55 protein-coding genes, 1 tRNA gene and 1 riboswitch (1 of these 57 only partly in view) are annotated in these 54,288 nt (G+C 67.7%); of the genes, 30 read left to right on the top strand and 26 right to left on the bottom strand.

The genetic code is table 11. The features are described from left to right. The 4 genes from RHOFW104R8_RS01175 to RHOFW104R8_RS01160 all read left to right on the top strand — a co-directional run. Positions 1–253 carry the final stretch of a rhomboid family intramembrane serine protease gene (locus tag RHOFW104R8_RS01175; RefSeq protein WP_068097055.1) on the top strand. Its footprint begins 359 nt before the window's first position, so 253 of the gene's 612 nt are visible here — the last part of the coding sequence; its start codon lies beyond the left edge, outside the window; its stop codon occupies positions 251–253. A gap of 86 nt (positions 254–339) precedes the next feature. After that, complete coding sequence (locus tag RHOFW104R8_RS16815; protein ID WP_082823475.1) at positions 340–969, top strand: histone H1-like repetitive region-containing protein; 630 nt, start codon at positions 340–342, stop codon at positions 967–969. A 139-nt stretch (positions 970–1,108) separates the two neighbouring features. After that, entirely contained in the window at positions 1,109–1,534 is a 426-nt protein-coding gene (locus tag RHOFW104R8_RS01165) for a hypothetical protein (RefSeq protein ID WP_068096904.1), read from the top strand. Between the two features lie 81 nt (positions 1,535–1,615). After that, positions 1,616–2,644, top strand: coding sequence for an aminopeptidase (locus RHOFW104R8_RS01160; protein ID WP_068096901.1), 1,029 nt, complete (start codon positions 1,616–1,618; stop codon positions 2,642–2,644). A gap of 30 nt (positions 2,645–2,674) precedes the next feature. Here the strand turns inward: RHOFW104R8_RS01160 and RHOFW104R8_RS01155 are convergent, their stop codons facing one another. Then, a complete protein-coding gene (locus tag RHOFW104R8_RS01155) occupies positions 2,675–3,481 on the bottom strand; it encodes a cytochrome c (RefSeq protein ID WP_068096898.1) in 807 nt (268 codons plus the stop codon). Between the two features lie 342 nt (positions 3,482–3,823). On the opposite strand from RHOFW104R8_RS01155, the gene pncB reads away from it, so the two are divergent. Next, positions 3,824–5,008 (top strand): nicotinate phosphoribosyltransferase, encoded by a 1,185-nt coding sequence (pncB, locus tag RHOFW104R8_RS01150; RefSeq protein ID WP_068096896.1) that lies wholly within the window; start codon positions 3,824–3,826, stop codon positions 5,006–5,008. Positions 5,009–5,056: 48 nt separating this feature from the next. Here pncB and RHOFW104R8_RS01145 read toward each other — a convergent pair whose 3' ends face one another. The 3 genes from RHOFW104R8_RS01145 to RHOFW104R8_RS01135 form a co-directional block, all read right to left on the bottom strand. Then, the gene (locus RHOFW104R8_RS01145; protein ID WP_068096891.1) at positions 5,057–5,851 is read right to left on the bottom strand and encodes a MetQ/NlpA family ABC transporter substrate-binding protein; all 795 of its coding nucleotides are present in this window, start codon (positions 5,849–5,851) and stop codon (positions 5,057–5,059) included. Positions 5,852–6,078: 227 nt separating this feature from the next. Next, entirely contained in the window at positions 6,079–6,756 is a 678-nt protein-coding gene (locus RHOFW104R8_RS01140; protein ID WP_068096887.1) for a methionine ABC transporter permease, read from the bottom strand. Further along, positions 6,753–7,763 (bottom strand): methionine ABC transporter ATP-binding protein, encoded by a 1,011-nt coding sequence (locus tag RHOFW104R8_RS01135; protein ID WP_068096883.1) that lies wholly within the window; start codon positions 7,761–7,763, stop codon positions 6,753–6,755. The genes RHOFW104R8_RS01140 and RHOFW104R8_RS01135 overlap by 4 nt, the downstream gene beginning before the upstream one ends. Before the next feature lie 99 nt (positions 7,764–7,862). Between RHOFW104R8_RS01135 and RHOFW104R8_RS01130 the strand changes: the two genes are divergently transcribed. Together RHOFW104R8_RS01130 and RHOFW104R8_RS01125 are read left to right on the top strand one after the other, a co-directional pair. Beyond that, complete coding sequence (locus tag RHOFW104R8_RS01130; RefSeq protein WP_068096880.1) at positions 7,863–8,348, top strand: glutathione peroxidase; 486 nt, start codon at positions 7,863–7,865, stop codon at positions 8,346–8,348. 121 nt (positions 8,349–8,469) lie between these two features. Next, positions 8,470–8,952, top strand: coding sequence for a peptidylprolyl isomerase (locus RHOFW104R8_RS01125; RefSeq protein ID WP_068096877.1), 483 nt, complete (start codon positions 8,470–8,472; stop codon positions 8,950–8,952). A gap of 75 nt (positions 8,953–9,027) precedes the next feature. On the opposite strand, the gene RHOFW104R8_RS01120 is transcribed toward RHOFW104R8_RS01125, so the two are convergent. Together RHOFW104R8_RS01120 and RHOFW104R8_RS01115 are read right to left on the bottom strand one after the other, a co-directional pair. Continuing rightward, a complete protein-coding gene (locus RHOFW104R8_RS01120) occupies positions 9,028–10,125 on the bottom strand; it encodes a phospholipase A (RefSeq protein WP_082823474.1) in 1,098 nt (365 codons plus the stop codon). Positions 10,126–10,240: 115 nt separating this feature from the next. Beyond that, on the bottom strand, positions 10,241–10,630 hold the full coding sequence (locus tag RHOFW104R8_RS01115) for a hypothetical protein (protein WP_235604264.1): 390 nt from the start codon (positions 10,628–10,630) through the stop codon (positions 10,241–10,243). Positions 10,631–10,805: 175 nt separating this feature from the next. Between RHOFW104R8_RS01115 and RHOFW104R8_RS01110 the strand changes: the two genes are divergently transcribed. Next, positions 10,806–12,038 (top strand): winged helix-turn-helix domain-containing protein, encoded by a 1,233-nt coding sequence (locus RHOFW104R8_RS01110; protein ID WP_068096871.1) that lies wholly within the window; start codon positions 10,806–10,808, stop codon positions 12,036–12,038. Positions 12,039–12,051: 13 nt separating this feature from the next. Here the strand turns inward: RHOFW104R8_RS01110 and RHOFW104R8_RS01105 are convergent, their stop codons facing one another. Further along, a complete protein-coding gene (locus tag RHOFW104R8_RS01105; RefSeq protein WP_068096868.1) occupies positions 12,052–12,525 on the bottom strand; it encodes a hypothetical protein in 474 nt (157 codons plus the stop codon). A 345-nt stretch (positions 12,526–12,870) separates the two neighbouring features. Between RHOFW104R8_RS01105 and RHOFW104R8_RS01100 the strand changes: the two genes are divergently transcribed. From RHOFW104R8_RS01100 to RHOFW104R8_RS01075, 6 genes are all read left to right on the top strand, one after another. Then, positions 12,871–13,080: a cold-shock protein gene (locus tag RHOFW104R8_RS01100; protein ID WP_068096865.1), complete on the top strand. Its 210-nt coding sequence runs from the start codon at positions 12,871–12,873 to the stop codon at positions 13,078–13,080. Between the two features lie 257 nt (positions 13,081–13,337). Then, positions 13,338–13,547, top strand: coding sequence for a cold-shock protein (locus RHOFW104R8_RS01095; protein ID WP_068096862.1), 210 nt, complete (start codon positions 13,338–13,340; stop codon positions 13,545–13,547). 86 nt (positions 13,548–13,633) lie between these two features. After that, positions 13,634–14,560 (top strand): alpha/beta fold hydrolase, encoded by a 927-nt coding sequence (locus RHOFW104R8_RS01090; protein WP_068096859.1) that lies wholly within the window; start codon positions 13,634–13,636, stop codon positions 14,558–14,560. Between the two features lie 56 nt (positions 14,561–14,616). Beyond that, positions 14,617–15,675 carry an NADH:flavin oxidoreductase/NADH oxidase gene (locus RHOFW104R8_RS01085; RefSeq protein ID WP_068096856.1) on the top strand — a complete coding sequence of 353 codons (1,059 nt, stop codon included), beginning with the start codon at positions 14,617–14,619 and terminating at the stop codon, positions 15,673–15,675. 18 nt (positions 15,676–15,693) lie between these two features. Then, positions 15,694–16,569, top strand: coding sequence for a pirin family protein (locus tag RHOFW104R8_RS01080; RefSeq protein WP_068096855.1), 876 nt, complete (start codon positions 15,694–15,696; stop codon positions 16,567–16,569). A gap of 151 nt (positions 16,570–16,720) precedes the next feature. Beyond that, a complete protein-coding gene (locus RHOFW104R8_RS01075; RefSeq protein ID WP_068096851.1) occupies positions 16,721–17,023 on the top strand; it encodes a DUF962 domain-containing protein in 303 nt (100 codons plus the stop codon). Between the two features lie 57 nt (positions 17,024–17,080). On the opposite strand, the gene RHOFW104R8_RS01070 is transcribed toward RHOFW104R8_RS01075, so the two are convergent. Then, complete coding sequence (locus RHOFW104R8_RS01070; protein ID WP_068096848.1) at positions 17,081–17,470, bottom strand: cytochrome c; 390 nt, start codon at positions 17,468–17,470, stop codon at positions 17,081–17,083. A gap of 194 nt (positions 17,471–17,664) precedes the next feature. Between RHOFW104R8_RS01070 and RHOFW104R8_RS01065 the strand changes: the two genes are divergently transcribed. Then, positions 17,665–18,405 (top strand): ThiF family adenylyltransferase, encoded by a 741-nt coding sequence (locus tag RHOFW104R8_RS01065; RefSeq protein ID WP_068097048.1) that lies wholly within the window; start codon positions 17,665–17,667, stop codon positions 18,403–18,405. 96 nt (positions 18,406–18,501) lie between these two features. On the opposite strand, the gene phbB is transcribed toward RHOFW104R8_RS01065, so the two are convergent. Both phbB and gluQRS read right to left on the bottom strand, forming a co-directional pair. Beyond that, positions 18,502–19,242 carry an acetoacetyl-CoA reductase gene (phbB, locus tag RHOFW104R8_RS01060; RefSeq protein WP_068096845.1) on the bottom strand — a complete coding sequence of 247 codons (741 nt, stop codon included), beginning with the start codon at positions 19,240–19,242 and terminating at the stop codon, positions 18,502–18,504. A gap of 111 nt (positions 19,243–19,353) precedes the next feature. Then, the gene (gene gluQRS / locus RHOFW104R8_RS01055) at positions 19,354–20,220 is read right to left on the bottom strand and encodes a tRNA glutamyl-Q(34) synthetase GluQRS (RefSeq protein ID WP_068096842.1); all 867 of its coding nucleotides are present in this window, start codon (positions 20,218–20,220) and stop codon (positions 19,354–19,356) included. A gap of 126 nt (positions 20,221–20,346) precedes the next feature. Here gluQRS and htpX point away from each other — a divergent pair, with 126 nt between their 5' ends. Both htpX and htpG read left to right on the top strand, forming a co-directional pair. Next, positions 20,347–21,240 (top strand): protease HtpX, encoded by an 894-nt coding sequence (gene htpX, locus RHOFW104R8_RS01050; protein ID WP_068096839.1) that lies wholly within the window; start codon positions 20,347–20,349, stop codon positions 21,238–21,240. 188 nt (positions 21,241–21,428) lie between these two features. Further along, entirely contained in the window at positions 21,429–23,297 is a 1,869-nt protein-coding gene (htpG, locus tag RHOFW104R8_RS01045; protein ID WP_068096812.1) for a molecular chaperone HtpG, read from the top strand. A gap of 131 nt (positions 23,298–23,428) precedes the next feature. On the opposite strand, the gene RHOFW104R8_RS01040 is transcribed toward htpG, so the two are convergent. From RHOFW104R8_RS01040 to RHOFW104R8_RS01020, 5 genes are all read right to left on the bottom strand, one after another. Then, positions 23,429–23,998 carry a hypothetical protein gene (locus RHOFW104R8_RS01040; protein ID WP_068096810.1) on the bottom strand — a complete coding sequence of 190 codons (570 nt, stop codon included), beginning with the start codon at positions 23,996–23,998 and terminating at the stop codon, positions 23,429–23,431. Positions 23,999–24,228: 230 nt separating this feature from the next. Continuing rightward, a complete protein-coding gene (locus RHOFW104R8_RS01035; RefSeq protein ID WP_235604266.1) occupies positions 24,229–24,846 on the bottom strand; it encodes a DUF4124 domain-containing protein in 618 nt (205 codons plus the stop codon). Positions 24,847–24,946: 100 nt separating this feature from the next. Further along, positions 24,947–25,516, bottom strand: coding sequence for a nicotinamide riboside transporter PnuC (gene pnuC / locus RHOFW104R8_RS01030; RefSeq protein ID WP_068096807.1), 570 nt, complete (start codon positions 25,514–25,516; stop codon positions 24,947–24,949). A gap of 1 nt (position 25,517) precedes the next feature. Then, entirely contained in the window at positions 25,518–27,710 is a 2,193-nt protein-coding gene (locus tag RHOFW104R8_RS01025) for a TonB-dependent siderophore receptor (protein WP_068096833.1), read from the bottom strand. A 54-nt stretch (positions 27,711–27,764) separates the two neighbouring features. Beyond that, positions 27,765–27,860, bottom strand: a riboswitch (TPP riboswitch). A gap of 55 nt (positions 27,861–27,915) precedes the next feature. Next, positions 27,916–29,052: a phosphotransferase enzyme family protein gene (locus tag RHOFW104R8_RS01020; protein ID WP_068096804.1), complete on the bottom strand. Its 1,137-nt coding sequence runs from the start codon at positions 29,050–29,052 to the stop codon at positions 27,916–27,918. Positions 29,053–29,177: 125 nt separating this feature from the next. Between RHOFW104R8_RS01020 and RHOFW104R8_RS01015 the strand changes: the two genes are divergently transcribed. The 4 genes from RHOFW104R8_RS01015 (at position 29,178) to RHOFW104R8_RS01000 (ending at position 31,929) form a co-directional block, all read left to right on the top strand. Continuing rightward, positions 29,178–30,071 (top strand): AEC family transporter, encoded by an 894-nt coding sequence (locus RHOFW104R8_RS01015; protein WP_068096830.1) that lies wholly within the window; start codon positions 29,178–29,180, stop codon positions 30,069–30,071. 74 nt (positions 30,072–30,145) lie between these two features. Next, on the top strand, positions 30,146–30,733 hold the full coding sequence (locus tag RHOFW104R8_RS01010; RefSeq protein ID WP_068096801.1) for a PleD family two-component system response regulator: 588 nt from the start codon (positions 30,146–30,148) through the stop codon (positions 30,731–30,733). A 36-nt stretch (positions 30,734–30,769) separates the two neighbouring features. Next, entirely contained in the window at positions 30,770–31,168 is a 399-nt protein-coding gene (locus RHOFW104R8_RS01005) for an RNA-binding S4 domain-containing protein (RefSeq protein WP_068096798.1), read from the top strand. 98 nt (positions 31,169–31,266) lie between these two features. Next, positions 31,267–31,929: a PleD family two-component system response regulator gene (locus RHOFW104R8_RS01000; protein WP_068096795.1), complete on the top strand. Its 663-nt coding sequence runs from the start codon at positions 31,267–31,269 to the stop codon at positions 31,927–31,929. Positions 31,930–31,938: 9 nt separating this feature from the next. Here RHOFW104R8_RS01000 and RHOFW104R8_RS00995 read toward each other — a convergent pair whose 3' ends face one another. Then, entirely contained in the window at positions 31,939–33,381 is a 1,443-nt protein-coding gene (locus RHOFW104R8_RS00995; protein ID WP_068096791.1) for a catalase, read from the bottom strand. 187 nt (positions 33,382–33,568) lie between these two features. Then, the gene (gene mutS / locus RHOFW104R8_RS00990; RefSeq protein WP_153021759.1) at positions 33,569–36,232 is read right to left on the bottom strand and encodes a DNA mismatch repair protein MutS; all 2,664 of its coding nucleotides are present in this window, start codon (positions 36,230–36,232) and stop codon (positions 33,569–33,571) included. On the opposite strand from mutS, the gene RHOFW104R8_RS17650 reads away from it, so the two are divergent. Beyond that, positions 36,182–36,577, top strand: coding sequence for a hypothetical protein (locus tag RHOFW104R8_RS17650; protein ID WP_162493023.1), 396 nt, complete (start codon positions 36,182–36,184; stop codon positions 36,575–36,577). The genes mutS and RHOFW104R8_RS17650 overlap by 51 nt on opposite strands. 51 nt (positions 36,578–36,628) lie before the next feature. On the opposite strand, the gene RHOFW104R8_RS00985 is transcribed toward RHOFW104R8_RS17650, so the two are convergent. From RHOFW104R8_RS00985 to RHOFW104R8_RS00975, 4 genes are all read right to left on the bottom strand, one after another. After that, the gene (locus RHOFW104R8_RS00985; RefSeq protein ID WP_068098603.1) at positions 36,629–37,357 is read right to left on the bottom strand and encodes a hypothetical protein; all 729 of its coding nucleotides are present in this window, start codon (positions 37,355–37,357) and stop codon (positions 36,629–36,631) included. 138 nt (positions 37,358–37,495) lie between these two features. Continuing rightward, positions 37,496–37,918, bottom strand: a complete 423-nt coding sequence (locus RHOFW104R8_RS17200; protein WP_153021758.1) for a hypothetical protein — start codon at positions 37,916–37,918, stop codon at positions 37,496–37,498. 17 nt (positions 37,919–37,935) lie between these two features. Next, positions 37,936–40,137, bottom strand: a complete 2,202-nt coding sequence (locus RHOFW104R8_RS00980) for a VIT and VWA domain-containing protein (protein WP_068096780.1) — start codon at positions 40,135–40,137, stop codon at positions 37,936–37,938. Positions 40,138–40,149: 12 nt separating this feature from the next. After that, positions 40,150–40,563 (bottom strand): helix-turn-helix domain-containing protein, encoded by a 414-nt coding sequence (locus RHOFW104R8_RS00975; RefSeq protein ID WP_068096774.1) that lies wholly within the window; start codon positions 40,561–40,563, stop codon positions 40,150–40,152. A 71-nt stretch (positions 40,564–40,634) separates the two neighbouring features. Here RHOFW104R8_RS00975 and RHOFW104R8_RS00970 point away from each other — a divergent pair, with 71 nt between their 5' ends. The 8 genes from RHOFW104R8_RS00970 to RHOFW104R8_RS00935 all read left to right on the top strand — a co-directional run bounded on the left by RHOFW104R8_RS00970 (position 40,635) and on the right by RHOFW104R8_RS00935 (position 47,934). After that, complete coding sequence (locus RHOFW104R8_RS00970) at positions 40,635–40,991, top strand: DUF6804 family protein (protein ID WP_153021757.1); 357 nt, start codon at positions 40,635–40,637, stop codon at positions 40,989–40,991. Between the two features lie 128 nt (positions 40,992–41,119). Then, positions 41,120–41,659, top strand: coding sequence for a hypothetical protein (locus RHOFW104R8_RS00965; protein WP_063089766.1), 540 nt, complete (start codon positions 41,120–41,122; stop codon positions 41,657–41,659). 647 nt (positions 41,660–42,306) lie between these two features. After that, positions 42,307–42,816 (top strand): CinA family protein, encoded by a 510-nt coding sequence (locus tag RHOFW104R8_RS00960; RefSeq protein WP_068096764.1) that lies wholly within the window; start codon positions 42,307–42,309, stop codon positions 42,814–42,816. A gap of 147 nt (positions 42,817–42,963) precedes the next feature. Continuing rightward, a complete protein-coding gene (gene recA / locus RHOFW104R8_RS00955; RefSeq protein ID WP_068096761.1) occupies positions 42,964–44,001 on the top strand; it encodes a recombinase RecA in 1,038 nt (345 codons plus the stop codon). 32 nt (positions 44,002–44,033) lie between these two features. Then, positions 44,034–44,570 (top strand): regulatory protein RecX, encoded by a 537-nt coding sequence (locus tag RHOFW104R8_RS00950; RefSeq protein WP_068096759.1) that lies wholly within the window; start codon positions 44,034–44,036, stop codon positions 44,568–44,570. Positions 44,571–44,654: 84 nt separating this feature from the next. Further along, complete coding sequence (alaS, locus tag RHOFW104R8_RS00945) at positions 44,655–47,282, top strand: alanine--tRNA ligase (RefSeq protein ID WP_068096756.1); 2,628 nt, start codon at positions 44,655–44,657, stop codon at positions 47,280–47,282. 268 nt (positions 47,283–47,550) lie between these two features. Further along, positions 47,551–47,754 carry a carbon storage regulator CsrA gene (gene csrA / locus RHOFW104R8_RS00940; RefSeq protein WP_068096753.1) on the top strand — a complete coding sequence of 68 codons (204 nt, stop codon included), beginning with the start codon at positions 47,551–47,553 and terminating at the stop codon, positions 47,752–47,754. Between the two features lie 87 nt (positions 47,755–47,841). Then, positions 47,842–47,934: transfer RNA gene (locus RHOFW104R8_RS00935), tRNA-Ser, on the top strand. Positions 47,935–48,314: 380 nt separating this feature from the next. Here RHOFW104R8_RS00935 and RHOFW104R8_RS00930 read toward each other — a convergent pair. From RHOFW104R8_RS00930 to RHOFW104R8_RS00910, 5 genes are all read right to left on the bottom strand, one after another. After that, positions 48,315–49,043 (bottom strand): UDP-2,3-diacylglucosamine diphosphatase, encoded by a 729-nt coding sequence (locus tag RHOFW104R8_RS00930; RefSeq protein WP_068096827.1) that lies wholly within the window; start codon positions 49,041–49,043, stop codon positions 48,315–48,317. 8 nt (positions 49,044–49,051) lie between these two features. Next, on the bottom strand, positions 49,052–49,753 hold the full coding sequence (locus tag RHOFW104R8_RS00925) for a peptidylprolyl isomerase (RefSeq protein WP_068096747.1): 702 nt from the start codon (positions 49,751–49,753) through the stop codon (positions 49,052–49,054). A 66-nt stretch (positions 49,754–49,819) separates the two neighbouring features. Next, positions 49,820–51,337, bottom strand: a complete 1,518-nt coding sequence (locus tag RHOFW104R8_RS00920) for a Ppx/GppA phosphatase family protein (protein WP_068096745.1) — start codon at positions 51,335–51,337, stop codon at positions 49,820–49,822. A gap of 81 nt (positions 51,338–51,418) precedes the next feature. Then, entirely contained in the window at positions 51,419–53,512 is a 2,094-nt protein-coding gene (ppk1, locus tag RHOFW104R8_RS00915; protein WP_068096743.1) for a polyphosphate kinase 1, read from the bottom strand. A gap of 54 nt (positions 53,513–53,566) precedes the next feature. After that, a partial coding sequence (locus tag RHOFW104R8_RS00910; protein ID WP_235605128.1) for an ATP-binding protein occupies positions 53,567–54,288 on the bottom strand: 722 nt, incomplete at its 5' end.

The raw sequence follows: 54,288 nt of genomic DNA, 5'->3' as shown, positions 1-54,288 counted from the left end.
GGTGCTGTTCGCCTTCATCCTGCTGGCGCCGTGGTCGCGCATCATCGTGCTGGTGATCCCGATGCCGGCGATCGTCTACGCGGTGCTGTACACCGGCTACTCGATCTACATGGACCGGCGCGGCCAGGGCAACGTCAACCACAGCGCGCACCTGTGGGGTGCGGCGTACGGCGTGGTATTCACCCTGTTGGCGGAGCCGCGGGTGCTGCCGCATTTCCTCGATGCGCTGGCACATCCCGGCTTCCGCGGATGAACGGTTACCGCGCTGCGCCATGCCCGTCGTAGCCGGGGCGCGCATACTGGGGATGGTTGCATCGATCACCGCAGGAGAATGAGCGCATGGCTATGACCCGCAAGTCGGCCGCGAAGCAGTCCGTGGCAAAGAAAGCGTCCACCGCAAAAAAGACGGCGAGGAAGACCGCACCACGCAAGGCGGCAACGAAGAAGGTCGCGGCGAAGAAGCCTGCGGCGAAGAAGCAGGCGGTGAAGAAGGGCGCGCCAAGGAAGACCGCAGCGAAAAAGCTTGCGGCGAAAAAGGCCGCGGGCCGAAAAGCGGCCGCGAAGAAGGTCGTTGCGAGAAAGGCGGCCGTCCGCAAACCGGCGGCTCGGAAAGCCGTCGCCAGTCCACAGGTGCGCAAGCCGGCCGCGGCAAAGGCAGCGAAGAAGTCCATGGCAAAGCCCGCCGCCAAGCCGGCGATCGTGGCGAGGAGGCCGGTTGCGCCCGAGCCCGTGCCGCAGGAGGCACCGCTCCAGTACATCAGCCAGGAGGATGCGGTAGCGAAGATCCAGGCGTTGCTGGAGGCCAAGCAGGAACGTGTCAGGCAGGGGTCGGGCTGGCCGGGCGCGAATCCGCCGCTGCCGGTTTCCGGCGGCGCCGACCTGCACCCGCCGCTGTCGACGGAAGCCGGTGGCACCGATGGACGCGTGCTGGCAGCCCAGCGCGGCGAGCAGGGCAAGCGCAAGGGCTGATGGGCGGCTTTCCCGGATCGCCCGCCCGGCGGGACATGGCTGGCGGGTAAATGCCGCCCGGCCCGGCGCCGCAAACTCAGTACGCGTTCAAGCTGCGCGCCCTAACGTGGCATCGTCACTCCTCAGAGGGAGGCAGATCATGAAACGCCTGCTGGCCAGTCTTGCCCTGATCGCCGCCACCGCGGCGCTCTCGGGCTGCTATTACGACCCGGGTTACAGCTATGTGCGCGGCTCCGGCTATGTCGGCGACGCCTACTATGGCGACGGCGGAAGCGCCTATGTCGTGGCGCCGGGATACTACGATAACGACTATTACGGCGGTTACTACGGCAACGGCTATTACGGCTGCTGCTACGCACCCGGCGTCAGCGTGGGTGTCAGCAGCGTGTGGTACGGCGGCTCGCGCTATCGCCACGATGGCTACCGCGACGGCGACCGCGATTATCGCGGTCACGCCGGCCAGTGGCAGGGCCGCCGCGATGGCGGCTACCAGGACCGCGACGACCACGACGATGACCGCAACAACCACCGCGGGCACGACCGCGACCGCGATGATCAGCGCTGAGGCATGAGGCACCGCGGGGGGATGCCCCGGTTCCGATGGCCGGCGCACCGCCGCTTCCCGAGGCTCATCGTCATCGTGGCGATGGGTCTTTTGCTGTGCGCCTGCGGCAGCCTGCGCTACTACGCACAGGCCGTGCGCGGGCAGGGCGAGCTGATCGTCCATCGGCGCGCGGTCAGGACGTTGCTGCGCGATCCGGCCACCGATCCACAGCTAGCCGCGCGCCTGCAACGTGCGCAGCTGGCGCGCCGGTTCGCCTCGCAACAGCTCGGCTTGCCGGACAACCGCAGCTATACCGGCTACGTGGTGCTGGACCGGCCGTACGTGGTGTGGAACGTGTTCGCGGCACCGCGCTATTCGGTGGAGGCGGTGCCGCAGTGCTTTCCGGTTGCCGGCTGCGTGGCCTATCGCGGCTGGTTCGGGGAAGCCGATGCGAAGGCCGATGCGGCGCGGCTGCAGGCGCGCGGCGATGACGTGTGGATCGGCGGCGTGCCGGCGTATTCCACGCTGGGCTGGTTCGCCGACCCGATCCTGTCGAGCATGCTGCGCTGGGACGACGACGAGCTGGACGGCACGATCTTCCACGAGCTGGCGCACCAGCTGGTCTATGTGAAGGGCGACACCGCGTTCAACGAGTCCTTTGCGACCTTCGTGCAGACCGAGGGCCTGCGCGAATGGCGCCAGTCGCGCGGCCTGCCGCCGGGCGACGGCAAGGCACTGGCGATGGGCGACGGCTTCACCCGGCTGGTGCTGGACCTGCGCGCGCGCCTGAAAACCCTGTACGCCGGCGGCGCGGACGCAGCGTCGATGGAGGCCGGCAAGCAGCGCGAGATAGCGGCATTCCGCGTCCGCTATGCCCAGTGGCGCGATCGGGACTGGCCAGGCGAACACCGCTACGACGCCTGGGTCGCCCGGCCCATCAACAACGCGCGGCTGCTGCCGTTCGGCCTGTACGACCGCTGGACGCCGGCGTTCGCCGCGATGTTCCGCGATGCCGGGCGCCGTTGGCCGGCGTTCTACGCCAGCGTGCGCGAGCTGGCGCGGAAGCCGCAGGCGCAGCGCGAACAGGCGTTGCGGCAATGGTGTGCGGGCAACTGTTCCGACGGGAACTGAAGGGCCGACGGCCGCAGCTGAACCCGTGCATCAGCGCCCCGGCTTCCGCCCCGCCATGTGCCGCAGGTAGGCCAGCACGGCGTCGAGGTCGGCCTCGGACAGCGCCTGCGCGTCGAAGCCCGGCATCTTCGCCTGCGGCCATTGCCGCAGGGACTGCGGATCGCGGATGAACGCGCGCAGCAGGTCGGCGCGCAGGTACTCGGTGGGGTTGTACGGTAGGTTCAGGTCCGGGCCGAGCTTCGCGTCGCCTTGGCCGTTGAGCGTGTGGCATGCAAGGCAGGTGCGCTGGAATACGGCGAAGCCGTGCCGTACCTCGCTGCCCGGCGGCAGCGAGGGATCGGGCAGCATCGCTGGGAAGCGTTCGGCCACGCCGGCCAGCCGGCGGATGCTCGCCAGCTGGTACGGCCATTGTTCCGGACCGACGTGTGCGGCCTGCGGCCGCGTCCACACCACGTAGAACGGCCCGGCGCTGCCGTGTCCGGGCAAGGCGGGCCACGGCCGGGCCGGGTCCTCGATCGCCAGCCACGCCTCGCTGCCCAGCTTGTTCAACAGCAGCGCGGCAGGTATCTCGGCGGCAAAGCCGTCGGCGGCGACGAACTGCAGGTGGTCGCCTGCCGCGATGCCTTCGAGCAGGGCGGCCAGCGGCACGGCGCGGTAGCGCATCGGGTGGTGGAACGCGACATCCGCCGGCACGTCGATCGTGCGTGCGTCGCCTCGCCTGAGCAAGGTCCCGGTCCGATAGGTCGCGACGCCGTGGCCGAGGTCGATCCTCAGCTCGGCCGCCGCCGCGGGCCGGGCCAGGCACAGCGCGATCAGGCACAGGACGATCAGCTTCATGGCAGGTTCCGGCAGGAGGTGGCGAGATGGCACGTGACGATGCCCGCAGCGGGGCGTCCAGGCAAGCCTGTCGGAAAGCTGAACAAGTCCCCGCATGCGCGTTGAACTCACGCCCGGGTGGCCACACTAAGTACGCGTATCGCCGTGACGGCGACAAGAAGTGGTGCAGACCATCGCATCACTGAGGGGTCGGCATTTCCTCCCCTGGATGCCACCTGACAAACCCCATCAGTCCTCCCCTGGCTGATGGGGTTTCTTTTTGCGCGAAGCCGGCGGCGCAGCTCGCGTGGAACGCGCCCGGACGTGGATAATGGCCCACTTCCGTTCGCGCCTGGGCGACTGATGATCATCGATTCGCTGCTCGACACCGACCTGTACAAGTTCTCGATGATGCAGGTGGTGCTGCACCAGTATCCCGCTGCCCAGGTCGAGTACCGCTTCAAGTGCCGCACTCCGGATATCGACCTGGTGCCGTGCCTCGACGAGATCCGTGCCGAGCTGAAGGCGCTGTGCCGGTTGCGTTTCGCGGCGGACGAACTGGACTACCTGCGCGGCTGGCGCTTCATCAAGAGCGATTTCGTCGATTTCCTCGGGCTGTTCCAGCTCAACGAGAAGTACGTGGAGATCGCGCCGGCCGAGGCCGACAACGGCGAGATCGAGATCCGCATCCGCGGGCCGTGGCTGCACACGATCCTGTTCGAGGTGCCGCTGCTGGCGATCGTCAACGAGGTGTACTTCCGCCGTACCAGTGGCGGCCTCGACCTTGCCGAGGGGCGCCGGCGGCTGCAGGCGAAGATCGGGATGCTGCGCGACACGCCCGGCTATGCCGACTGCAAGGTGGCCGACTACGGCACGCGCCGGCGCTACTCCCGGGTGTGGCAGGAGGAGGTGGTGACCACCCTGCGCGATGGCCTGGGCGAGCAACTGGCCGGCACCAGCAACGTGTGGCTGGCGTGCAAGCTGGGGCTGACGCCGCTGGGTACGCTGGCGCACGAGTACCTGCAGGCGCACCAGGCGCTGGGTCCGCGCCTGCGCGATTCGCAGGTGGCGGCGCTGGAGGCGTGGGCGAAGGAATACCGCGGCGACCTCGGCATCGCGCTGTCGGACGTCTACGGGCTCGACGCGTTCCTGCGCGACTTCGACATGTACTTCTGCAAGCTGTTCGACGGCACCCGCCACGACTCCGGCGATCCGTTCGCCTGGGGCGAGAAGGTGCTGGCGCACTACGGCGCGAACCGGGTCGATCCGCGCAGCAAGGTGCTGGTGTTCAGCGACGGGCTGGACATCCCCAGGGTGATGCAGCTGTATGCGTACTTCCGCGGCCGTTGCCAGCTGGCGTTCGGCGTGGGCACCAACCTCACCAACGACATGGGGCCGGCGCCCCTCAACATCGTGATCAAGATGATCCGCTGCAACGGCCAGCCGGTGGCCAAGCTGAGCGACTCGCCGGGCAAGAACATGTGCGAGGACGAGGCTTACGTGGCGTATCTGCGGCAGGTGTTCCAGATTCCCGCGACGCAGGGGTGAGGCGGCTTTTGCCCCCCTGCGCTGCAGGGGAGGGAGCACGACGTGCCGTCAGAACGCTGGCAGCACGGCGCCGTGGTAGTTCTGCTCGATGAACGCCTTGATCGCTGGGCTGGTCAGCGCCTTGGCCAGCTTCTGCACGCGCGGGTCGTCCTGGTTGTCGGGGCGGCCGACCAGGTAGTTCACGTACGGCGAGTCCTTGTCCTCGATCAGCAACGCATCCCTGGTCGGATTCAGGCCGGCGGCCAGGGCGTAGTTGGTGTTGATCAGGGACAGGTCCACCTCGTCCAGCGTGCGCGGCAGCATCGCCGCCTCCAGCTCGCGGAACTTCAGGTGTTTCGGGTTCGCGGTGATGTCCTTCAGCGTGGACATCTGGTCGGTCGGGTCCTTCAGCGTGATCAGGCCGTGCTTCGCCAGCAGCAACAGCGCGCGGCTGTTGTTGCTTGGGTCGTTCGGCAGCGTCACGCTGGCGCCGTCGGGCAGCTGGTCGATGTTCTTGTATTTCTTCGAGTACGCGCCGAACGGCTCGATGTGCACGCCGGTGACGATGACGAGGCGGGTGCCGCGCTCGCGGTTGAACGCGTCCAGGTAGGGCTTGGTCTGGAAGTAGTTCAGGTCGATGGCCTTCTCGGCCACCTGGGTGTTCGGTTGCACGTAGTCGGCGAACACCTTGACCTGAAGCTCCACGCCTTCCTTCGCCAGGATGGGCTTCACCTGTTTGAGGATTTCCGCGTGCGGCACCGCGGTAGCGGCCACGGTGAGCACGTTGTCGCCCTGCTTGCCGGAACCGGAACAGCCGGCAAGCATCAGCAGGGTCAGGGCGAGGGAGGCAAGCAGCAGTCTCATGGCATATCCACTTGTGCGGCGCACAATGATAGGCCGTCTATACGGCCAAACGCAAACCTGGGACAGGTACGGCTTGCAGCGCGTCACGATTTCGGCGCGGCATAGCCGGCCAGCAGGAGCAGGGCCAGGATGGCAGCGATGGCGGCGAGCAGCAATCTCATGGCGTTGATTCTCATGGGCGGCCAACGAAGGTAGGCCGCCCGCGCCGCCGGGCGCAAATGACCAAATCAGCGTCGCTTATAACGCGCCACGATGCGGTCGCCGATCATCTGCAGCGCCTGCACCAGCGCGATCAGCAGCAGCACGGTGACCAGCATGTAGTCGGACTTGTAGCTGAGGTAGCCGTAGCGGTAGGCCAGGTCGCCGAGCCCGCCGGAGCCGATCGCGCCGCCCATCGCGGTGTAGCCGACCAGGGCGATCGCGGTGACCGTGATGCCGGCGAGCAGGCCGCTGCGGGCCTCCGGCAGCAGCACGTGGCGCACGATCTGCCACAGGCTGGCGCCCATCGCCTGGCTGGCCTCGATCACGCCCTGCTGCACCTCGCGCAGCGCGGTCTCCACCAGTCGCGCGAAGAACGGCGCGGCGCCGATCACCAGCGGCGGGATCGCGCCGCGGATGCCCAGCTTGGTGCCGACCAGGGCATAGGTGACCGGCATCAGCACGATCATCAGGATGATGAACGGCACCGAGCGCAGGATGTTCACCAGCAGCGAGGTCACGGCGTAGAGCTTCGGCATCGGGCGCAACTGGCCCTTGCCGGTGAGGTACAGCAGCACGCCCAGCGGCAGGCCGATCAGCACGGTGAGGGCCAGCGAGCCGCCCAGCATCAGCAGGGTGTCGATGCAGGCGCGGCCGATCTCGCCCCAGTCGTCGATGTTCGGGAAGAGTTTCTGCAGCGGGTTCATCGGTGCAGCTCCTCGATCTCGATGCCGGCCTCGCGCAGCGCGGCCAGCGCGGCGTCCACCCGTTCGCCCTGCATCGCCAGGGTGAGCTGGCCGTAGGGCAGGTCCTTGATGCGGTCGATGCGTCCGGCGAGGAGGTTGAATTCCACGCCGGTCTCGCGCGTCACGCGGCCCAGGGCCGGCGTCAGCGTGGCGTCGCCGCGGAAGCTCAGCCGCAGGAGGCGCCCGGGCACCCGGGCGAACGGCGCCAGCTCGCTGGCCGCCTCCTCGGGCAGCGCCTCGTTGACGAAGCGTTTGGTGGTGGGGTGCTGCGGATGCAGGAACACGTCGGCGACCGCGCCACGCTCCACGATCGCGCCCGCGTCGAGCACCGCCACCCGATCGCATACGCGGCGCACCACGTCCATCTCGTGGGTGATCAGCACGATGGTGAGTTTCAGCTCGCGGTTGATCTCGGCCAGCAGTTCCAGCACCGAGGCGGTGGTCTGCGGGTCGAGCGCGCTGGTGGCCTCGTCGCACAACAGGATCGTGGGCCGGTTGGCCAGCGCGCGGGCGATGCCGACGCGCTGCTTCTGGCCGCCGGAAAGCTGCGACGGGTACTTGTCGGCGTGCGCGCTCAACCCCACCCGCGCCAGCAGTTCGTCGACGCGTGCGCGCAATGCGCCGGCGTCGCGTTCGCCGGCCAGCCGCAGCGGAAACGCCACGTTGTCCGCCACCGTCTGCGAGGAGAGCAGGTTGAAATGCTGGAAGATCATGCCGATCCGTCGCCGCTGCGCGCGCAGCGCCGGTTCGGCCAGCGCGGTCATCTCGGTGTCGCCCACGAAGATGCGCCCGCCGCTGGGGCGTTCGAGCAGGTTGATCAACCGTATCAGCGTCGACTTGCCGGCCCCGGAGAGGCCGATGATGCCGAACACCTCGCCGTCGGCGACGTCGAGGCTGAACGGCTGCAGCGCGGGGATGTCCCTGCCGTCGACGCGGTAGGACTTGTGGACATCGACGAAGCGGATCACGGCGGGCCTGGCCTGCGGGTGGGTGGGCCATTCTATGCCACGTGCCGTGGCGGCGATGGCGTATGCTGCCGGATGAACCTGTCGAGACGGAGCCTTCCCATGTCCAGCGTGTATGACTTCACCGTCCGCGATATCGACGGCAACCCGCGCTCGCTCGCCGAATGGCGCGGCAAGACCCTGCTGATCGTCAACGTCGCCTCCAAGTGCGGCTTCACTCCGCAATACCGGGGGCTGGAGGCGCTGTGGCAGGACCAGCGCGACCGGGGCCTGGTGGTGCTGGGCTTCCCGTGCGACCAGTTCGGCCACCAGGAGCCCGGCGACGAGGCCGAGATCAGGACCTTCTGCAGCACCCAGTACGACGTGACCTTCCCGCTGTTCGCCAAGATCGAGGTGAACGGCGAGCACGCCGATCCGCTGTACAAGTGGCTGAAGAGCGAGGGCAAGGGCATCCTCGGCAGCGAGTCGATCAAGTGGAACTTCACCAAGTTCCTGGTCGACGCGGACGGCCAGGTGGTGAAGCGCTACGCCTCCACCGACACGCCGGAGAAGATCGGCCGGGACACGCTGGCCCGGTTGGGCGGCTGAAGGCGGCACGGCGGGCGGGAGGCGGGCCGGCCATGTTCCGGCGCATCGGCGCAGTTCTGCTACCCTTGCCCGCCCTTGTCGGCGCCAGGCCGGCGGACCAGACCCCCTTCGCGAGAACGCCATGCAGATTGCCCAGAACTCCGTTGCCGCCTTCCATTACACGCTGACCGACGACGAAGGCCAGGTCATCGACAGCTCCGAGGGCCGCGAACCGCTGACCTACCTGCACGGCAGCGGCCACATCGTGCCGGGCCTGGAGAAGCAGATGGAAGGCCGTTCCGCCGGCGACAGGTTTACCGCCGACGTGGCGCCGGAGGAAGGCTATGGCGTGCATCACGCCGAGCTGATGCAGGAGGTGCCGCGTGCGGCGTTCCAGGGCGTCGAGGACATCCAGCCCGGCATGCAGTTCCAGGGCAACGGCCCGCAGGGGCAGATCAACGTCACGGTCACCAAGGTCGAGAACGACGTGGTGTTCATCGACGCCAACCACCCGCTGGCCGGCAAGACCCTGCACTTCGCCATCGAGGTGACCGGCGTGCGCGACGCCACCGCGGAAGAGCTGGCGCACGGCCACGTGCACGGCGCCGGCGGCCATCACCACTGATCGCCGGCGCGGCCGCGCCGCGCCAGATGCGCGAAGGCCCGGTGCCTGCACCGGGCCTTCGTCGTTACGGCCTGCTCAGTACCAGTCGAGCAGCGACACGCCCAGGCCGAGGTAGCTGGCGTTGTGGTTGTAGTCGATCAGGCTTTCGCCGTAGCCCTTGAACACCTCCATGTAACCACGCAGGTTGCCGGCCACCGGGAAGCTCCAGCTGAAGCGCGCCGAGCCATGGCTGCGGCTGCCGCCGCGCAGGGAGTGGCGCAGCAGCATGCCGAACTCCTGGCCGCGCCATTCGCGCACGATCTGCATCTCGCCGCGGCCCATGTAATCGCTGATGTCGGGGTTGTCGTTGGTGCGGCGCGATTCGGGGACGTGCCACCACGGGCTGAGCATCACGGTCCAGTCGTCGCGCTCGAAGCCCACGTTGGCGATCACCCGGTTCCAGCTGCGCGACAGCGGATTGCTGCGGCCGTTCGACTGGTGGTTGAAGCCGATGCCGAGCAGGCGCCCGTCCCAGCCGAGCACCTGGTAGTGGGTATCGAAGACCAGCGTGGCCTCGGGTTCGTAGTTGGTCTCGCGGAACGGCCGCGACAGCTTCGCGTTGTAGACCTGCCAGCGCGAAGACTGGGTGTAACCCACCCACAGGTCGCCGGCATCGCCGAACACGCCCTGCCACACCTTGGTCTTCAGGCTGAGCTGGAACTTCATCTCGGCGTTGTCCAGCTGTTCACCCGGCGCCGGCACAGTGTTGTCCGGGTTCGGGCTGTGCGGCCGGCTGTTCTGGTTGCTGGTGGCGAACACCGGCAGTACGTACACCGGCTTGTAGCCGCGGATGTTGAAGGTGCCGAGCTTGCTTTCCGGCGACAGCTCCCAGCGGCTGTCGAGCAGCGACAGCGGACGGGCCACCTCGTTGTTGGTTTCCACGGCGGTGGCCGGGGCCTTCGCGCGGTCGCGGGCGAAGATACCCGGCGTGGCGGTTTCCGGGTTCACCCGCTTCTGCGCCACCGGCAGGTTGACCCGCCCGGTCGCATGGTCGTAGCAGGCCAGTCGCTGCGCGTCGTTTTCGATCGCGGTGCAGGCACGGATGTCGGTGGGGTCCGGATTCTGCGCGTGCAGGAGGGTACTAGTCGAACCGATGCACAGCACCGTGGCCACGACTGCAATCGATCGCATCATGCAAGAACGTTCCGGGCAGGGCGGTACGCCAGTCTAGCGGAGCGGCTTGGGGTGACGGTGATTGCCGTGTGAAACGCCGGCCGCATCCGCAGCCGGCGTTTCGCGGGGGAGGAACCTACTCGTTCGAGAGCCAGCGCGCGTATTCGCTCTTGCTGATGCGGCCGTCGCGGTTGTGGTCGGCGTGGATGAAGTCGTTGACCAGCAGCGGGTAGGCCGCGGCCTGTTGCTCGGTGATGTATTTGCCGCCGCCGGACAATTGCTCGAAGCTCGGCGCAGGCCCCGCGGGCGGGGGCGGCGGCATGCTCGAATGCACCACCAGCTCGCCGGCCGGCGTGTTCATGGTGGCCGTTTCGGCATGGCCATTCGGCGGCGGGCTGGTCGTGCCGGCGGGCGGCGGCGATACCGAGGCGGCGGGCGGCGGCGCCTGCTGGGCGAGCAGACTGCCGGCGGACAGCAGGGCACCGGCGGCGAACGTGATCAACAATGGCTTGCGGAATTTCATCATCAGTACTCCATGCCAGAATGTCGGCGGCTCGTGCGGATGTCCGCATGGCAGCGGATTTCCGTTGCGGCCGATCCAGGTTCACGCTAGCAGGGGTTTTGTAAATGCCGACTCAAGATCGGTGGCATGAATTCGTGAAGAAGATGTTTCGTTCGGCGCCGCTTCAGGTGAGCCGCGCGTGCTGAGCCCGGGGCAGGCGCGTGCGTTGCAGCTGTCGGCGCAGGGCCTATTGCAACCGTTGCGCCGGCGGCCGCGGCGCGGCGACGTGGTGGCGGCGATCGAGCGCATGCGCCTGCTGCAGATCGACACCATCCACGTGGTGGCGCGCAGCCCCTACCTGGTGCTGCACTCGCGCCTGGGCGATTACCCGGCGGCGTGGCTGGACGAGGCGCTGGCGCAGGGCCGGCTGGCCGAGTGCTGGGCGCACGAGGCCTGCTTCGTCGGCGCCGCCGACATCGCCTGGCATCGCGGCACGCATGGCCACCGCAGCCACCATTGGGCGTACCGCAACGCGGCGCGGATGCACCGCGAGCACCGCGCCGACATGGAGGCGCTGCTGCAGGGCATCCGTGCCTCCGGTCCGGTGCGCGCGGCGGATTTCGTGCGCAACGATGGCGTCGCCAAGCCGGGCTGGTGGGAGTGGAAGCCGGAGAAGCGCTGGCTGGAGGCGTGGTTCGCGCTGGGCGAGCTGATGGTGGCGCGGCGCGAGAATTTCCAGCGTGTCTACGACCTGGCCGGAAACGTGCTGGCCCGGCTCGACCCGCCGTTCGACCCGGCCGTGGCGCCCACCGCGGCGGAACTGCGCCGGCGTTTCATCGTCGATAGCGTGCGCGCGCTGGGAGTGACCCAGGCCGGCTGGATCGCCGACTACTTCCGCCTGAGGCCGAAGGTCAGCGAGCGCGAGCTGGCGCCGCTCGTGGCCGGCGGCGAACTGCTGGCGGTGCCGGTGCGGGGCTGGAATGTTCCGGGCTACGTGCACCGCGACCACGCCGAAGCGCTGGACAAGGCGCTGGCCGGCCGCCTGCGCGCCACGCACACCGCGCTGTTGTCGCCGTTCGATCCGCTGGTGTGGGACCGGGCGCGGGCACTGGCGATGTTCGGCTTCGAGTACACCATCGAATGCTACACACCGGCGCCGAAGCGCCGCTACGGCTACTACGTATTGCCGATCCTGCATCGCGGCCGCCTGGTCGGGCGGCTCGACGCGAAGGCCCATCGCGGCATGGGGGTGTTCGAGGTCAAGGCCCTGTTCCTGGAAGCGGGGGTGGCGCCGGAGCCTTCGCTGGTGCAGGCCGTGGCCAAGGCGATCGCCGATACCGCGCGCTGGCACGGTACCCCGGAAATCCAGCTGGGCCGCACCGAGCCGGCGGCACTGGCCCGGCCGTTGCGCGCCGCGCTGAAACGCGCGTGAGGCCCGCTGGCCGCTACGGCGTACTGCTGGCCGGTGCCGGACTTTCCGCGCACGACTTGCCGTGCAGCGCCTCGCGCAGTTGGCTGGCCAGCGAATTGCAGCGCGTGGCCAGCTGCGGGCGGATGTCCGGATCCTGCGAATCGCGCAACAGGCTGGTGCGCATCGCCTCGTAGCGGGACTGCAGCTGGCCCGGTGCATAGATCGCCGCCGCGCGATGGCAGGCCAGGTAGCTGGACAGGTAGTCGTCGCAGGCGGGGATGCCGATCTGTTCCGGCAGCTTGGCCTCGGCGGCGCGGCTCCCGCTGGCCGCGGCGTGTTTCCGGTGCGTCGTGCCGGCAGTGCTCGTGCCGGTCTTGGTGGTCGTGGCGGCGCTGGTCGCAGTCGTCGTGGTTGACGTGGTCGTCTTGGCGGCCTCGTGTTGGGCGCAGCCGGCCAGCAGGCCGCCGGCCATGATGGCGGCGAGGGTCAGGCGGGACAGGGTGGACATGGTCGGCTCTCCTCGGCAGGGCGACCGTTGCCGGCGCGCCGAAGCCGCCGGAACGGTTGCAGATCGGGTGACTTGCCGCCACTAGACAGTGTCGCAGGTCAAGAAAACCTGAATTTGCCACCGGGTGGACCAAAAAACGATGGCTCTGCTCCATTCCGTTCAGCCCTGCAGTGCCGTTATGATCCGCCCACTGTGTTTGCCGGGGTCAGCAGAGTTTGTGACCCGATGCCGCCGATCCGCGATCTGCCACATCGTTCACCCCAGGGTTGTTTCCTTGCACACCAGTTGAGTCGGCCACTGCCATGGCAGTGGGCCGAGCCCATAAACCTGTGGAGTGGTCAATCTATGTCTGATCGTCAGATCGGTACCGTCAAGTGGTTCAACGATGCCAAGGGCTTCGGTTTCATCGCCCGCGACAATGGTCCGGACGTTTTCGTGCATTTCCGCGCCATCACCGGCAGCGGCTTCAAGAGCCTGCAGGAAGGCCAGCAGGTCTCCTTCAAGGTGGTGCAGGGCCAGAAGGGCCTCCAGGCCGAGGAAGTGACCCCGGCCTGATCCCGGGTTCATGTAGGGGAAACCGGGCAGCCATGCCCGGTTTTTCCCTGCCCGGATTATGTCCGCGACAACCGGCTTGACAAATCACTTGCGGCCAGAAAATCCGTTATGCTTGAACCGCTGCGTCTGCTTGGCTACGTGCGTGCCCGGTAGGGATTTCCTGAATCCGACTGTTGCACCGGACCCTGCATGCTCAGTAAACCGTCGGCCCGTAGGGGCCGGTTTGTCTCAGCGTCTGGATAGGATCGGAGTGAGTCATGTCGGATCGTGAAGTAGGTACCGTCAAGTGGTTCAACGACGCCAAGGGTTTCGGTTTCATCAGCCGCGATAACGGCCCTGACGTTTTCGTGCATTTCCGCGCCATCACCGGCACGGGTTTCAAGAGCCTCCAGGAAGGTCAGAAGGTGAGCTTCAAGGTCGTCGACGGCCAGAAGGGCCTGCAGGCCGAGGACGTCACCCCCGTCTGATCGCGGTGGCGGAATTCCTTTGAGGGGCCGGCGCAAGCCGGCCTCTTTTTTTTGTCGCCGCCGCGGCAATTCGCTAGCCTGTGGGGATGAGCGACCACCCTTCCGGCCAGACCCCCATACCTGCCGCGGCGACCGAACCGCTGGTGATCCCGGTGACGACGGCCGATGGCGCCCGCTTCGAACTGCTGGCGATCCTTCCGGGCGGCGACTGGCGACAGCTGCTTTACTGGGTGCCGGCCATGGGCATCCCGGCCCGGCACTACCTGCCGCTGGCCGGCGCGCTGGCGGCGCTGGGCATCGCGGTGGTGATGCACGAGTGGCGCGGCATCGGTTCCAGCGACCGGCGCGCCGGCCGCAGCTGCAACTGGGGGTATCGCGAGCTGTTGCAGGACGATCTGCCCGCGGGCCTGGCCGCGGTGCGCACGCGCTGGCCGCGGGCCGGGTGCTGGCTGGGCGGGCACAGCCTGGGCGGGCAACTGGCCACGCTCCATGCCAGCCTGCATCCGCAAGCGTTCGCCGGCCTGTTGCTGGTGGCCAGCGGGTCACCTTACTGGCGCCGCTTCCGGTATGGCTGGCTGATCGGCGCGGCGTACGCGCTGGCACCGTTGCTGGCCGGCCTGGTCGGCTACCTGCCCGGGCGCCAGATCGGCTTCGGCGGCAACGAGGCGCGCGGCGTGATCGCGGACTGGGCGCGCAGCGGGCGCACCGGACGTTATGCCGCGGACGGGATGGCGCAGGATTTCGAGCGGCGGCTGGCCGCCCTGCGACTGCCCTTGCTGGCACTGCGCCTGCAGGACGACTGGCTGGGACCGACGGCCTCGCTGGCCTGGCTGCTGGGCAAGCTGGGGCCGGCCGAACGCATGGTGGAGGCGGTCACGCCGCAGGACCTGGGCGGCCTGCCCGCCGACCATTTCGGCTGGATGAAGGCGCCGGCAGCGCTCGCCGCGCGCATGGCCCGCTGGATGGAGGCCCATGTCCCGCCGGTCGCCGTACGCGACGATACGGCAGCTTGATTCCGGCGGAGGCCGTCTGCATGTCGTCGGACTCCCCTCCTGATCCGGATGTCCCGATGAAACTGTTCGAACCGTTCGCCCAGCGCAGCCTGACCCTGCGCAATCGCCTGGTGGTGTCGCCGATGTGCGAGTACTCGGCCACCGACGGCCTGCCAAACGACTGGCACATGGTGCACCTGGGCAGCCGCGCGGTGGGCGGCGCAGGGGCGGTGGTCGCCGAGGCCACGGCGGTCTCCGCGCAGGGCCGCATCTCGCCGCAGGACACCGGCCTGTGGAACCAGGCCCAGGTGGAGGCATGGCAGCCGATCACCCGCTTCATCAGGGCGCATGGCGCGATCGCCGGCGTGCAGCTGGCGCATGCCGGGCGCAAGGCCAGCACGCTGCGGCCGTGGGAGGGCCACGGTCCGGTGCCGGCCGGGCAGGGCGACTGGCCCATCGTGGCGCCGTCGGCGCTGCCGTTCGACAGCGGCTGGCAGGTGCCGCAGGCGCTGGACGAGGCCGGCATCCAGGCGGTGATCGCGGATTTCCGCGCCGCCGCGCAACGTTCCTTGGCGGCCGGCTTCGAACTGGTCGAGGTGCATGCGGCGCATGGCTACCTGCTGCACCAGTTCCTGTCGCCGCTGAGCAACCGGCGCGACGACCGTTACGGCGGCAGCTTCGAGAACCGCACCCGGCTGGTGCGCGAGGTGGTCGCCGCCGTGCGCGAGGCGTGGCCGGCCGAGTTGCCGCTGTGGCTGCGCATCTCCGCCACCGACTGGGCCGACGGCGGCTGGACGGCGGCGGAGAGCGTGGAGCTGGCACGGCAGGTGCAGCCGCTGGGCGTGGATCTGCTCGACGTCTCCAGCGGCGGCCTGGTGCCGCACGCGAAGATCCCGCTGGGGCCGGGCTACCAGGTGCCGTTCGCGGCGCAGCTGCGGCGCGAGGCCGGTGTCGCCACCGGCGCGGTGGGCCTGATCACCGGCGCCGAGCAGGCCGCGCAGATCGTCGCCACCGACGCCGCCGACGTGGTGCTGATCGCCCGCGAGAGCCTGCGCGACCCGTACTTCCCGCGCCGCGCGGCGCAGTTGCTGGGTGCGAAGATCGAGGCGCCGGTGCAATATCAGCGGGCCTGGTGAATCGTCGAGGAGAACGTGATGGAAGCCGTGCCGACCCTGGTCGAAGGTACCCGCCTGCATGATCTCGGCGATGGCTTCATGGTGCGGCGCATGCTGCCGGTGCTGTTGGCGCGGCACGTCGGCCCGTTCGTGTTCTACGACCACATGGGGCCGGCCACCTTCGCCGCCGGCAACGGCATGGACGTGCGGCCGCATCCGCACATCGGCCTGGCCACGGTGACCTGGCTGTTCGACGGCGTGATCCGCCACCGCGACAGCATCGGCAACCTGGCCGACATCCGCTCTGGCGAGGTGAACTGGATGACCGCCGGCCGCGGTATCGCCCATTCCGAGCGCACGCCGCCGGAGGCGCGCCAGGGCGGCCAGCTGCTGCACGGCATCCAGGTCTGGGTGGCGCTGCCGCAGGCCGACGCCGAGGTGGCGCCGGAGTTCCACCATCACGGCCGCGAGGCGCTGCCGAAGATCCGCCGGCCCGGCGTCGAGGCGGTGCTGATCGCGGGCACGGCTTACGGCGAGCGTTCGCCAGTGAAGGTGTTCGCGCCGATGTTCTTCCTCGAAGTGCGGCTGGCCGCCGGCGCCGAACTGGCGCTGCCGCCGGAGCACGCCGAGCGCGGCGTGCACGTGGTCGAGGGCGCGGTCCGCTGGGGCGAGCTGGAGGTCGGCGCGCAACAGATGGCGGTGCAGGCAGGCCCGGCCGCACCGCCGCTGCGCGCGCACGAGGCCAGCCGCCTGATGCTGTTCGGCGGCGCGCCGCTGGATGGCGAACGCCACCTGTGGTGGAACTTCGTGGCCAGCACGCGCGAGCGCATCGAGCAGGCCAAGGCCGACTGGCGCGAAGGCCGCTTTCCGAAAGTGCCCGGTGACGACAAGGAATTCATCCCGTTGCCGGACTAGCCGGCGCGGATTGTCTTGCTTCGTAGGGCGGGCACGGCCCGCCGCTCTTGCGCTTCATCAACATGCAAAACCCGGCGGGCAGTGCCCGCCCTACAGAGCGCGCGGCATGTCTGCATGGCAGAATCGGACCATCCCCTCGCGGAGCAGGAACATGTCCGGCTACAGCAGCTTTGCCGAGTTCTATCCGTTCTACCTCAGCGAACACGGCAACCGCGGCTGCCGCCGGATGCATTTCATCGGCAGCACGCTGGTGATCGCGGTGGTCGTGCTGGCCCTGGCGAGCGGCCAGCTACGCTGGTTGTGGCTGGCGCCGGTGGCCGGCTACGGATTCGCCTGGATCGGCCACTTCGGCTTCGAGAAGAACCGCCCGGCCACCTTCAAGCACCCGCTGTACAGCCTGAGGGGCGACTGGGTGATGTACGGCCAGATGCTGCGCGGCAAGATCCGCTTCTGACGGATTTTCTCCCTCCCCTGCTGGCAGGGGAGGGCCGGGGTGGGGGTGCTCTTCGCCTCAGCGGTACTGCTGGTGGCAGCTCTTGCAGGTCTCGCCGACCGGCTTGATCGCGGCGGCCAGCGCCTCGCAGCTCGCCGGCGCGGCCTGCACGGCCTGGTGCAGGTGTTCCTGCAGCTTGGCGGCATCGTCGGTGAAGGTCTTTTCGTCGATGCCGAACACCGGCGTGATGTCGCTGGCGGTGGACTCCAGCCGGGCCAGGTGGTGCTTTACCTTCACCGGGTCGCACTGCTTCGCCTTGATCGCATTCTTCAGTTCGCCCACGTGGTAGCCCATCGTCTCCATCACGGCCTTCGGCATCGGGTTGCGCGCGGCCAGCGCGTTCATCACGTTGGCCGTGCCGATCACGCCGATCACCAGGCCGAGCAGGATCATCAGGGCTACGCGCATCGGTACGTTTCCACGGGTGGGGAGGTCCGCAGGATAACCCGCACTGGCGCACGGCATCCACGCAGGCACGATAAAATGGCGCATTCGTACCGCAGGATCCGCCAGTGACCCCCACAGACACGACTACGCACCCGCTCGACGGCGCCACAAACGGGACGACCTTCCCGGCCGAGCGCTTCGCCGGCGTCGAGCGCCTGTACGGCACCGGCAGCGTGGCCACGCTGGCGCGCACGCACGTCTGCGTGGTCGGCATCGGCGGCGTGGGTTCGTGGGCGGTCGAGGCACTGGCGCGCAGCGGCGTGGGCCGGCTCACCCTGATCGATGCCGACGAGGTCTGCGTGTCCAACACCAACCGCCAGCTGCACGCGCTGGACGGCGAGTATGGCAAGTCCAAGGTGGGCGTGATGGCGGCGCGTGCGCACGCGATCAACCCGACGATCCGGCTGGAGGCGGTCGAGCGCTTCCTCACCCCGTCCACGCTGGACGAACTGCTCGATCGCGGCTACGACGTGGTGCTGGATGCCTGCGACGCGTTCCGCGTGAAGCTGGAAACCATCGCCTGGTGCCGCCGGCGCAAGCTGCCGATCGTCAGCGTGGGCTCGGCCGGCGGACGCACCGACCCCACCCAGATCCGCGTGCGCGACCTTTCGCGCACCGAGCACGACGCGATGTTCAGCCTGATTCGCAAGAAGCTCCGCGCCGACTTCAACTTCCCGCGCAACCCGGCCCGCTACTTCGGCGTGTCCGCGGTCTACTCGCTGCAGAACGTGCAGTACCCGCAGTCCGACGGCACCGTCTGCGGCACCCGCCCGCCCGGCGGCGACGCGCTGAACCTGGCCTGCGGCGGCGGCCTCGGCGCCGCCACCCATGTCACCGGCGCGTTCGCGTTCGCGGCGGTGGGGAAGGTGCTGGAGAAACTGCTGGCTTCCCCGTAGGAGCCCGCTTGCGGGCGATGCTCTTGCTGTGAACCCCCCGGGTCCTGGAACCAGAGCATCGCCCGCAAGCGGGCTCCTACATGGTTGGAGTGGTGCTCACCACCCCATGTAATGCCCGCCATTGATCGCCAGGTTGGCGCCGGTGATCCAGCTGGCCTGGTCGCCGGTGAAGAACGCCACCGCATGGGCGATCTCGTCCGGGCGGCCGAGGCGGCCCACCGGGATCTGCGCCACGATCTTCTCGCGCACTTCCTCGGGCACCGCCATCACCATGTCGGTGCCCACGTAGCCGGGCGAGACGGTGTTGACGGTGATGCCAAATTTCGCGTTCTCCTGCGCCAGCGAGATGGTGAAGCCGTGCATGCCGGCCTTCGCCGCGGCGTAGTTGGCCTGGCCGTACTGGCCTTTCTGGCCGTTGATCGAGCTGATCTGCACGATGCGGCCCCACTTGCGGTGGCGCATGCCCTCGATCACCGGGCGGGTGACGTTGAAGCAGGCGTTGAGGTTGGTGTTGATCACGTCCGTCCACTGCTGGTAGCTCATCTTGTGGAAGGTGGTATCGCGGGTGATGCCGGCGTTGTTGACCAGGATGTCGACCGGGCCGCACTTCGCCTCGATCGCCTGGATCATCGCCTCGCTGGCGGTGGGGTCGGAGACGTCGCCGGATACCATGCATACCTCGATGCCTTCCGCGGCCATCGCCTTGTGCCAGGCTTCGGCCTTGCCCGGGTCACGGTAATTGGTGGCAACCCGATGCCCCTGCCCGGCGAGGTAGCGAATGATCGCGCTGCCGATGCCGCCGGTGCCGCCTGTGACCAATGCCGTACGCTGCGTCATGTCCTTGAAACTCCTGTGCAGGTGAAGCGGAGGGCTGCCGCACCGGATCGCGGCGAGGGCATGTTTCAGCCGTTGCCACGGGACGCCGGTGCGCTCTGCATTTATAGCGTTTCAGGCGAAAGAGTGACCGCTGCAATGCGGCAAATACGCCGGGTCGAAGTTCGCCAGCGCCTGCGCCAGCAGGTCGCTGGCATCCACGGCCATGGCCGGCGCCGGTACCCGCAGGAATGCCAGCGCCCGCCGCAACGCCGGCAACGGATCGGCCGGGTCGACCGGAAACGCCTGCCCGGACTTCGACAGCTTGCGTCCCTCGCCGTCCAGCACCAGCGGCAGGTGGCGATAAGCCGGCGTGGCCAGCCCGAGGCAGCGCTGCAGCCAGATCTGCCGCGCGGTGGAGTCGAGCAGGTCGAGACCGCGCACCACCTCGGTGATGCCCTGGTGCGCGTCGTCCACCACGCAGGCGAGCTGGTAGGAGTAGAAACCCTCGACCCGGCGGATCACGAAGTCGCCCACCTCGTCGCGCAGGTTCTGTCGTTGCGGACCCTGCAGTGCGTCATCGAATTCGATCACGAGATCCGGTGCGAGCAGGCGCCAGGCTGATGCCTGGCCGGGCTGCGGCGCAGCGACGCAGCGGCCGTCGCGATGGATGCCGCCGGCGCCGGCCAGCTCGCTGCGGCTGCACCAGCAGGGGAACACCTGGCCGGCCTCGCACAACCGTTCGAACGCGGCGTCGTAGGCGGCGAGGCGCCGCGACTGGAACAGCGACGGCGCATCGGCGACCAGCCCGAACGCCGGCAAGGCGGCAAGGATGCCGGCGGCCGAGCCGGGAACCTCGCGCGGCGGGTCGATGTCTTCCATCCGCAACAGCCATTCGCCGCCGGCGTGCCGTGCGCACAGCCAACTGCCCACCGCGGCGACCAGCGAGCCGAAGTGCAGCTGTCCGGTGGGCGAGGGGGCGAAGCGGCCGCGGTAGCTCATCGGCGCATTCTAGGGTAGCGGGGCGTGACCGGTCGCTGCCGGCAACCCTTGAAAGCCACCACTTGCGCCCCGAATCTTGAGCTGCGGTTTTCCCGTTTCCTTCATGACTGCCAAAGAGAGACAGCCATGCGTCGCATCGCATTGTTCATCGGTACCAACCTTGCCGTCCTGCTCCTGCTGAGCATCGTCTGCCACCTGTTCGGCATCGACCAGATGGCCGCCGCCCGCGGCTACGGCGGCATGGGCGGCCTGCTGGCCTATGCGGCCGTGTTCGGCATGGGCGGCGCGTTCATTTCGCTGGCGATGTCCAAGACGATCGCCAAGTGGTCCACCGGCGCGCGGGTGATCGAGCAGCCGCAGGACGAGACCGAGCGCTGGCTGGTCGACACCGTGCGCCGCCATGCGCAGAACGCCGGCATCGGCATGCCCGAGGTGGCGATCTACGACGCGCCAGAGATGAATGCGTTCGCCACAGGCATGACGAAGAACAGCTCGCTGGTGGCGGTGAGTTCCGGCCTGCTGCAGCAGATGAACCGCGAGCAGGTCGGCGCCGTGCTCGGCCACGAGATCGGCCACGTGGCGAACGGCGACATGGTCACGCTGACCCTGATCCAGGGCGTGCTGAACACGCTGGTGATCCTCGCCGCGCGCATCGTGGGGCGGCTGGTCGACAGCTGGCTGTCCGGTGGCCGCGACGACCGCGAGGGCGGCACCGGCATCGGCTATTTCGTGACGGTGATGGTGCTGCAGCTGGTGTTCGGCCTGTTCGCCTCGATCATCGTGGCCGCGTTCTCGCGCTGGCGCGAGTTCCGCGCCGACGCGGCGGGCGCGCAGTTCGCCGGCCGCGGTGCGATGATCTCGGCGCTGCAGCGGCTGCAGGCCAACCACGGCGAGAATACGCTGCCGACCACGATCGCCGCGTTCGGCATCTCCGGTCCGCTGGCCGAGGGTTTCAAGCGCCTGTTCATGAGCCATCCGCCGCTGGAGGAGCGCATCGCGGCGCTGCAGAACCCCACCTGACCTCCGCTTTGCTCCCTCCCCTGCTAGCAGGGGAGGGCTGGGGAGGGGTTGCTCTTCGCCGCAAGGTCAATCCAGGATCAAGAGCGAACCCCCTCACCTGAAGGACTCCCTTCGGTCGCCAACCTCCCGCTTGCTAGCATGGAGAGGGGCCATTTCCCATAGTCAGCGCAACAACGGAAACTCCACGCATGAACGCACCCGCCGAAACCCGCAAGTTCGAAGCCGAAGTCGCCCAGGTGCTGCACCTGGTCACCCATTCGCTGTACTCGCACAAGGAGATCTTCCTGCGCGAGCTGATCTCCAACGCTTCCGACGCCTGCGACAAGCTGCGCTTCGAATCGATCGCTAAGCCGGAACTTTCCGCCGGCGACAGCGAGCTGCACATCGACGTCAGCTGGGACCCCGACGCGCGCACCGTCACCGTGCGCGACAACGGCATCGGCATGAGCCGCGACGAGGTGGTGGCCAACATCGGCACCATCGCCAGCTCCGGCACGCGCCGTTTCCTGGAGGCGATGTCGGGCGAACAGAAGGCCGACGCGCGCCTGATCGGCCAGTTCGGCGTGGGCTTCTACTCCGCCTTCGTGGTCGCCGACAAGGTCACCGTGCTCAGCCGCCGCGCGGACGCGCCGGCCGGTGAGGGCGTGAAGTGGGAAAGCGACGGCAAGGGCGAGTACTCGCTGGAGCCGGTCGAACTGGCCGAACGCGGCACCGCCGTGATCCTGCATCTCAAGGCCGACGAGGACGAGTTCCTCAGCCGCTGGCAGCTGCGCGCGCTGATCACCCGCTACTCCGACCACGTGGCATTCCCGATCCGCATGCCGGTCGAGAAGGACGGCAAGCCCACCGACGAGTTCGAGACCGTCAACGCCGCCTCGGCGCTGTGGACCAAGCCCAAGGCCGAGATTTCCGACGAGGACTACCAGAGCTTCTACAAGTCGCTCGGCCACGACTTCAACGATGCGCTGGCGTGGACGCACAACCGCGTCGAAGGCAGCCAGAGCTTCACCACCTTGCTGTACATCCCCTCGCAGCCGCCGTTCGACCTGATGATGGGCGGCCGCGACGAGCGCAAGGGCTTGAAGCTCTACATCAAGCGCGTCTTCATCATGGACGCCGCCGAGGAGCTGCTGCCGAACTACCTGCGCTTCGTGCGCGGCGTGGTCGACGCCGACGACCTGCCGCTCAACGTCAGCCGCGAAATCCTGCAGCACAACCGCCAGCTCGAGCGCATCAAGGCCGCCTGCGTCAAGCGCGTGCTCGACCTGATCGAGAAGCTGGCCAAGGACGAGCCGGAGAAATTCGCCACCTTCTACAAGGCGTTCGGCAACACGCTCAAGGAAGGCATCAGCGAAGACGCCAACAACCGCGAGCGCATCGCCAAGCTGCTGCGCTTCGCTTCCACCAAGGGCGAAGGCAGCGCGCAGACCGTCTCCTTCGACGATTACATCGGCCGCATGGCCGTCGGACAGGACGCCATCTGGTACATCACCGCCGACAGTTACGCCGCCGCCTTCGGCAGCCCGCAACTGGAAGCGTTCAAGGCCAAGGACATCGAGGTGCTGCTGATGTCCGACCGCATCGACGAGTGGATGATCGGCAGCTTGAGCGAGTACGAAGGCAAGAAGCTCAAGAGCGTTGCCAAGGGCGAGGTGCCGCTGGACGAAGCCGACAAGAAGAAGCAGGAAGAGGCGACGAAAGAAGCCGAGCCGCTGCTGAAGAAGCTGAAGGACCTGCTCGGCGACCGCGTGGGCGAGGTGAAGGTATCGGCCCGCCTCACCGACTCGCCTTCGTGCCTCGCCCTCAGCGACTACGAGATGGCCCCGCACCTGGCCCGCCTGCTGCGCGAAGCCGGCCACGACATGCCCGAGAACAAACCCACGCTGGAGATCAACCCGCAGCACGCGCTGCTGAAGCGCGTCGAGGCCGAAACCGACGAGGCGAAGGCGAAGGACCTGGCCACCCTGCTGCTGGAGCAGGCGGAGATTGCGGCCGGTGCGCAGCTGCCGGACCCGTCGGCGTTCGTGCAGCGGATGAATCGGGTGTTGCTGGGATAAGCCGCATCACGCCTTTCGCGACGGCGATCCCGGAAAGAAGAAAAGGCCCGTCGGATCCGACGGGCCTTTTCCTTGCGGGACATCCTGGCGGCGTGACGCGTTCCTCGCCCGCCGGCGACCGCCGGTTCAGGTCACCGGCCATGCCCCGGGTCGCGCGGTGCCGGAGGGCTGGTCACGTTGCTGGTGGCGCTACGAATGGCCGGACCCGGTGCGGACTGGATGTCCCAGGCACGCTGCGGCAGGTACTCCGGCCGATGCCTGTTGAAGCGAAGGTTTTCGATGCGGCGGATGTCGTTCCTGTTCGCGAGCGCCAGCCGGTGGCCGTCCTCATGGACCCAGTACCACGACCCGATGGGCACGGGCTGGCTCGAGACATAGGCGAAGTGGGCGTCGTAGTCGCCCTCCTTGCGCGGGGTGGTCTGCAAAGCGAGGTTGATCACGAGTTGGCTGGCCACGGGGCGATCGTGGTCGAACGCCGGCTTGGCGATCATTTCGCCCAGGTTCCTGGCGAGCAAGCGGCTGAATCGCGGGGGGAGTTCGTAGGCCGGCGAGACGTCGGTGACCTTGCCCCGGGAATCCACCCGCACCAGGACCGGCAGGACCTTGGGCGTGAACGCGTTGAGCGAGCCCGAATCGGCCATGGCGCCGCCGGTGGCGGCCGACAGCATTCCGGAAAGCATCAGTACGTGGAACCGTTTCATAAGGCCTCCTTGGCATGGCCAGGTACCCGTCGCGGGCATCCTGCACGGCGCCCGTTTCTTCGGCACTCCCGACTTTCCTCCCGCCCCACTGCGCAGTCAACGGGAAGCAGGGACGGCCCGCAACGCGCTGCCGCGCGGTCATGGAGGATTTCGGTGCGCGTAATGGATGGCTGCCGCCGGGGTGACGCTGCCGGTTCAACGGCTCGGCCGGGTGCGCCGCAGACAGCACTTCAGCACTGCGTGCGACCACCGGCCAACTGCTTGCACGGGTGGAAGATCGGTTTGTCCGATACCGGTGGCGGGTGGTCGCCGTCGTAATCATGGTCGCGATGGCGGCGTGGGTACGGCGGGGGGCCCCAGTAGACCGGCGGGGCGTTGTAGACCGGCTGGTTCAGCTGGTTCTGGTAATCCGCGTTCTGCTGGCGCAAAGCCGCATTCTCGGCATGCAGCCGGTCGCGCTCGGCTGCCTGGTCGGCCAGCGCCTGTTGCCGGGCTTCTTCGTCACGCTGCTGCGCTGCGTAGGCCGCGTCGGCTTCGCGCTGGGCCTTTTCGTCCATCGCCTGCTGGCGCGCGTCGAGGCGCTGTTGGTAGAGCGCTTCGAGGTGGCGTGAATCCGCATAGCGCTTCGCCAGCTCGTCCTGGCCCAGGCGCAGGTAGCGGTCGATGACTTCGGTGTCGTCGGCCTGGTGCAGCAGCTCGCCGCTGCCGTTCGGGCACGGGTGGTCGGTATAGGCGACCTGGCCGCCCTGGGTGCACTTGTAGATGTTCTGCGCGCCGGCCGGCCCCGCCGCGGCCAGCAGCAGGACGGCGACGTACAGCAGCTGCATTCCACCCGGCGGGATATTCATCCTGGCGTCCATCCGGCATTGACGTTGCGTGCAGCCGTAGTGTCGTCGCAGCGGCGTTACGATTCGCTGAACATGCCGGAGCCGGGCTTCCGCGCCGGCGTCAGGCGGAGGCAGGTGCCTTGCCGGCGCGCTGCCACGCGCGCAGTCCGATCGCCGCCAGCACGATGAAGCCGGCGTACAGCGCCGCGGTGATCAGCAGCGACTTGTAGGCGTACTCGCCGATGTAGATCGCATCCACCACGATCCACAGCCACCACGCGGCGATGTGCCGGCGCGCCTGCCACCACTGCGCGACCAGGCTGAAGGCGGTGAGCGCGGCGTCCAGCCAGGGCAGGGCGGCGTTGGTGCGGTAGTGCATGAATGCGCCCAGCGCCAGCGCGCCGAGCACGCCCAGCGCGATGTGCGCCATGGCCTGCCGGCGCGGCAGCGCGGCCACCTGCACGCGGCCGTCGCCGTCCAGGTGCTGCAGCCAGCGTGCCCAGCCGTAGCCGATCAGCACCGCGAACGCCAGTTGCAGCAGCGCGTCGGAATACAGCTTCGCCCCGACGAACACCCACGCGTAAACCAGCACTGACACCAGGCCCACCGGCCAGCACCACGGCCGCCGGCGTGCGGTGAGCCATACGCCCCAGGCGCTAAGCAGCGCGGCGACGAGTTCGATCCAGCCCATGTCAGAACGCGAAGGTCGCGGAAAGCCGCGCCAGCCGCGGCGTGCCCGGGAACAGGTAGCTGTCGCCGCCGGAGTTGCCGGTGTCGCGCCAGTAGAAGTGGTTGAACACGTTGTCGACGTTGAGCCGCACGGTCAGCGCATGGTCGTTCCACCGGGTGGTGTAGCGCAGGCCGGCATCGAACACGTGGTACGCCGGCACGCGCGTCATGCCGTCCGGCGTAGCGACGTTCGGGCTGGCGTAGCGCCAGCCGCCGAGCAGGCCGATGTCGGCCGCGAACGGCAGGCGGTAATCCACGTACAGGGCCGTGCGCAGGCGCGGTACGTTGACCACCTGGTGGCCCTCGTAGGCGGCCGCGCCGGTACCCTGCGCGCGGGCCCGGATCAGGTTGACGCTGGCGGTGAGGCGCAGCGCGTCGCTCACCTGGCCGGCGGCGTTGAGTTCCAGCCCGGCATGCGCCTCGTTGCCCTGCTGGACGAAGGTGAAGCCCGCGGCGCTGCCGTCCGGCCGCGCGAACTGGTATGGCTGGCGGATGCGGTACAGCGCGGCCGAAAGGCCGAGTGCGTCGCTCCAGGCGTACTTCACGCCGGCCTCGGTCTGGCGTGCCAGCAGCGGGGCCAGCGTGGTGCCGCCGTTGGAGGTCCAGTACGGCGCCTGGTTGCCCAGCGACAGGCTCTCGCTGTAGCTGGCGTAGGCAGTCAGCCGGCTGCTCGGCTGCCACAGCACGGCGGCTTGCGGCAGTGCCTTGCCGAGGCGGGTGTCGCGCTGCGGCGCGCCGGCGTCGTCGTAGGCGCGCTCGTGCAGGCGCACGTAGCGGCCGCCGGCCAGCAGCTGCCAGTGTGCGCCGAGGTGGATGCGGTCGAGCGCGAAGATCGAGTGCTGCCAGCTGGTGAGGCGTCGTGCCGAGGCACCCGGCTGGTTCGGCGACGGCGCGAAGTACGGCGGGTCGACCTGGTCGATGTTGCCGGTGCCCACGTAGTCGTAGACGTAGGGGCGCAGGTCGATGGTACGGCGGAACGCGCTGGCGCCGAGGCTGACTTCGTGGCCGATGGCGCCGGTGTCGAACGAACCCTTCAGCACCGCGCGGGCCTCGTCGTTGCTGCGGACCTCGTCGGGGCTGCGGTAGTCGTAGATGTCGTAGTCGCCGTTCGGCGCGAAGAACCAGCCCGGGGTGGCGCCGCTGGCGCAATCGGGCGAGTAGAAGCAGCCGTAGGCGAACGCCACGTTGTCGTCGATCATGGCGCGGCTGTGGCCGGCCGAGAGCTGTGCGTGCCAGTCGTTGCCGAGGCGGTAGTCGAAGCGCAGCGTGCTGTTGCTGGCGCCGACGCCGACCGGCTGCTGCCACGGCTGGAAGCCGAGCATGCGGGTGCGGCTGGGGCGGGCGGGCAGGGTGCGGCCGCCGAGCAGCTGGTAGCCGGAGACGGAGCGCTGCGAGCTGGCCTGGTAGTCGCTGTCCAGCTGCAGGGTGGCGTCCGCGCTGATCTTCCAGTCGGCGGCCAGCGACAGCAGGTTGCGCCGGCCATCGGCGTGGTCGACCCAGGAGTGGATGCCTTCATGCGCCGCGTTCACCCGCACGCCGAACGTGGGCGAGAGCCAGCCGCCGACGTCCACGGCGAGGTAGCGCGAGCCGTGCGAGTCGGTGCCGACGGTGGCGCTGCGCACCTCGGCCGGGCGCTTGCTGACGTAGTTGACCAGCCCGCCCGGCGCCAGCACGCCCGCTTCGAGGCCGCCGAGGCCCTTGAGGATTTCCACCCGCTGCTTGTCTTCCAGTGCGATCGGCTGCTCGCCGGCCAGGCTCATCTCGTTGAGCCGATAGCCGGTGGCGAGGTCCAGCGCGAAGCCGCGGATGGCGATGTCCTGGTAGTAGCCGACCGGCGCGTAGTTGTCGCCCAGCGCGGCGTCGGCGCGCGCCAGTTCGCTCAGCGTGCGTGGCTGGCGATCGTCGATCTGGTCGCGGGTGATCACGCTGACCGCGGCGGGGGTGTCCTGCAGCGGCGCATTGCCGAAGCTGCCGAAGGTGTCCAGTTGCGAGTTGTCGGCGTGGTAGCCGTGCGCGCTGTCGGCCTCGACGTGGACCGGCGCCAGCGGCGTGGCCTGCGGCCTGGTGGTGTCGTCGGCGGCATGGGCGGAGGCCATGACGGCGAGCAGGGCGAGGATCAGGGGGGAGCGGGCGGGGAAAATGCGGAGTGCGGCCATCGTCGTCTTCAGGTGATGCGGACGAAGCGACGGCGACCCGGCCGTCGCCTGGACGTGCCGGATCTGCAAGCTCCCTACGCCGGTACGGACCGGATCAGGTTCCAAGGGACTCTCTCAGCCCGGCCATGCCGGGCACCCCCGCTTCAAGAACGCCCATTTAACCACGATTGGGCGCGGACCGCCGCGACGCGGGCGCCCTCCCGGCTCAGGCGTGGTCGCGGATCGCCTGCCGCAGGGCCTGCCCCGGCGGCAGGCGGAACCACGCCGGATGGCCGCGCAGGAAGGTGTCGTAGGCGATGTCGGCGTTCGCGGGCGAGCGGGTGACGGCGTGGTAGTACTCGACTTCGGACAGCGCGAAGTCCACGTGCACCAGTGGCAGCAGGTCGGCCAGCAGGTGGAGATCGGCGCTGGAGAGCGGGCGATGCCGGCGGTAGCCGTCGATCAGGGCGCAGGCGATATCGGGGCGGGCGGCGTCGGCGTCGGCGTCGAGCGCCAGCCAGGCGATCGCGTTGCGCTCGATCGCGGTGGCGAGGTCGAACAGCGCGAAGTTGGCGTCGGCGAGGCCGAAGTCGAGCACGGCGCCGATCCGTGCGTCGGCGCCGTCGTCGCTCCAGCACAGGTTGGAGACGTGCCAGTCGCCGTGCGTCCATAGCGAGGGCTGCCGCGCCAGTCGCGGCTGCGCGGCGGCGTGCCAGGGCGCGAGCAGTTCGGCGAGATCCGCCGGCCAGTCGCGGCCGCGCAGGTAGTCGGCCAGGCCGGGGCGTTGCGGCAGTTGCGCACGCAGCGCGGCGACCGGATCGGCGGCGCGGATCAGCTCGCTGCGCGCGACCAGCAGGTGGGTGTCGCGCTGCGGCGCACGGTAGCCCGTGGCCGCATCGTGCAGGGCGGCCAGCATGCGGCCGGCGGTGAGCGCATGCGTACGGCTCGGCAACGGCTCCCACGAGATCGCCTCGCGGTACAGGTCGATGCCGCCGGCGCGCCCGTGCACCTCGTAGGTCCAGTCGCCGATCGCCACCGCGGTGCGCCCGCGCGCATCTGGCAGCACGGCGGGGATCGGCATGCCGTGCGCGCGCAGGTGCGCGATGAAGCGGTGCTCCTCCTCCAGCGTGGCCACCGATCGCACGTCGCGATGGTGGCGCTTGACGAACAACGTGCCGCGGTCGGTGGCGACCAGGCAGGCGGCCGACAGCGGCCGCGGGCTGTGCCAGTCGATGCGGAGCGGCGTGCCCGGCGCCGGATAGCCGCGCAGGAGCGCCGCGACCTCGTCCAGGGCCAGCGGCGGCCAGTCCGGCGGCGTGCTGTCGCCGGCCAGTCCGTGCGCGAGATGGGGAGGGTCGTTCATGGCGGCGGGCTTGCGCGGACGATGGACGAAGGATTATCGCCGATAAGCCCGCGGCGCCGGCTTCCGCGCAGGTGCGGCATCGCGTTTAATGGGCGACTTCCCTGCGATGGCCGCCCATGAGCGCGATGCTGCTGCTGTTCGTCTGCCTGATCCTCGGCACCCTGGTGGCGCGCTTCGCGAAGCCGCCGGCCGGGATCGTGCCGGGCATCAACTGGTGGGTGTTGAACGTGGCGCTACCGGCGCTAGTGCTGGAACTGATCCCGAAGGTGAAGTTCGACCCGCAGCTGTGGTTTCCGGTGGCGGCGATGTGGCTCACCTTCGGCGGCGCCTGGCTGCTGTTCGGCCTGCTCGGGCCGCGGCTGGGCTGGTCGCGGCAGCGCACCGGCGCGCTGATTCTGGTCTGCGGCCTGGGCAATACGGCGTACATGGGCTATCCGATGGTGCAGGCGCTGCATGGCAAGGCGGGCCTGGCGCTGGCGGTGGTGGCCGACCAGATCGGCGCGTTCCCGGTGCTGGCCTCGGCCGGCATCGTGGTGGCCTCGCTCTATTCCGGGCGCACGCCCCGGCTTGGCCCGATCGTGCGCCGCATCCTCACGTTTCCCGCCTTCGTCGCACTGCTCGCAGGCATCGTGGCAGGCTTGTGCGGCGGCTGGCCGGTCGTGCTGGAAGGCGTGTTCGCGCCGGTCGGCGCCACGCTGACGCCGCTGGCGTTGTTCTCGGTGGGCCTGCAGTTCAAGTTCCATCCGGGCCAGCGCCAGCTCGGCGCGGCGGGCTGGGGCCTGGGCTGGAAGCTGCTGCTGGCGCCGCTGGCGTGCTGGGCGATGGGCAAGGCGGCCGGCGTGGGCGGACTGGTACTCACCGTCGGCGTGCTGCAGGCGGCAATGGCGCCGATGGTGTCGGCGGCGATCCTGGCCGACGAGTACGAGCTGGAACCGACCCTGGCGAACACCGTGCTGGGCGCCGGCATCGTGCTGTCGCTGCTCACCGTGCCGCTGGGCAACCTGCTGCTCGGGGCGTAGCGCGCGGCTTGCGCCCGACCTGTGCTGCGCCGAGACTAGCGGCCGGAATCCATGGGCTGGGGGAGGCTCATGTCATGGCAGGTTTCGATCTGATCAAGCGCATGTTCGGCGATCATGGCGAGCGCCGCACGGCGCCACGCAGCGGCGGGCCGAAGGAAGCCTGCGTGCTGGTGGTGGACGACTCGCCCACCATCCGCGCCGTGCTCGGCAAGATGCTGGCGCAGAACGGCCACGTGGTGCTGAAGGCCGCCGATGGCGAGAGCGCGCTGGAGATCGCACGCAGGGATCGCCCCGACCTGATCTTCCTCGACATCGTGATGCCTGGCATGAGCGGCTTCGCCGTGTTGCGCGCGCTGCGCCACGATCCGCTGACCTGCGGCATCCCGATCGTGATGATCAGCGGCAACCTGCAGGCGACCGAGCAGTTCTACGTGCAGCGCTTCGGCGCCGACGATTTCATGAAGAAGCCGTTCGGCCGCAGCGAGGTGTTTGCCCGCATCGAACACCTCACCCGCAGCGGCCGCCTGGTGGTGTGCCAGCGCGCGCCGGAGGAGACGGTTCCGGCGGAACCGGAGCCCAGCGAGGCCGAGCATGCCGCGATCCCGGACATCGCGATGCCGGATCCGCACGACATGGCCGTGCCGCCGGCCGGACAGGACTGAGCCACGCGCAGCCGCGATGGCGCGATAATCCGCGCCATGAGCAAACCGCCAGCGCCGGCAACGACCGACACGCGCGCCGACGTGTGGCTGTGGGCCGCACGCTTCTTCAGGACGCGCAGCCTCGCCAAGCAGGCGATCGACGGCGGCCGCATCGACGTCAACGATGCCGGCTGCAAGCCGGCGAAGACGTTGCGCGTGGGCGACAGGCTGAAGATCGGCTGCGGCGAGGAGCGGCTGGAGGTCGAAGTGCTGGCGCTGTCCGACCGGCGTGGCCCGGCCGGCGCGGCGCAGGCGCTGTACCGCGAGACCGCGGCCAGCCGCTTGGCGCGCGAGGTGGCCCGCGAGCAGCATCGCCTGGTCGGTGCGAGCGGCCCGGTGAAGCGCCCGGACAAGCAGGCGCGGCGCGAATTGCGACGGCTGAAGGACACGCGCTGAGCAGTGCATCGCAGAACGCGGGCCGGATCTGCGGGAATATCCTCGCAAATCCACGGGGTTGGCGCCGCCGCGCCATCCCACCGGCCCGGGAGGCTTGCTTGGACGGACACGCACTGATCAATGGCATCGGCTTCTTCAAGCGCCTGCTCGGCAACCACACGGCCGCCGAGGAGAGTGAGGCGCCGCGGGCCGCGCTGGGTGCGCGCATGCTGGTGGTCGACGATTCGCCCACGATCTGCGCCGTGCTCGGCAAGATGCTGCGCCAGGACGGTTACGCCGTACTCAACGCCACCAGCGGCCTGGACGCGATCGGGCTGGCCTGCAGCGAGCAGCCGGCGCTGATCTTCCTCGACATCGTGATGCCGGGCATGAACGGCTTCGCCGTGCTGCGCGCGCTGCGCCACGATCCGCGGACCCGGCACATCCCCATCGTGATGATCAGCGGCAACCCGCAGGCGACCGAGCAGTTCTACGTGCAGCGCTTCGGCGCCGACGATTTCATGCGCAAGCCGTTCGACCGCAACGAGGTGTACCTGCGCATCGGCCAGCTGGTGCAGTCGGGGCGGCTGGCCGCGCGGCTGCCGCTGGCGCCGGTGCCGAGCGAGACGCCGCTCGCGATGCTGGCGGCGGAGGCGCTGTCGCCCGAGGAGCTGGCCGACATTCCCGATATCGCGATGCCCGACGCGGAGGCCACGCCGCGCTTGGCCGCCACGGCCGCGATGCCGCAAGCCACCTTGCAGGTGGTTCACGGCATCGGCTGACACATCGCGTCAGATCGCCAGCCCCAGCGCCCTGGCCACGCCCGCCGCGTAGGCCGGATCGGCCTTGGCGAAGTGGCCGAGCTGGCGGCGCACGATGTCTTCCGGTACGCCCTGCATCGACGCCGCGATATTGTCGAACAGCTGCCGTTGCTGGTGCTCGCTCATCAGCCGGAACAGGTCGCCGGGTTGCCGGTAGTCGTCGTTGCCGGCGCGGTGATCGTAGCGGTCGGCATCGCCGGAGATCTTCAGCGGCGGCTCCTTCACTGATGGATCCTCGACCGGGCCGCCGAACGAGTTCGGCTCGTAGTTCACGCTGCCGCCGCCGTTGTCGCCGTGGCGCATCGACCCGTCGCGGGCGTAGTTGTGCACCGGGCAGCGCGGCTGGTTCACCGGCAGCTGGTCGTGGTTGGCGCCGAGCCGGTAGCGCGCCGCGTCGGCGTAGGAAAACAGGCGGAACTGCAGCACCTTGTCCGGCGAGAAGCCGATGCCGGGCACCACGTTCGCGGGCGAGAAGCTGGATTGCTCGACCTGGGCGAAGTAGTTGTCGGGGTTGCGGTTGAGTTCCATCACGCCGACCTCGACCAGCGGGTAGTCACGGTGCGGCCACACCTTGGTCAGGTCGAACGGGTTGTACCAGGTCTTCCCGGCATCGGCCTCCGGCATGATCTGCACATACAGCGTCCACTTCGGGAAATCCTTGCGCTCGATCGACTCGTACAGGTCGCGCTGGTGCGATTCGCGATCCTCGCCGATGAGTCCGGCAGCCTCGGTGTTGGTGAGGTTCCTGATGCCCTGCTGCGTCTTGAAGTGGAACTTCACCCAGTAACGCTCGCCGGCCTCGTTCCAGAAACTGTAGGTGTGGCTGCCGAAGCCGTGCATGTGGCGCAGCGTGGCCGGGATGCCGCGGTCGCTCATCAGGGTGGTGACCTGGTGCAGCGACTCCGGCGACAGCGACCAGTAATCCCACATGGCGGTCGGGTTGCGCATGTTGCTGCGCGGATCGCGCTTCTGGGTGTGGATGAAGTCGGGAAACTTGTACGGATCGCGGATGAAGAACACTGGCGTGTTGTTGCCGACCAGGTCCCAGTTGCCTTCCTCGGTATAGAACTTCAGCGCGAAGCCGCGCACGTCGCGCTCGGCATCCGCCGCGCCGCGCTCGCCGGCGACGGTGGAGAAGCGTGCCAGCATCGGCGTCTGCGTGCCCGGCTTGAACACCTTGGCGCGGGTGTACTTCGTGATGTCGTGGGTGATGGTGAGCGTGCCGAACGCGGCGGAGGCCTTGGCATGCACCACGCGCTCGGGGATGCGCTCGCGGTTGAAGTGCGCGTGTTTTTCGAACAGCGCCACGTCCTGCACCAGCAGCGGGCCGCGCGGGCCGGCGGTGAGGCTGTTCTGGTTGTCGGCCAAGGGGGCACCGGCGTCGGTGGTCAGCGTCTTGCGGTTCTGGCTCATGTCGGGCTCCTGTGGAGGTGACTCGGGTGTCCGGTCAATCTACGCAGACATGGCGATCAACGGAATTCGAATGTTCCGATGCCGGCAATAGCCTATGGCTATGGCCGGGGCACCCACGGCAGGCCAATATCGCCAACGAGGCGTGAGCGCAGGGTGGTGGCGGGCGACATAGCCCGCCGGGGCGCGATCAGTCCAGCCGTTTCAGGCGGTACAGCACTTCCAGTGCTTCGCGCGGGGTCAGCGCATCCGGGTCGATCTCTTCCAGCGCCCGCTCGGCGGCGGAAGGCTGCGCCGGGGTGAACAGCCCCAGTTGCGGCGAGGTGTCGGCGGCCGGCGCGTACGCGCCGGCGTGCTGGTGCATGCCGCGCTCGAGTTCGGCCAGGGTGCGTTTCGCGTCGGCGATCACCGATTTCGGCAGGCCGGCCAGCGCGGCCACCTGCAGGCCGAAGCTGCGGTTGGCGGGGCCTTCCTTCACCGCGTGCATGAACACCAGTTGCTCGCCCCGCTTCTGGTCGTGGAACTCCACGGCGTCCAGGTGCACGTTGGCGATCGCCGGGAATTCGCTGGCCAGTTCGGTCAGCTCGAAATAGTGGGTGGCGAACAGGGTGTAGGCACGGCTGTGGCGCGCCAGGTGCACGGCGGCGGCGCGGGCCAGCGCGAGGCCGTCGTAGGTGCTGGTGCCGCGGCCGACCTCGTCCATCAACACCAGGCTGTCCGCGCTGGCGTTGTGCAGGATGTTCGCCGTCTCGCTCATCTCCACCATGAAGGTGGACTGGCCACGCGAGAGGTCGTCGCCGGCGCCGATACGAGTGAAGATGCGGTCGATCGGGCCGATCACCGCGCTCGCCGCCGGCACGTAGCTGCCGATATGCGCCAGCAGCACGATCAGTGCGTTCTGGCGCATGTAGGTGGACTTGCCGCCCATGTTCGGGCCGGTGATCACCAGCATGCGGCGGGTGTCGTCGAGCTTCAGGTCGTTCGGCTCGAACGGCTCGTCGCGAACCTTCTCGACCACCGGATGGCGGCCGCGCTCGATTGCGATGCCGGGCTCGTCGGTGAGCTGCGGCGCGCTCCAGTCCAGCGCCTCGGCGCGCTCGGCCAGGGTGGACAGCACGTCCAGCTCGGCCATCGCGGCAGCGGCGGTTTTCAGCGGTTCGAGTTTCTCGGTCAGCGTGTCGAGCAGCGCCTCGTACAGCGCGCGCTCGCGCATCAGCGAGCGCTCCTTCGCCGACAGCACCTTGTCCTCGAACGCCTTCAGTTCCTCGGTGATGTAGCGCTCGGCGTTCTTCGTGGTCTGCCGGCGCGTGTAGTGCGCGGGTGCCTTGTCCGACTGTGCGCGGGTGATCTCGATGTAGTAGCCGTGCACGCGGTTGTAGCCGATCTTCAGCGTCGTGATGCCGGAGGCGGCCTTCTCGCGCTCTTCCAGTTCGACCAGGTACTGGTCGGCGTGGGTGGACAGCCGGCGCAGTTCGTCGAGTTCCGCGTCGTAGCCGTCGGCGATCACGCCGCCGTCGCGCTGCAGCACCGGCGGCTGTTCCACGATAGCGCGGGCGAGCAGGTCGGCGCTGTCGACGTGATCGCCGATGCGTTCGACCAAAGAGCCGAGCAGAGGGGAAAGCTCTTGTTGAAGAGTGCGGCCATGGATGGCCGCTTCTTGATTTTCGCGATCGGGGACGAGCGCACGAGTGAGCTCAGGGGCGGCCAGCAGGCCGTCCCTGAGCGTAGACAGGTCGCGCGGGCGCGCCGAGCGCAGCGCCACGCGGGCGAGGATGCGTTCGAGGTCGCCGATGCCGCGCAGCTGTTCGCGCAGACTGTCGTAACGGCGGCTGTCGATCAGCGTGCCGATCGCCTGATGGCGCTGGCGCAGCAGTTCGCGCGAGCGCAGCGGCCGGGTCAGCCAGCGGCGCAACAGGCGTGCGCCCATCGGTGTCACGGTCTCGTCGAGCACGCCGAGCAGGGTGTGTTCGGTGCGGCCGCTGGGGTGGATGTCCAGCTCCAGGTTGCGGCGGGTGGCAGCGTCCAGCGCGATCGTCTCGCTGGCGCTTTCCACCGCCATGCCGGTGAGGTGGGGCAGCGCGCTTTTCTGGGTTTCCTCGACATAGCCGAGCAGGCAGCCGGCGGCGGCGACTGCCAGTGGCAGCTTGTCCACGCCGAAGCCGCCCAGGTCGCGGGTGCCGAAGAAGCGGTTCAGCTCGCGCGTGGCGGCGTCGCCGTCGAAATGCCACGGCGGGCGCTTGCGCAGGCCGGGCAGGGCGCTGACCAGCTTCGGCCAGGCCACGTCCTCCGGGATGAGGGTCTCGGCCGGCTGCAGCCGCGCCAGCTCGGCGGCCAGCGCCTCGGCGTTTGGTACCTCGCTGAGCAGGAAGCGGCCGCTGGACAGGTCGACCCAGGCCAGGCCGTAGCTGCCGTGCGCACCGGCGGCGATCGCCAGCAGCAGGTTGTCGCGGCGTTCCTCCAGCAGCGCCGCGTCGGTCACCGTGCCCGGCGTGACGACGCGTACCACCTTGCGCTCGACGATCCCCTTGGCCAGCGCCGGGTCGCCCATCTGCTCGCAGATCGCCACCGATTCGCCGAGGCGCACCAGCCGCGCCAGATAGTTTTCCGCCGCGTGGTACGGCACGCCGGCCATCGGGATCGGCACGCCGCCGGACTGCCCGCGCTGGGTCAGGGTGATGTCGAGCAGCCGCGCCGCCTTGCGCGCGTCGTCGTAGAACAGCTCGTAGAAATCGCCCATGCGGAAGAACAGCAGCACGTCCGGGTGCGCGGCCTTGGCCGACAGGTACTGCCGCATGAATGGAGAATGAGCAGCCAACCAAGTAGCATGCGCCTCTTTATCGTCTTTGTCAATCATTTCAATATCTTGACTCTTGGTATTTTTGTACTGTTTGGGCAAATTTATATGCTAATGGCGTGCCAAGGGCCTGAAGGGGTCCGAAATGACGTCCAAATACCGACCAAGTCCTCGATTCAAAACCTACTAGACGTCCAAGTTCTTTTTCATGAAAAATCAATGAGATACCTTAAATCGGCCGAGTTTTCGAGTTTGGCACCCAAGCTTGAGTCATTGAACCATGGAAAAGTTGGGCAACAAGGGATGATTCGGATGATTGGCCCGTGCGCGGGGGATTTCGATCGACCTGGTGGCCTCGGGGTGATCGTGGGCGAGCGCTCGGCCAAACGACCCGGAGAGGCATGATGGTAAGAGACAGGTGGGAGAAGCCCATGGCCTACCTGCCCTGGTCAATTTTCAACGAGCGCCAACACGGCAGTCGCCGAAGCGAGAGAAGTTAAGGCGCTTGGCGCCGATGCGCGGGTGCCAAGCTGCTTTCAAGCCCTCGCGCTGCTCGCCCGGCCGCGCATACATCACTTTCACCGCTAAATCGCCCACGTGGTACAGCCACGAGGCGAAAGCCACCTGACCGTTGAGCTGGAGCTGGTCGGTGTTCACGTCTGAACCGCCGGCGGCCACAACCGGCAAAGGGAAATAGCCGAAAGCCAAGTAGATGTGCGGGTGCGGCTGCCCCTCAGACAACGCCTTGGCAAACGGTGCAACATCGATCGGGATGTCGCCCTCGACTAGGAGGCAGCCGAATAGCTTGGTGAAGTACAGGTGCATGTGAACCATGCGGCGCTGCGTGTCGTAGGGAAAGAGCCAGTTGGCGCGGAACGATCCTTCTTCTAGCAGCCGCGACACAGCGCTGCGCAATTCCCGCGAGCCGTGCTCCCAGGCATAGTCATATGGTTGGGTTCGCTTGCTGTTGCAGGTCAGGCAGATGCGGTGCGCGAACTTCAGCGTGTCCGACTTCAGGCTGCCGACCTTCACGTTGCGGCAACGAGACGGACTTCGCTGGTTGCTCGCGTTGAAGAAAAGGGGTTTAGCTTGCGAGGGCTTGCCGAAGAGTGCCTTGAGATCCGAGGCTTTGACCAGGTGCTCGCGCGTGGCAGCGTCCTCAGTTCTGCAGATCCAACATTTCATGGATAGAAACTCCCACGTGCGGATTCCGGTGACGCCTGAAAGTGCCCCAGGGCATTGCCGGTGGTTCACGACCCACTTCGCGTGCCCAGAAGACCCCGATCCCCATGTTGACCACGCCACCATGTAATGAATGAAAAATCAAGTAATGCAATATAATAAAATAGCGATTAGAAAGTTAATTACAATTGCTTTTCTAAGAACGTGAAGGAATTCGCTTTTTGCAAAGAATTTCCTGTCGCACGCATAAAACAAACAGCCAATAATTCCATAATTGAAGGCATTTTGCGCAATACGTTTTTTTTCTATTTTCTGATGATTCCTAAAGTCTGCAGCCGTGTAGATAATCCCGGAATGTGTATCTTGCCATTGATCCGGAACTTCTACCCACCCACCGTAATCGTTCGTCTCTTCAGTATGGGATTTTAAAAGTACATCCTTGCCTTCATCGTATGACTCATTCGGCAAATAACGGTAATTGAAAATTCCCGTTGATATAGGGACTACTAGAATATAAACCACCCAAAAAACTGGCACGAGCTTCCGATAGATAGAATCAGACATGGTGCCAGACGCCGAGGTTATTGGCCGCCATCAATAACCGCCGAAAGCAGGAATATCTGCTCACGATAGTCAAGCTTTGCGGAGTTCGCCAGTAACCGTGCATACGCAATCTCCTCCCGCTCATCTAGATCAAGCTTAAAGACTTCGACCAGAACCACGTAAAGCTGCTCGCTGGATGCCACCGATGTCAATTCAATGTCGGGAAGGTCGCGTAGTACCTCCGCGGCGATGGACCTTAGGCTTTCATCCAGTGCAGCGATGGCATCACATAGTGGGAGAATGTGATGAGGTGCTGCCGCTAAGCTCTGGCGTAACAGCATCGCTATTGCCAGAAGTGCCTCACGCGCCTTCACAGGATCTGGTGCGGTAAGCCCCCGCCCACGTTTGCTCGCGCTGCAAACCGCACCATCATCGTCGTCGTTCTGGCGTCGTGCGGAAGCCTGTATGTCGAAGTAGTCAAAGCTGCAACTGTCAACGGACGCGCTATGGTTCGCCGAACTCATGCGACTCCCCAACATATCCGCCGACGCCATTGACACGACCCGTCGAATCTGTGGCAGTTCTTCTGACTTCTCGCCGTCTTTGCGCAACTTCACCAGAATCGCGGATGTGCTACGGCTGAGCAGACCGTAGCGCAGGGCGATCGGCGCGATGTCCTCGCCGGCAGATTCGGCTAGGCGAAGCCGGTGCTGGCCGATGATGGCGCGCAGGGAGTCCCGCTCGGTACCGGCGGCATGGATGATGGGGATGTTCGTTAAAAGTGGAGTGCCGTACAGGCTGACTTGAATCGTTCCGGCGTCGCCACCGTTCGGCAGCCGTGCGATCCAGCGGGCGACATCGCCCGGCCATGCAGGGGCGAGTGGGGTTATCTCCTGTGCTCTTGGCGGCCATGCCAGTTTGACGATTTCCGGCTGGCCACAACGGGCACGCGCCAAATGCCGAACGACGCAGGTATCCACCGATTCACCGGGAACTGCCCGTTCCATACATCCGGCACAGGCCTCGACCATAGGCTCAAGCACTTCGACGCTGGCGCTGGCGCCAACTGCCACCGCGAAGATCCGCACGCCCTCTCTGAATGCGCGTTGACGTGCCGCGACGAGCTCGTGAGCCTGCACGGCACCATCGGTGACCAAGATGACCACAGGCTCCACATCATCCCGCCTGGCGGCGTACAGACCATCAATCGCGTCGATCAAAGCCTCGCCCATCTCGGTACCGCCGAGGTTGGCATCCACGCTTTCTGCGAGTTCCATCAAGGCCGACCGCACCGCCGCCGTGGCCTTCATGGGGCGGCGAAACAATGGCACCAGTTGAGAGCCAAAGCGCAGCACCTGGATGCGGTCGTCTTCGCCAAGTCGTGATGCCACGGCGCGTACGGCCTCACGTGACTGCTCGATGGCTGCGCCTGCCATGGAGCCGGAGCCATCCAGCAGCAACCACAAATCAAGCGGCCGGCTCGATGTTTTTGCGGGCAACGGCAGGCTGAGCAGGATGCGGCTGTCGTCGCCATCGGTAACTTGCTGTGCAACGGGTGACAAATCCGCCGGCAGGTCAAACAACACGACCAGGTCGCGGTCGAGCATCTGCCTTTCCAACGTGAGGTGGAGCACGCCGTCACCGTGATCGAAGCGAGCCGCGTGTGTGACGCAGTGCACTGGTACATCGACCAGCATGCCGCTGACTTCGACCCAGGCGGACATCGGATGCTCGATGGCAACGTCGTACTCGGGCGCCTCGATCGCCTCCATGTCCCATTCGCCATAGCGAGGTCGCAGCATGGTTGGCAGGCTAAAACGCGCCTGGCCTCCCGCCGCGCGCAACTCGTTGGTGAAACGCAGTTCGACCTCGGCTTTTTTGCCCGGCAACAGTTGGCCCAGATAGGCCGTGAGTACGCCGGGCTCCGGCTGGCGCAGCAGCACGGCACTATCACCATCGGCGATGGCGTCGTCGTAACGACGTACCGCCTGCGTATCAGCGACGACCTTTGCCTGCAACCGTTCGCCAGCGATTTCAGCCTGCAACCCGAGGAACGCTGCATCCAGTGGGATCGGAAAGGTGAACACGGCTTCGATCGGCTGGTCTTCACTATTTTCGAAGTGGTGCGTGAGCGTGTACTCGGCGATCAGGTCGTGGATGTGCACCTTGATCTGCGTATCGGTGAGAACCTGCGGCGCGCTGGATGGCGCGGCGCGTGAGCTTGGCAGAAACGACGTCATGGGCGAACTCCTTCAGGTTTCTGCGTCGGCATCGGAGGCGGTGGCCACGAGGTCAGCGTAGGCGGCTTGGACGGATTGGAAGAGTAGACGCAGCTGGCTGGGGCTCAACCGGGCGCGCTCGGGGGCGACCACCAGTTCTAGGCCATCGGCGACGATCAAGTGCGAGCGCACTTCGATCGAGCCAACCCGCGCTGTGCTCAGCGGGGCCTCATTGCGGGCACTGAGCAGCTCGGCAATGGCGTCGAGCGACAACCCGGCTTGCTGCCAACCACGAATGCGCAGCAACGGCGCAAGATGCTCGGTGGTGTAGAACGCGCCACGCTTCTCACCTTCGGGGCGCGGCAACAGGCCTTTCTGGATATAAAAGCGGATCGTCCGTTCCGGGACGTCTGCCTGCTCGCTGAGTTGAGAGAGGGTCAATCTCATATAGACACCTTAAGTGTCGTATATACTGTTTATTAATTCGAGGCTTGTCAAGCGGTCGCTGTGCAGCCGCCATGGCAGCCGATTCCCCGCAGCAATCAAAGCGAGTCCACACCATGAGCTTCAGTCCATCTTTCCTGGCCCCCGCACTGTCAGCGGCTGGAGTCATCTGCCTGGTCGCGGTGCTGCCGATGCCATACGGTTGGTACATGCTGACGCGCTGGGTGGTTTGCGCCGCGAGCATTGCCGCAGCGCTGCATTGGTATGGGCGCAGCGATAAGATTGCGGTGGTCGCCATGGTGATCGCACTGCTGTTCAATCCGATCCAGCCAATCGCCTTGGGACGGCCGTTGTGGATGTTGGTGGACGTACTCGTGGGGGCGGTGGCGTTGTGGTTAGGCTGGAGATTGCGCAATGGCACCTCCCGCTGAATGCTCGCAGCCGAAACGCTGCTACTCGCATCGAATCGGATCGCCTGATCAACGTGGAACAGTCGTTTCGCAGGGCGTACTGACGACATCGCTGTCCGTTGTTATTCCCAATTACACCGGGGCCCTGCATGGCCGATCTTCTCTTTCTCGACACCGAGTGGAACAACGATGCCGTGCGCGAGCTGGTCAGCTTGGCCTTGGTCAACGCGGATGCCACCCAATGCTTCTATGCCGAGCGGGCCCCACGACCAGGAGCGCCGTCATCCTTCGTCAGCAAGGTGGTCTACCCACTCCTGGACGGTGGCGATGCAGCGCTCTCGGATGAGAACTTCGGTGAACAATTACGGGTGTTCGTGGCGTCCTTCGACCATCCACGTATCCACTTCGACGGGGCGATCGATAAGAGACAGTTGGCGAGGGCGCTGACGGGGTTTGGAACGTGGAGCGGTGAGGTGCCGGCGTGGGAGCCGGTGCTCGTCACACGCCAAGACGTCCTGGGTGAACTGGAGATCTATTTCGGCTGCAGGCCTGAGAGGGCGGCGCGCCGACATCACGCAGCAGTAGATGCCGAGGCATTGCGCGCCGCTTACATCACGATATTGGGTTTGGAAGGTCTCTCCTCTCACGACCAGCGTGAAACCCGGGCCTGGACGACGTCCAGGTCCTGATTAGCCCGAGCTGGGCTGTTTTGGATTGCTATCGCTGGCAAGCGATCCACCGGCCGGCCAACCTTTTCTAGTCAATTCGTACCGCACCGTGGGCCTAGTTCCCGGTGTGGTGGTGCGCTATCAGCGCCCCAGGCTGTCCTGGATTGGGTTACCCGTTCACTCCGTTGTCGTCGCGACCAGCGCTGGTCGTCATCTCGGCCGACTTGTCCGGGAAGTCCTTCGGGTTGGGCCAATCCCAAGCACCCGAGGTTCGCTCTAGGAGTCGGCCAAGTGGTGGGCGATATCCACGCTTTGAGATGGCCATGCCGTCGACTTGTGGGTGCGTTCGAGTGCGGGCGTTTGGACGTCCAAACGTCGGCGGGTTAGGGGTGACGTCCAACCCCGTTTCGGGGGTTGTACCCGGGTCAAACACCCCCGCAGGTCCGTCCAAGTTCCGTCCAAGTGGGTCGGTTGGGGGAGCGAGTGGGCTGGGAAGCCTTGCTGGGCCTAGCTCCGTTCACCATACGGACATTCTGGCGCATGAACGGGGTGTGCTTGGTGAGATCGTCTTGGCTCATGCAATGCAAGTCTTGGCGTGGTCGCGCGGAACAGGTAGAACGGTGCCCCTGCGCGTGGCGCAAAGTCTCGTCCAAGTCCGGGAGTCTCGCATGGAGTCGTCGTCCGTTCCTACCGATGCCGAGTTGCTGGCGCTGGCCGGCGCGGTGGCCGACGAGGTGCAACGTTGCCGGCTGATGCTGGTGACGGCCGAGTCGTGCACCGGCGGCTGGATCGCCAAGACCTTGACCGACCTGCCGGGCAGCTCGGCCTGGTTCGATGCCGGCGTGGTGACCTACAGCTACGAGGCGAAGGAAGCGCTGCTCGGGGTCAACCCGCGCACGCTGGAGCACAGCGGGGCCGTCAGCGAGGAAACCGCGCTGGAGATGGTGTCCGGCGCACTGGCACGCTTCGGCGCCGGCGTGGCGGTGGCGGTGACCGGCATCGCCGGGCCGTCCGGCGGTACCCCGGACAAGCCGGTCGGCACCGTGTGGATCGGCTGGAAGCGCCGCGGCGGCTACGGCCATGCGCGGCAGTTCCATTTTCCGGGCGACCGCGAGGCCGTGCGCCGGCAGACCGTGGCGGCGGCGCTCATCGGCCTGCGCAAAACACTGACGGAGTGACGCGCGATCCGCCGCCAGACCCGATTGACCGGTGTGGGATACTGGCCGCCAGCGTCGATTCCCCGTGTCGCACCCGTTGATCGCAGCCGGTGAGATCCGATCCGGGCATCATGTCCCCCAATCACAGCCCAACCGGAACACAAGACGATGGATGACAACAAGCGCAAGGCGCTCACCTCCGCCCTCGGCCAGATCGAAAAGCAGTTCGGCAAGGGCGCGGTCATGCGCATGGGCGATCGGGTCAACGAGGCGATCGAGACGGTCTCCACCGGTTCGCTGGGACTGGACATCGCGCTCGGCGTCGGCGGCCTGCCGCGCGGCCGCGTGGTCGAGATCTACGGGCCGGAATCCTCCGGCAAGACCACCATGACGTTGCAGGCGATCGCCAGTTGCCAGCGCGCCGGCGGCACCGCCGCGTTCATCGACGCCGAGCACGCGCTCGACCCGACCTACGCGGAGAAGCTGGGCGTCAAGGTCGACGACCTGCTGGTGTCGCAGCCGGATACCGGCGAGCAGGCGCTGGAAATCGCCGACATGCTGGTGCGCTCGGGCGCGGTGGACATGGTGGTGGTCGACTCGGTCGCCGCACTGACCCCGAAGGCGGAAATCGAGGGCGAGATGGGCGACTCCCACGTCGGCCTGCACGCGCGCCTGATGAGCCAGGCGCTGCGCAAGCTCACCGCCAACATCAAGAAATCCGGCTGCCTGGTGATCTTCATCAACCAGATCCGCATGAAGATCGGCGTGATGTTCGGCAGCCCCGAGACCACCACCGGCGGCAACGCGCTGAAGTTCTACGCCTCGGTGCGCCTGGATATCCGCCGCATCGGCGCGGTGAAGAAGGGCGAGGAGATCATCGGTTCGGAAACCCGCGTCAAGGTGGTCAAGAACAAGGTGGCGCCGCCGTTCCGCCAGTGCGAGTTCGAGATCCTGTACGGCGAGGGCACCTCGCGCGAGGGCGAGATCATCGAGCTGGGCGTGGCGCAGAACCTGATCGACAAGTCCGGCGCCTGGTACAGCTACAACGGCGACCGCATCGGCCAGGGCAAGGAGAACGTGCGCCAGTTCCTGCGCGACAACCCGGCGATCGCCAACGAGATCGACAAGCAGCTGCGCGAGCGCCTGCTGGTACCGGTCGGCAAGCCGGCTCCCGCCGCGCCGGAAGAGGCGCTCGAGGAAGTCTGAGCGGTGATCGTTGGTGTTCCCCAGCGGAAGACATGGCCCGGCTTGTCCGGGCCATGTCCGTTTGCGTGGCCATGAAGCGCCCGCCCGGCAAGGACGATCCGGCCACGCCGAAGCGCAGCGCGTACGACAAGGCGCTGGGCCTGCTGGCGCGCCGCGAGCACTCGCGCAAGGAGCTGAAGACCAAGCTGCGCCAGGGCGGTTACGAAGGCGACGAAGCCGCCGCCGCGCTGGACCGGCTCGGCGAGCAGCATTACCAGGACGACGACCGCTTCGCCGAGGTGCTGCTGCGCAGCCGGATCGCCCAGGGTTACGGCCCGCTGCGCCTGCGCGTGGAGCTGAAAAGCCATGGCGTGGCCGACGCGCGCATTCGCGAGCTGCTGGATGCGGCCGAGGTTGACTGGGCCGCTTCGGCCGCAGCCCAGCTGCGTCGCCGCTATGGTGGTACGGGCACGGCGGACCCCGCCGAGCGCACCCGGCGGGCGCAATTCCTCTTGCGCCGCGGCTTTGCCGCCGCCACAGTACGAAGTGTTACCCACGCCGATGTGGACGAAGCCGACGATATTTCCTGAAATCCGCCATCCGCAGATGATGGGTTGGCGGGTCGGGCGGCCTGGCCGCGGCGTGGCCTTTATCGCCTGCCACTTTTGATCCGCATGAAAACCTCCGACATCCGTTCCGCCTTCCTCGACTACTTCCGCTCCAAGGGCCACACCATCGTGCCGTCCAGCTCGCTGGTGCCGGCCAGCGACCCGACCCTGCTGTTCACCAACTCGGGCATGGTGCCGTTCAAGAACGTGTTCCTGGGCAGCGAGAAACTGTCCTACGTGCGCGCGGCCGACGTGCAGCGTTGCCTGCGCGCCGGCGGCAAGCACAACGATCTGGACCAGGTGGGCTATACCGCGCGCCACCACACCTTCTTCGAGATGCTGGGCAACTGGTCGTTCGGCGACTATTTCAAGCGCGACGCGATCGCCTACGCGTGGGAGCTGCTCACCGGCGTGCTCAAGCTGCCCGCCGAAAAGCTGTGGGTCACCGTCTACCAGAGCGACGACGAGGCCTACGACATCTGGCACAAGGAGATCGGCGTGCCGGCCGGGCGCATCGTGCGCATCGGCGACAACAAGGGCGCGCCGTACGCCTCCGACAATTTCTGGCAGATGGCCGATACCGGCCCGTGCGGTCCGTGCACCGAGATTTTCTACGACCACGGCCCCGGCGTGGCCGGCGGCCCGCCCGGTTCGCCGGACGAGGACGGTGACCGCTACATCGAGATCTGGAACCTGGTGTTCATGCAGTTCGACCGCGCGCCGGACGGTACGCTCTCGCCGCTGCCCGCACCCTGCGTGGACACGGGCATGGGGCTGGAGCGCCTGGCCGCGGTGCTGCAGCACGTGCATTCCAACTACGAGATCGACCTGTTCCAGCACCTGATCCGCGTCGCCGGCGAGCTCACCGGGACGAAGGATCTTTCCAGCAAATCGCTGCGCGTGATCGCCGACCACATCCGCGCCTGTGCGTTCCTGATCGTCGACGGCGTGCTGCCGTCCAACGAGGGCCGCGGCTACGTGTTGCGCCGGATCATCCGCCGCGCGCTGCGGCACGGCTGGATGCTCGGCGTGCGCGGCGACTTCTTCTGGAGGATGGTGCAGCCGCTGGTCGAGGAAATGGGCCAGGCCTATCCCGAGCTGCCGGCGAAGCGGGCGTTCGTCGAAGACGCGCTGCGCACCGAGGAGCAGCGTTTCGGCGAGACGCTGGAGCACGGCATGCGCCTGTTCGACGAGGTCGCGGTGAAGTCGGGCCGGGTCATCCCGGGCGTGGACGCGTTCCGCCTGTACGACACTTACGGCTTCCCGGTCGACCTTACCGCCGATATTGCGCGCGAGCGCGGGTTGGAAGTGGACATGGCCGGCTTCGAGCAGGCGATGAACGAACAGCGCGAGCGCGCCCGCGCCGCGGGCAAGTTCGAGGCCAAGGGCCAGATGCCGGCCGAGCTGGCAAGCCAGCTGCGACCCACGGTGTTCCTCGGTTACGAGGCATTGCAAGGCGCCGGCAGCAAGGTACTGGGCATCGTGCGCGGCGGCAACCAGGTCGACCAGCTCGCCGATGGCGAGGAAGGCCTGCTGATTCTCGACCGCACGCCGTTCTATGCCGAGTCGGGTGGCCAGGTCGGCGACACCGGCACCCTGGCCAATGCGGCCGGCCGCTTCGAGGTCGGCGACACGCTGAAGATGGGCGGCGTGTTCTTCGGCCATGCCGGCACTTGGCGCGGCGCACGGCCGCTGCATGTCGGCGATGCGCTCGATGCGCAGGTGGATGCCTCCCGGCGCCAGGCCATCGTGCTCAACCATTCCGCCACCCACCTGCTGCACGCCGCGCTGCGCAAGGTGCTGGGCATCCACGTCACGCAGAAGGGCTCGCTGGTGGCGCCTGATCGCCTGCGCTTCGACTTTGCCCACAACAAGCCGATGAGCCGCGACGAGCTGGCCGAGGTCGAGGTGCTGGTCAACGCCGAGGTGCGCCGCAACGCTGTGGCCGAAGTGCGCCACATGGCCTACGACGACGCCATCGCCTTCGGCGCGATGGCGCTGTTCGGCGAGAAGTATGGCGACGAGGTGCGCGTGCTGAAGATGGGCGAGTTCTCCACCGAGCTGTGCGGCGGCACCCATGTCGGCCGTACCGGCGACATCGGCCTGTTCAAGATCGTCGGCGAGGCCGGCGTGGCCTCGGGCGTGCGCCGCATCGAGGCGGTGACGGGCGCCGGCGCACTGGCCTGGGTGGCCGACGAGGAACGCCGCCTGGCCGAGTTCTCGCAACTGCTCTCCAGCAGCGGCGACGATGCGGTGGACAAGTTGCGCCAGCTGTTCGACCGCCAGAAGAAGCTGGAACGCGAGCTGGAATCGCTGCGCAGCAAGGCAGCCGGTTCGGCCACCGCCGACCTGGCCGCGGCGGCGGAGGACGTCGACGGCATCAGGGTGGTGGCGGCGCGGCTGGAGGGGCTGGATGCGAAATCGCTGCGCGACAGCGTGGACCAGCTCAAGCAGCAACTGGGCGACTGCGTGATCCTGCTGGCCGGCGCGGCCGATGGCCGGGTTTCCCTGATTGCCGGGGTACACGGCAAGGCGCTGGGCCGGATCAAGGCCGGTGACGTGGTGGCGCACGTCGCCGCGCAGATCGACGGCAAGGGCGGCGGCCGCCCGGACATGGCCCAGGGCGGCGGAACCGACGCGCCGAACCTGCCGGCGGCCCTGTCGGCCCTGCCCGGGTGGATCGCGGCCCAGTAGCCCGTTCGGAGCATGAACGGGGGGCCGTTTGGCGGGGTACGGACGCGTTGCGCTTACGAATCAGGCTCAAGTACTATCGGCCGGGTGTCGATGCTGCCGGGGACGGTGGCGTCGCCAGTCAGGACGCTCAGGAGTGTTTTGGCTGTGAGCCGGGAAGGCGGTAGGGCCTTCGACGGATCAATCGTCGAACTGCGGGTTGGCGGACGCTCAGGGGTGAGGCACCGCCAGGCCGCGAGCCTGTGACCAACAGCATTATGGAGTAGCAATCATGTTGATTCTGACCCGCAGGGTCGGTGAAACCCTGATGATCGGCGACGAGGTGACCGTTACCGTTCTTGGCGTGAAAGGCAATCAGGTACGCATCGGCATCAACGCGCCGAAGACAGTGGCCGTCCACCGCGAGGAAATTTACCAGCGGATCAAGGGCGAGAACGAAACGGGCGGTGCATCAGACGAGCCCGCCGGGCATTGATCGCGCGGAGCGCGCGAATTTAAGTCTTTACCTCGACCATGCCGGTCGGTATCCTTGCCGGCTCCGCAGCGATGCGAAGAAACCCCCGGAGAGATGCCCGAGTGGCCGAAGGGGCTCCCCTGCTAAGGGAGTATAGGGTCAAAAGCCTTATCGAGGGTTCGAATCCCTCTCTCTCCGCCAGATACGCAAAGCGCCCCGCGAGGGGCGTTTTGCGTATCTGGCGGAGAGATGAGGTGTGGACGAACCCTCCCGGGTTCGACAAATTCGTCTGGAACGAATTTGGACAGCCGCAGGCTGGCCCCGGAGCGCGCCAGCGCGCAGGGGTGAACCCCATGGATGGGGGTTCACCATCCCGGGCTACACGCCAACGCGACGTCAATAGACGCGCCCCGCGAGGGGCGTTTTGCGTATCTGGCGGAGAGATGAGGTGTGGACGAAATCTCGGCGCGTCCCGCGCTTCATTCTCAGGCTCAGCGCCGTGCCGCTGTCCGCTCCGGCACCATCCCGCCTGTGCAGTCGGCAACTCTACCCGGGATGAAAACGGAGCGCCGCAGGCCAGGTCAGTCGACCGCCAATCCGCGAAGATTCGTGCCGTTTGCGTCCACCTGCAGCACCGATCCGTGTTCGTACCAGTCGCCCAGCACGATCCGTTCGGCAGTCTTGCCGTCAAGATCGAACGAGTGCACGGCCGGCCGGTGCGTGTGACCGTGGATCAGGCGCGTGACGCCGGCCTCGCGCATGGCGCCGGCCACCGTGTCGGTGTTGACGTCCATGATGCTTTCCATGGTGCTGCCGGTGTGCGCCTTGCTGTCCGCGCGCGCCTTGGCGGCGAAGGCACGGCGGGCCTCCAGCGGCATGGCCAGGATCTGCGCCTGCCATTCGGGCGTGCGCACCTGTCGGCGCACGGCCTGGTAGGCGAGGTCGTCGGTGCACAGCACGTCGCCGTGCATCAGCAGGGTGCGGCGGCCGTGGATGTCGTGCACGGTGCCGTCGTCGAGCAGGGTCAGGCCGGCGCGTCCGGCGAATGCCGGGCCGAGCAGGAAGTCGCGGTTGCCCGCCATGAAGTACACCGGTACGCCGGCGTTGCGCACGGCGCGGGTGGCGGCGGCGATGCGCGTGGGCAGCTCGGCGTCGTCGTCGTCGCCGATCCAGGCCTCGACCAGGTCGCCGAGGATGTACAGCGCGTCGGCGCCGCGGACTTCGGCGCCGGCGAGATAGCGTTCGAACAGCGCGGTGATCTGCGGGCGGGCAGGGTCCAGGTGCAGGTCGGCGATGAACAGCGTGGCCATCGCGCCGGTCAACCCTTGCCGGGCTTGGCGTTTTTCCCGCGCGGCTTCGGTGCGGCCGGTGCGGGTTTTGCCGGGGCGGCGTTGCTGGCGGCAGGCGGCGGAGACTCCTCGCCGATGACATGGGCGCTCTTGATCAGCACCAGCGGGTCCGGCACGTCGGCGGCGAACGGGCCGAGCGCGCGCGTGGGCAGGGCGGCGATCCTGTCGACCACGTCCATGCCCTTGGCCACCTTGCCGAACACGGTATAGCCCCAGGTCAGTCCGCTCTGCGTGCCGGCAAAGTCCAGCCGGCGGTTGTCGACCAGGTTGAAGAAGAATTGCGCGGTGCCGGAGTTCGGATCGGCGCCGCGGGCGACCGCCACCGTGCCGCGCAGGTTGGACAGGCCGTTGTCCGCTTCGCTGGGCACCGCCGAGCGGGTGCGCTTGGGCTGCAGGTCGCGGGTGTACAGGCCGCCCTGCACCAGGTAACCGGGGATGGCCCGGTGCAACAGGGTGCCGTCGTAGAAGCCGTCGCGGACGTACTGCAGGAAGTTGGCCACGCTCTTCGGCGCCTTGTCCGGGTACAGCTCCAGCGTGATGTCACCCTGCGAGGTGCTCAGCACGACCTGCGGCGGTGGCGCGGCGCCGGTGCCGGGTGCCGGTTTGGCGGCCTGCGCCGCCAGCGTCGGCGGCAGGATCAGGAGCAGCGTGGCGAGCAGGAATTTCGACATGGGCATCGGGGTGGTCTGGGCGTCCGGACATGATACGCGGCTGCGGCGGAGACCGGGCCGCCGCGGTCAGTTGCTGGAGATATCCAGCTTCACGCCCAGTTCGGTCATCGGCGACTGTTCCTGCTGCAGGTCGGCCTCGCTCAGCGGATGCTGCTCGAACCAGGACAGTGGCAGGGTCAGGCGCAGCGACTTGCTGGTGGCGGCGAGCTTCATCTGCGGCAGCGACTCGGCCCGGCGCGCACGGCGGAACAGCACGGCCAGGCGCAGCAGCGCGGTGGTGTAGCGGGCGAGCTGGCGGTAGCGCTGCGGCAGTGCGGCCAGCACCACCTTGTCCGGCTTGCGCCGGTGCATCTCGACCACCGCGGCCAGCAACTGCTGTTCCTGCCGGGAGAAGCCGGCCAGGTCGGCGTGACGCAGGATGTAGGCGCCGTGGTGGTGGTGCTGGCTGTGCGCGATGGCCAGGCCGATCTCGTGCACGCGCGAGGCCCACGACAGCCACTCGCGGGCGTCGGCATCCAGTTTCCAGGCACGCGCGACCTGGTCGAACAGCATCAGTGCGGTGGCCTCCACCCGCCGTGCCTGGGCGCGGTCGACGCCGTAGCGGGTGGCCAGGGCGTCGATGCTGGCGGTGCGCGGGTCGCTGCCGCCGGCGCGGCCGAGCAGGTCCCACAGCAGGCCTTCGCGCATCGAGCTTTCGCACACGCGCAGCCGCTCGATGCCGAGCGCGGCGAATGCCGCCTCGAAGATCACCACGCCGCCGGCCAGCACCGGCGCGCGCTCCTCGACCAGCCCGGGCAGCTTGAGCGTGCCGATCTGGCCGTGCTCGACCAGCACGTCGCGCAGCGCGGCGAGCGAGGCCGGGGTGATCCCGTCGTCGGAGAACTTCATCGCCTGCACCACCGCGCCGATCGACTTGGCGGTGCCGGACGAGCCGTAGGCATCCTGCCAGCCCGATTCGCGGTAATCCTCGGCGAACTGCTGCAGCAGCACGCCGATCTCGCTGCGCGCGCGTTGCCAGCGCTTGCGGTTGATCTTGCCGCCGGGGAAGAAGCGCATGGTCGAGGCGATGCAGCCGGCCTGCACGCTCTCGGTGTGCAGCGGCGCCAGCCCGCGGCCGATGATGAACTCGGTGCTGCCGCCGCCGACGTCGATGACCAGCCGCGGTTCGCGTGTGGCGGGTAGGTCGTGCGCCGCGCCGAGGAAGATCAGGCGGCCTTCCTCGCGGCCAGAGACCACCTCGATCGGATGGCCGAGGGCCGCCTCGGCGGCGGTCAGGAAGGTCTGCGGCGAGGCCAGCCGGCGCACCGTGTTGGTCGCCACTGCGCGCACCCGCATCGACGGCAGGCCGGCGATGCGCTGGCCGAAACGGGCCAGGCAGGCCAGCGCGCGGGCGCGCCGTTCGGCATCCAGGGTGCCGTCGGCGCGCAGGCCGGCAGCCATCCGCACGGTGTCGCGCAGGCGGTCGATCACGCGCGGCTCGCCGTGTTCCATGCGGGCCACCACCAGGTGGAAGCTGTTCGAGCCCATGTCCACGGCGGCGAGCAGTTCGCCGTCGCGGATCGGTGTCTGTTCGGCTGGACTCACGCCCGGGCTCCCGCGTCGGCCAAGCGCGGATTCTCGCACGGGCACGTACCATGGGCGAAACGGTGTTTCATGCGGGCTCGCTCATTTGCAATAGCGCTCGATCAGGCCCTGCTGCGCGCTGTAGGGCGGGTCGCCGCCGGGTTCGGCGCGGGTGTAGCGGCCGTCGGCGCCGAGCAGCCAGGCCTGGGTGTTGTCGGCCAGGCTGTTGGCCAGGGTTTCCTCGAACACCCGCGCGGCCAGTTCGGCATCGAGGATCGGAAACGCCACCTCGATCCGCCGCCGCAGGTTGCGCTCCATCCAGTCCGCGCTGGCGCAGTAGATTTCCGCCTCGCCGTCGTTGCCGAACCAGTACACCCGGCTGTGCTCGAGGAAGCGCCCCACGATCGAGCGCACGCGGATGCGCTCGGAGATGCCCGGCAGGCCGGGACGCAGGGTGCACGCGCCGCGCACGATCAGGTCGATCTCCACGCCGGCCTGCGAGGCGCGGTACAGCGCCTCGATCACGCGCGCCTCGTTCAGCGCGTTGAGCTTGGCCACGATGCGGGCGGGGCGGCCGGCCTGCGCGTGCGCGGTCTCGCGCTCGATCTTCGCCAGCACGCTGGGGTACAGCGTGAACGGCGAGTGCAGCAGCCGCTTCAGCTCGATGATCGGGCCCAGGCCGGACAGCTGCTGGAAGACCTTGTGCAGGTCCTCGCCGATCTCGGGGTTCGCCGTCATCAGGCCGATGTCGGTGTACATCCGGCTGTTGGCCTGGTGGTAGTTGCCGGTGGAGAGGTGCACGTAGCGGCGCAGCGTCTCGCCTTCGCGGCGCACGATCAGCATCATCTTGGCGTGGGTCTTGTAGCCGACCACGCCGTAGACCACCTGCACGCCGGCCTCCTGCAGCCGCGTGGCGAGGCGGATGTTGGCCTCCTCGTCGAAGCGCGCGCGCAGCTCGATCACCACGGTGACGTCCTTGCCGTTGCGCGCGGCCTCCACCAGCAGGTCGACCAGCGGAGTGTCCTCGCCGGCGCGGTACAGGGTCTGCTTGATCGCCAGTACCTGCGGGTCGGCGGCGGCCTGGCGCAGCAGGTCGATCACCGCGGCGAAGCTCTGGTACGGGTGGTGCAGCAGCACGTCGTGCTGGCCGATCAGCTCGAACTTGTTGCGGCTGCTCTCGAGCACGGCCGGCAATTGCGGGTTGAAGCGGGGGAACTTCAGTTCCGGCCGGTCCAGCCAGTCGTAGATCAGCCCGGCGCGGATGATGTTGACCGGGCCGTCGCAGCGGTACACGTCGGTCTCTTCCAACTGGAAGTTCTCGATCAGCATCGCGGTGATCGCCTTCGGGCAATCGTTGGCGATCTCCAGGCGCACCGGCCGCGCGTAACCGCGGCCGACCAGCTCTTCGCTGAGTGCGAGGGCGAGGTTCTCCACCTCCGCCTCCTCGACGATCAGCTCGCTGTTGCGAGTGACCCGGAACTGGTACGCGCCGACCACCTTGAGCCCGGGGAACATCAGGTCGGCGAACGCCTGCAGCAGCTCGGCGAGGAACACGAAATGGTCGCCGGGCCCGCTGACCTCGGCCGGCACGCGGATGATCCGCGGCAGCGAGCGCGGCGCCCGCACCAGCGCCATGTGGCCCTCGTGGCCGAACGCGTCGCGGCCTTTCAGCACCACGGCGATGTTCAGCGTCTTGTTGAGGATGCGCGGGAACGGATGCGCCGGGTCCAGCCCCAGCGGCGACAGCACCGGCAGCACCTCGTGCTCGAAGTAGCCGTGCAGCCAGCGGCGCTGGCGGGGGCTCCATTGCTTGCGGGTGAGAATGTGGATCTGCTCGGCGTCCAACTGCGGGGCGAGCTGTTCCTGCCACGCCGCGTACTGTTCGCTGACCAGGTCCAGCGCACGGCTGCGGATGCGCGCCAGCAGCTCGCCCGATGGCAGGCCGTCCGGTCCCGGCGCGGCCGAGCCGTAGGCGTGGTGGCGCTTGAGCGTCGCCACCCGCACCTCGAAGAACTCGTCGAGGTTGTTCGCCACGATGCTCAGGTAGCGCAACCGCTCCAGCAGCGGCACGGTATCGTCGCGGGCCATGGCCAGCACGCGGAAATTGAACTCCAGCGCCGCCAGTTCGCGGCTGAGGTACAGCCCGGGCGCGGTCAGGTCGGTGGCGTCGGGCAGGACGGGGGCGGGCGGGTGCATGCCTCATTCTGGCGCATGGCGAGGGCCAAATGCATGCGCGGCCGCCGCAGGCCTTCAGGTTTCGTCGTTGCCGCCGGGGGGCAGCAGCCGCGCCGTGCCGAAGTGGCAGGAGAAGGTGGAGCCCACTCCCGGCGCGCTCTGGATCCGCAGCTGGGCCTGGTGCAGGTTCAGCACGTGCTTCACGATCGACAGGCCCAGCCCGGTGCCGCCGGTCTCGCGCGAGCGGCTGGAGGAGACCCGGTAGAAGCGCTCGGTGAGCCGGGCCAGGTGCGAGGCCGGGATGCCGAAGCCGGTGTCGCTGACCGAGTACGCCGCGCCGGTCGGTTCGCGCTGCCAGTGGATGGTGATGCTGCCGCCGGCCGGGGTGTAGCGCACCGCGTTGCTGGCCAGGTTCGACAGCGCGCTGTGCAAGTCCTTCGGCGAGCCGAGCAGGTCGACCCCGGCGGTGGATTCCAGCACGATGCGGTGGCGGCCCTGGCTGAGCGCCTCGGCCTCCTTGCGCACGGTCGCCAGCAGCGCCTCCATCGGCACCCGCTCGTCGACGACCTCGTGCTGCGTCTCCAGCCGCGACAGGGTCAGCAGGTCCTCGACGATCTGGCCCATCCGCTTCGACTGCGCGCGCATCTCGCCCAGCACCGGCGCCAGTTCGGGCACGTCTTCCGGGTCGAGCAGTTCCAGATAGCCGTGGATCACCGTCAGCGGCGTGCGCAATTCGTGCGAGACATTGGAGACGAAATCGCGGCGGGTCTGTTCGAGCCGGTTCAGGTGGCTGACGT

It is taken from the genome of Rhodanobacter sp. FW104-R8 (assembly GCF_001617365.1).
Classification (GTDB): Bacteria; Pseudomonadota; Gammaproteobacteria; order Xanthomonadales; family Rhodanobacteraceae; genus Rhodanobacter.
The sequence above is the reverse complement of the archived record's forward strand: the minus strand, read 5'-3'. Positions and strand labels throughout refer to the sequence as shown.

Excerpts from the sequence above, each read along its gene's own strand:
- RHOFW104R8_RS01080 (WP_068096855.1), top strand. The coding sequence starts at position 15,694 with ATGGAAGCCGTGCCGACCCTGGTCGAAGGTACCCGCCTGCATGATCTC.
- RHOFW104R8_RS00925 (WP_068096747.1), bottom strand. The coding sequence starts at position 49,753 with ATGTCGAAATTCCTGCTCGCCACGCTGCTCCTGATCCTGCCGCCGACG.
- RHOFW104R8_RS00960 (WP_068096764.1), top strand. The coding sequence starts at position 42,307 with ATGGAGTCGTCGTCCGTTCCTACCGATGCCGAGTTGCTGGCGCTGGCC.
- RHOFW104R8_RS01020 (WP_068096804.1), bottom strand. The coding sequence starts at position 29,052 with ATGAACGACCCTCCCCATCTCGCGCACGGACTGGCCGGCGACAGCACG.
- RHOFW104R8_RS01125 (WP_068096877.1), top strand. The coding sequence starts at position 8,470 with ATGCAGATTGCCCAGAACTCCGTTGCCGCCTTCCATTACACGCTGACC.
- RHOFW104R8_RS01015 (WP_068096830.1), top strand. The coding sequence starts at position 29,178 with ATGCTGCTGCTGTTCGTCTGCCTGATCCTCGGCACCCTGGTGGCGCGC.
- gluQRS (WP_068096842.1), bottom strand. The coding sequence starts at position 20,220 with ATGAGCTACCGCGGCCGCTTCGCCCCCTCGCCCACCGGACAGCTGCAC.
- RHOFW104R8_RS00985 (WP_068098603.1), bottom strand. The coding sequence starts at position 37,357 with ATGAAATGTTGGATCTGCAGAACTGAGGACGCTGCCACGCGCGAGCAC.
- RHOFW104R8_RS01035 (WP_235604266.1), bottom strand. The coding sequence starts at position 24,846 with ATGAATATCCCGCCGGGTGGAATGCAGCTGCTGTACGTCGCCGTCCTG.
- ppk1 (WP_068096743.1), bottom strand. The coding sequence starts at position 53,512 with ATGCACCCGCCCGCCCCCGTCCTGCCCGACGCCACCGACCTGACCGCG.
- RHOFW104R8_RS01005 (WP_068096798.1), top strand. The coding sequence starts at position 30,770 with ATGAGCAAACCGCCAGCGCCGGCAACGACCGACACGCGCGCCGACGTG.
- RHOFW104R8_RS01090 (WP_068096859.1), top strand. The coding sequence starts at position 13,634 with ATGAGCGACCACCCTTCCGGCCAGACCCCCATACCTGCCGCGGCGACC.
- mutS (WP_153021759.1), bottom strand. The coding sequence starts at position 36,232 with ATGATTGACAAAGACGATAAAGAGGCGCATGCTACTTGGTTGGCTGCT.
- RHOFW104R8_RS00980 (WP_068096780.1), bottom strand. The coding sequence starts at position 40,137 with ATGACGTCGTTTCTGCCAAGCTCACGCGCCGCGCCATCCAGCGCGCCG.
- RHOFW104R8_RS00995 (WP_068096791.1), bottom strand. The coding sequence starts at position 33,381 with ATGAGCCAGAACCGCAAGACGCTGACCACCGACGCCGGTGCCCCCTTG.
- RHOFW104R8_RS17200 (WP_153021758.1), bottom strand. The coding sequence starts at position 37,918 with ATGTCTGATTCTATCTATCGGAAGCTCGTGCCAGTTTTTTGGGTGGTT.
- RHOFW104R8_RS01025 (WP_068096833.1), bottom strand. The coding sequence starts at position 27,710 with ATGGCCGCACTCCGCATTTTCCCCGCCCGCTCCCCCCTGATCCTCGCC.
- RHOFW104R8_RS00965 (WP_063089766.1), top strand. The coding sequence starts at position 41,120 with ATGGCCGATCTTCTCTTTCTCGACACCGAGTGGAACAACGATGCCGTG.
- alaS (WP_068096756.1), top strand. The coding sequence starts at position 44,655 with ATGAAAACCTCCGACATCCGTTCCGCCTTCCTCGACTACTTCCGCTCC.
- csrA (WP_068096753.1), top strand. The coding sequence starts at position 47,551 with ATGTTGATTCTGACCCGCAGGGTCGGTGAAACCCTGATGATCGGCGAC.
- RHOFW104R8_RS01070 (WP_068096848.1), bottom strand. The coding sequence starts at position 17,470 with ATGCGCGTAGCCCTGATGATCCTGCTCGGCCTGGTGATCGGCGTGATC.
- RHOFW104R8_RS01130 (WP_068096880.1), top strand. The coding sequence starts at position 7,863 with ATGTCCAGCGTGTATGACTTCACCGTCCGCGATATCGACGGCAACCCG.
- recA (WP_068096761.1), top strand. The coding sequence starts at position 42,964 with ATGGATGACAACAAGCGCAAGGCGCTCACCTCCGCCCTCGGCCAGATC.
- RHOFW104R8_RS00970 (WP_153021757.1), top strand. The coding sequence starts at position 40,635 with ATGGCAGCCGATTCCCCGCAGCAATCAAAGCGAGTCCACACCATGAGC.
- RHOFW104R8_RS17650 (WP_162493023.1), top strand. The coding sequence starts at position 36,182 with ATGAGCAGCCAACCAAGTAGCATGCGCCTCTTTATCGTCTTTGTCAAT.
- RHOFW104R8_RS01115 (WP_235604264.1), bottom strand. The coding sequence starts at position 10,630 with ATGATGAAATTCCGCAAGCCATTGTTGATCACGTTCGCCGCCGGTGCC.
- RHOFW104R8_RS01140 (WP_068096887.1), bottom strand. The coding sequence starts at position 6,756 with ATGAACCCGCTGCAGAAACTCTTCCCGAACATCGACGACTGGGGCGAG.
- RHOFW104R8_RS01105 (WP_068096868.1), bottom strand. The coding sequence starts at position 12,525 with ATGTCCACCCTGTCCCGCCTGACCCTCGCCGCCATCATGGCCGGCGGC.
- RHOFW104R8_RS01165 (WP_068096904.1), top strand. The coding sequence starts at position 1,109 with ATGAAACGCCTGCTGGCCAGTCTTGCCCTGATCGCCGCCACCGCGGCG.
- RHOFW104R8_RS01155 (WP_068096898.1), bottom strand. The coding sequence starts at position 3,481 with ATGAAGCTGATCGTCCTGTGCCTGATCGCGCTGTGCCTGGCCCGGCCC.
- RHOFW104R8_RS01095 (WP_068096862.1), top strand. The coding sequence starts at position 13,338 with ATGTCGGATCGTGAAGTAGGTACCGTCAAGTGGTTCAACGACGCCAAG.
- phbB (WP_068096845.1), bottom strand. The coding sequence starts at position 19,242 with ATGACGCAGCGTACGGCATTGGTCACAGGCGGCACCGGCGGCATCGGC.
- RHOFW104R8_RS16815 (WP_082823475.1), top strand. The coding sequence starts at position 340 with ATGGCTATGACCCGCAAGTCGGCCGCGAAGCAGTCCGTGGCAAAGAAA.
- RHOFW104R8_RS01010 (WP_068096801.1), top strand. The coding sequence starts at position 30,146 with ATGGCAGGTTTCGATCTGATCAAGCGCATGTTCGGCGATCATGGCGAG.
- RHOFW104R8_RS00930 (WP_068096827.1), bottom strand. The coding sequence starts at position 49,043 with ATGGCCACGCTGTTCATCGCCGACCTGCACCTGGACCCTGCCCGCCCG.
- RHOFW104R8_RS00975 (WP_068096774.1), bottom strand. The coding sequence starts at position 40,563 with ATGAGATTGACCCTCTCTCAACTCAGCGAGCAGGCAGACGTCCCGGAA.
- htpX (WP_068096839.1), top strand. The coding sequence starts at position 20,347 with ATGCGTCGCATCGCATTGTTCATCGGTACCAACCTTGCCGTCCTGCTC.
- RHOFW104R8_RS01085 (WP_068096856.1), top strand. The coding sequence starts at position 14,617 with ATGAAACTGTTCGAACCGTTCGCCCAGCGCAGCCTGACCCTGCGCAAT.
- htpG (WP_068096812.1), top strand. The coding sequence starts at position 21,429 with ATGAACGCACCCGCCGAAACCCGCAAGTTCGAAGCCGAAGTCGCCCAG.
- RHOFW104R8_RS01100 (WP_068096865.1), top strand. The coding sequence starts at position 12,871 with ATGTCTGATCGTCAGATCGGTACCGTCAAGTGGTTCAACGATGCCAAG.
- RHOFW104R8_RS01075 (WP_068096851.1), top strand. The coding sequence starts at position 16,721 with ATGTCCGGCTACAGCAGCTTTGCCGAGTTCTATCCGTTCTACCTCAGC.
- pncB (WP_068096896.1), top strand. The coding sequence starts at position 3,824 with ATGATCATCGATTCGCTGCTCGACACCGACCTGTACAAGTTCTCGATG.
- RHOFW104R8_RS01160 (WP_068096901.1), top strand. The coding sequence starts at position 1,616 with ATGGGTCTTTTGCTGTGCGCCTGCGGCAGCCTGCGCTACTACGCACAG.
- RHOFW104R8_RS01040 (WP_068096810.1), bottom strand. The coding sequence starts at position 23,998 with ATGAAACGGTTCCACGTACTGATGCTTTCCGGAATGCTGTCGGCCGCC.
- RHOFW104R8_RS01120 (WP_082823474.1), bottom strand. The coding sequence starts at position 10,125 with ATGATGCGATCGATTGCAGTCGTGGCCACGGTGCTGTGCATCGGTTCG.
- RHOFW104R8_RS01145 (WP_068096891.1), bottom strand. The coding sequence starts at position 5,851 with ATGAGACTGCTGCTTGCCTCCCTCGCCCTGACCCTGCTGATGCTTGCC.
- RHOFW104R8_RS00950 (WP_068096759.1), top strand. The coding sequence starts at position 44,034 with ATGGCCCGGCTTGTCCGGGCCATGTCCGTTTGCGTGGCCATGAAGCGC.
- pnuC (WP_068096807.1), bottom strand. The coding sequence starts at position 25,516 with ATGGGCTGGATCGAACTCGTCGCCGCGCTGCTTAGCGCCTGGGGCGTA.